The 56329-nt window shown below is 59.5% G+C and carries 53 protein-coding genes and 3 pseudogenes (2 of these 56 running past the window's edge); 30 read left to right on the forward strand and 26 right to left on the reverse strand.

Features of this window, described 5'->3' with window-relative positions:
- Window positions 1-1283 carry the 3' portion of an ATP-binding cassette domain-containing protein gene (locus H045_RS04230; RefSeq protein ID WP_015371520.1) on the forward strand. It extends 640 nt beyond the left edge of the window, so 1283 of the gene's 1923 nt are visible here — the last part of the coding sequence; its start codon lies off the left edge, out of view; the stop codon is at window positions 1281-1283.
- Window positions 1284-1370: 87 nt separating this feature from the next.
- On the opposite strand, the gene H045_RS04235 is transcribed toward H045_RS04230, so the two are convergent.
- Entirely contained in the window at window positions 1371-1811 is a 441-nt protein-coding gene (locus H045_RS04235) for a universal stress protein (RefSeq protein WP_003234040.1), read from the reverse strand.
- 106 nt (window positions 1812-1917) lie between these two features.
- On the opposite strand from H045_RS04235, the gene H045_RS04240 reads away from it, so the two are divergent.
- The 7 genes from H045_RS04240 to H045_RS04270 all read left to right on the forward strand — a co-directional run bounded on the left by H045_RS04240 (window position 1918) and on the right by H045_RS04270 (window position 10512).
- Window positions 1918-2355 carry a hypothetical protein gene (locus H045_RS04240; protein WP_015371521.1) on the forward strand — a complete coding sequence of 146 codons (438 nt, stop codon included), beginning with the start codon at window positions 1918-1920 and terminating at the stop codon, window positions 2353-2355.
- A gap of 480 nt (window positions 2356-2835) precedes the next feature.
- Window positions 2836-4983: a fatty acid oxidation complex subunit alpha FadB gene (gene fadB, locus H045_RS04245; RefSeq protein WP_003234044.1), complete on the forward strand. Its 2148-nt coding sequence runs from the start codon at window positions 2836-2838 to the stop codon at window positions 4981-4983.
- Between the two features lie 29 nt (window positions 4984-5012).
- On the forward strand, window positions 5013-6188 hold the full coding sequence (fadA, locus tag H045_RS04250) for an acetyl-CoA C-acyltransferase FadA (protein ID WP_003234046.1): 1176 nt from the start codon (window positions 5013-5015) through the stop codon (window positions 6186-6188).
- Between the two features lie 97 nt (window positions 6189-6285).
- Complete coding sequence (locus tag H045_RS04255) at window positions 6286-6522, forward strand: DUF1653 domain-containing protein (RefSeq protein ID WP_003234048.1); 237 nt, start codon at window positions 6286-6288, stop codon at window positions 6520-6522.
- A gap of 114 nt (window positions 6523-6636) precedes the next feature.
- A complete protein-coding gene (gene topA, locus H045_RS04260; protein ID WP_015371522.1) occupies window positions 6637-9258 on the forward strand; it encodes a type I DNA topoisomerase in 2622 nt (873 codons plus the stop codon).
- 115 nt (window positions 9259-9373) lie between these two features.
- A complete protein-coding gene (locus H045_RS04265) occupies window positions 9374-9895 on the forward strand; it encodes a DUF6586 family protein (RefSeq protein ID WP_015371523.1) in 522 nt (173 codons plus the stop codon).
- Between the two features lie 383 nt (window positions 9896-10278).
- Window positions 10279-10512 (forward strand): hypothetical protein, encoded by a 234-nt coding sequence (locus tag H045_RS04270; protein ID WP_003234053.1) that lies wholly within the window; start codon window positions 10279-10281, stop codon window positions 10510-10512.
- Between the two features lie 57 nt (window positions 10513-10569).
- Here the strand turns inward: H045_RS04270 and sulA are convergent, their stop codons facing one another.
- Window positions 10570-11043 (reverse strand): SOS-induced cell division inhibitor SulA, encoded by a 474-nt coding sequence (sulA, locus tag H045_RS04275; protein WP_003234054.1) that lies wholly within the window; start codon window positions 11041-11043, stop codon window positions 10570-10572.
- 8 nt (window positions 11044-11051) lie between these two features.
- A complete protein-coding gene (gene lexA, locus H045_RS04280) occupies window positions 11052-11660 on the reverse strand; it encodes a transcriptional repressor LexA (RefSeq protein ID WP_003172575.1) in 609 nt (202 codons plus the stop codon).
- Between the two features lie 263 nt (window positions 11661-11923).
- Between lexA and H045_RS04285 the strand changes: the two genes are divergently transcribed.
- Both H045_RS04285 and nagZ read left to right on the forward strand, forming a co-directional pair.
- A complete protein-coding gene (locus tag H045_RS04285) occupies window positions 11924-12631 on the forward strand; it encodes a TetR/AcrR family transcriptional regulator (RefSeq protein ID WP_015371524.1) in 708 nt (235 codons plus the stop codon).
- 135 nt (window positions 12632-12766) lie between these two features.
- Window positions 12767-13777: a beta-N-acetylhexosaminidase gene (gene nagZ, locus H045_RS04290; protein WP_015371525.1), complete on the forward strand. Its 1011-nt coding sequence runs from the start codon at window positions 12767-12769 to the stop codon at window positions 13775-13777.
- 323 nt (window positions 13778-14100) lie between these two features.
- Here nagZ and H045_RS04295 read toward each other — a convergent pair whose 3' ends face one another.
- Genes H045_RS04295 through mfd form a run of 3 tightly spaced genes read right to left on the reverse strand, consistent with a single transcriptional unit; the run spans window position 14101 to window position 20843 of the window.
- Complete coding sequence (locus tag H045_RS04295) at window positions 14101-16806, reverse strand: DEAD/DEAH box helicase (protein WP_015371526.1); 2706 nt, start codon at window positions 16804-16806, stop codon at window positions 14101-14103.
- A gap of 9 nt (window positions 16807-16815) precedes the next feature.
- Window positions 16816-17382 (reverse strand): CsiV family protein, encoded by a 567-nt coding sequence (locus tag H045_RS04300; protein WP_003234062.1) that lies wholly within the window; start codon window positions 17380-17382, stop codon window positions 16816-16818.
- 11 nt (window positions 17383-17393) lie between these two features.
- A complete protein-coding gene (gene mfd / locus H045_RS04305) occupies window positions 17394-20843 on the reverse strand; it encodes a transcription-repair coupling factor (protein ID WP_003234064.1) in 3450 nt (1149 codons plus the stop codon).
- A gap of 340 nt (window positions 20844-21183) precedes the next feature.
- Here mfd and H045_RS04310 point away from each other — a divergent pair, with 340 nt between their 5' ends.
- Window positions 21184-22647 carry a glyceraldehyde-3-phosphate dehydrogenase gene (locus H045_RS04310; RefSeq protein WP_041931434.1) on the forward strand — a complete coding sequence of 488 codons (1464 nt, stop codon included), beginning with the start codon at window positions 21184-21186 and terminating at the stop codon, window positions 22645-22647.
- Window positions 22648-22807: 160 nt separating this feature from the next.
- On the opposite strand, the gene H045_RS04315 is transcribed toward H045_RS04310, so the two are convergent.
- Complete coding sequence (locus H045_RS04315; protein ID WP_015371528.1) at window positions 22808-23341, reverse strand: chalcone isomerase family protein; 534 nt, start codon at window positions 23339-23341, stop codon at window positions 22808-22810.
- 214 nt (window positions 23342-23555) lie between these two features.
- Here H045_RS04315 and sthA point away from each other — a divergent pair, with 214 nt between their 5' ends.
- A complete protein-coding gene (gene sthA / locus H045_RS04320; RefSeq protein WP_003235170.1) occupies window positions 23556-24950 on the forward strand; it encodes a Si-specific NAD(P)(+) transhydrogenase in 1395 nt (464 codons plus the stop codon).
- Window positions 24951-24992: 42 nt separating this feature from the next.
- On the opposite strand, the gene H045_RS04325 is transcribed toward sthA, so the two are convergent.
- Window positions 24993-25715 (reverse strand): glycerophosphodiester phosphodiesterase, encoded by a 723-nt coding sequence (locus H045_RS04325; RefSeq protein WP_015371529.1) that lies wholly within the window; start codon window positions 25713-25715, stop codon window positions 24993-24995.
- A 44-nt stretch (window positions 25716-25759) separates the two neighbouring features.
- On the reverse strand, window positions 25760-26338 hold the full coding sequence (locus H045_RS04330; RefSeq protein WP_015371530.1) for a PilZ domain-containing protein: 579 nt from the start codon (window positions 26336-26338) through the stop codon (window positions 25760-25762).
- A 94-nt stretch (window positions 26339-26432) separates the two neighbouring features.
- Between H045_RS04330 and H045_RS04335 the strand changes: the two genes are divergently transcribed.
- From H045_RS04335 to queF, 5 genes are all read left to right on the forward strand, one after another.
- Window positions 26433-27683, forward strand: a complete 1251-nt coding sequence (locus tag H045_RS04335; RefSeq protein WP_003235176.1) for a lipoprotein-releasing ABC transporter permease subunit — start codon at window positions 26433-26435, stop codon at window positions 27681-27683.
- Window positions 27684-27690: 7 nt separating this feature from the next.
- Window positions 27691-28374: a lipoprotein-releasing ABC transporter ATP-binding protein LolD gene (gene lolD, locus H045_RS04340; RefSeq protein WP_167325114.1), complete on the forward strand. Its 684-nt coding sequence runs from the start codon at window positions 27691-27693 to the stop codon at window positions 28372-28374.
- A 62-nt stretch (window positions 28375-28436) separates the two neighbouring features.
- Window positions 28437-29681, forward strand: a complete 1245-nt coding sequence (locus tag H045_RS04345) for a lipoprotein-releasing ABC transporter permease subunit (protein WP_003235181.1) — start codon at window positions 28437-28439, stop codon at window positions 29679-29681.
- A gap of 24 nt (window positions 29682-29705) precedes the next feature.
- On the forward strand, window positions 29706-30218 hold the full coding sequence (copI, locus tag H045_RS04350; protein ID WP_003235182.1) for a copper-resistant cuproprotein CopI: 513 nt from the start codon (window positions 29706-29708) through the stop codon (window positions 30216-30218).
- A 66-nt stretch (window positions 30219-30284) separates the two neighbouring features.
- Entirely contained in the window at window positions 30285-31115 is an 831-nt protein-coding gene (gene queF, locus H045_RS04355) for an NADPH-dependent 7-cyano-7-deazaguanine reductase QueF (protein ID WP_015371531.1), read from the forward strand.
- A 52-nt stretch (window positions 31116-31167) separates the two neighbouring features.
- Here the strand turns inward: queF and H045_RS04360 are convergent, their stop codons facing one another.
- Together H045_RS04360 and pcrP are read right to left on the reverse strand one after the other, a co-directional pair.
- Window positions 31168-31434 carry a DUF4404 family protein gene (locus H045_RS04360; RefSeq protein WP_015371532.1) on the reverse strand — a complete coding sequence of 89 codons (267 nt, stop codon included), beginning with the start codon at window positions 31432-31434 and terminating at the stop codon, window positions 31168-31170.
- A 110-nt stretch (window positions 31435-31544) separates the two neighbouring features.
- Window positions 31545-32153 (reverse strand): HAD superfamily inactivated hydrolase PcrP, encoded by a 609-nt coding sequence (gene pcrP, locus H045_RS04365; RefSeq protein WP_003235187.1) that lies wholly within the window; start codon window positions 32151-32153, stop codon window positions 31545-31547.
- 195 nt (window positions 32154-32348) lie between these two features.
- Here pcrP and H045_RS04370 point away from each other — a divergent pair, with 195 nt between their 5' ends.
- Entirely contained in the window at window positions 32349-33038 is a 690-nt protein-coding gene (locus tag H045_RS04370; RefSeq protein ID WP_003235188.1) for an MlaA family lipoprotein, read from the forward strand.
- A 60-nt stretch (window positions 33039-33098) separates the two neighbouring features.
- Here H045_RS04370 and H045_RS04375 read toward each other — a convergent pair whose 3' ends face one another.
- On the reverse strand, window positions 33099-33395 hold the full coding sequence (locus tag H045_RS04375) for a PilZ domain-containing protein (protein ID WP_015371533.1): 297 nt from the start codon (window positions 33393-33395) through the stop codon (window positions 33099-33101).
- 277 nt (window positions 33396-33672) lie between these two features.
- Between H045_RS04375 and rssB the strand changes: the two genes are divergently transcribed.
- Together rssB and rssC are read left to right on the forward strand one after the other, a co-directional pair.
- Entirely contained in the window at window positions 33673-34854 is a 1182-nt protein-coding gene (rssB, locus tag H045_RS04380) for a two-component system response regulator RssB (protein WP_003235192.1), read from the forward strand.
- Entirely contained in the window at window positions 34854-35336 is a 483-nt protein-coding gene (gene rssC / locus H045_RS04385; protein WP_003235194.1) for an anti-sigma factor antagonist RssC, read from the forward strand. The genes rssB and rssC overlap by 1 nt, the downstream gene beginning before the upstream one ends.
- Window positions 35337-35444: 108 nt before the next feature.
- Here rssC and tal read toward each other — a convergent pair whose 3' ends face one another.
- Window positions 35445-36371 (reverse strand): transaldolase, encoded by a 927-nt coding sequence (gene tal, locus H045_RS04390; protein ID WP_003235196.1) that lies wholly within the window; start codon window positions 36369-36371, stop codon window positions 35445-35447.
- A gap of 248 nt (window positions 36372-36619) precedes the next feature.
- Window positions 36620-37639 carry a tRNA dihydrouridine(20/20a) synthase DusA gene (gene dusA / locus H045_RS04395; RefSeq protein WP_041931435.1) on the reverse strand — a complete coding sequence of 340 codons (1020 nt, stop codon included), beginning with the start codon at window positions 37637-37639 and terminating at the stop codon, window positions 36620-36622.
- Window positions 37640-37740: 101 nt separating this feature from the next.
- Here dusA and H045_RS25705 point away from each other — a divergent pair.
- Window positions 37741-37978, forward strand: a pseudogene (locus tag H045_RS25705) (site-specific integrase); the annotation flags it as partial.
- A 53-nt stretch (window positions 37979-38031) separates the two neighbouring features.
- Here H045_RS25705 and H045_RS04405 read toward each other — a convergent pair.
- Both H045_RS04405 and H045_RS04410 read right to left on the reverse strand, forming a co-directional pair.
- Window positions 38032-38813: pseudogene (locus tag H045_RS04405) on the reverse strand (sulfite exporter TauE/SafE family protein).
- Between the two features lie 45 nt (window positions 38814-38858).
- Window positions 38859-39833 carry a hypothetical protein gene (locus H045_RS04410; protein WP_015371537.1) on the reverse strand — a complete coding sequence of 325 codons (975 nt, stop codon included), beginning with the start codon at window positions 39831-39833 and terminating at the stop codon, window positions 38859-38861.
- A 145-nt stretch (window positions 39834-39978) separates the two neighbouring features.
- Between H045_RS04410 and H045_RS04415 the strand changes: the two genes are divergently transcribed.
- Complete coding sequence (locus H045_RS04415; RefSeq protein ID WP_015371538.1) at window positions 39979-40848, forward strand: LysR family transcriptional regulator; 870 nt, start codon at window positions 39979-39981, stop codon at window positions 40846-40848.
- 41 nt (window positions 40849-40889) lie between these two features.
- Here the strand turns inward: H045_RS04415 and H045_RS24320 are convergent.
- A pseudogene (locus tag H045_RS24320) lies at window positions 40890-41100 on the reverse strand (CopG family ribbon-helix-helix protein).
- Between the two features lie 245 nt (window positions 41101-41345).
- Here H045_RS24320 and H045_RS04420 point away from each other — a divergent pair.
- Window positions 41346-42014: a class I SAM-dependent methyltransferase gene (locus H045_RS04420; RefSeq protein ID WP_015371539.1), complete on the forward strand. Its 669-nt coding sequence runs from the start codon at window positions 41346-41348 to the stop codon at window positions 42012-42014.
- Window positions 42015-42142: 128 nt separating this feature from the next.
- Window positions 42143-42361 carry a hypothetical protein gene (locus H045_RS04425; protein ID WP_015371540.1) on the forward strand — a complete coding sequence of 73 codons (219 nt, stop codon included), beginning with the start codon at window positions 42143-42145 and terminating at the stop codon, window positions 42359-42361.
- Between the two features lie 79 nt (window positions 42362-42440).
- Here the strand turns inward: H045_RS04425 and H045_RS04430 are convergent, their stop codons facing one another.
- Entirely contained in the window at window positions 42441-43628 is a 1188-nt protein-coding gene (locus tag H045_RS04430) for an MFS transporter (RefSeq protein ID WP_015371541.1), read from the reverse strand.
- 427 nt (window positions 43629-44055) lie between these two features.
- Between H045_RS04430 and mqo the strand changes: the two genes are divergently transcribed.
- Window positions 44056-45702 (forward strand): malate dehydrogenase (quinone), encoded by a 1647-nt coding sequence (gene mqo / locus H045_RS04435; RefSeq protein ID WP_003235284.1) that lies wholly within the window; start codon window positions 44056-44058, stop codon window positions 45700-45702.
- Between the two features lie 78 nt (window positions 45703-45780).
- Here the strand turns inward: mqo and H045_RS04440 are convergent, their stop codons facing one another.
- Entirely contained in the window at window positions 45781-46617 is an 837-nt protein-coding gene (locus H045_RS04440) for a LysR substrate-binding domain-containing protein (protein WP_015371542.1), read from the reverse strand.
- 98 nt (window positions 46618-46715) lie between these two features.
- On the opposite strand from H045_RS04440, the gene H045_RS04445 reads away from it, so the two are divergent.
- Window positions 46716-47615 carry a DMT family transporter gene (locus H045_RS04445; RefSeq protein WP_015371543.1) on the forward strand — a complete coding sequence of 300 codons (900 nt, stop codon included), beginning with the start codon at window positions 46716-46718 and terminating at the stop codon, window positions 47613-47615.
- A 124-nt stretch (window positions 47616-47739) separates the two neighbouring features.
- Window positions 47740-48069 (forward strand): YXWGXW repeat-containing protein, encoded by a 330-nt coding sequence (locus tag H045_RS04450; RefSeq protein ID WP_049818518.1) that lies wholly within the window; start codon window positions 47740-47742, stop codon window positions 48067-48069.
- Between the two features lie 6 nt (window positions 48070-48075).
- Here H045_RS04450 and H045_RS04455 read toward each other — a convergent pair whose 3' ends face one another.
- From H045_RS04455 to H045_RS04475, 5 genes are all read right to left on the reverse strand, one after another.
- Window positions 48076-48450: a hypothetical protein gene (locus H045_RS04455; protein ID WP_015371544.1), complete on the reverse strand. Its 375-nt coding sequence runs from the start codon at window positions 48448-48450 to the stop codon at window positions 48076-48078.
- A 72-nt stretch (window positions 48451-48522) separates the two neighbouring features.
- Window positions 48523-48918, reverse strand: a complete 396-nt coding sequence (locus tag H045_RS04460; protein WP_015371545.1) for a PIN domain-containing protein — start codon at window positions 48916-48918, stop codon at window positions 48523-48525.
- Complete coding sequence (locus H045_RS04465) at window positions 48915-49229, reverse strand: AbrB/MazE/SpoVT family DNA-binding domain-containing protein (RefSeq protein ID WP_169895897.1); 315 nt, start codon at window positions 49227-49229, stop codon at window positions 48915-48917. Before H045_RS04465 ends, H045_RS04460 begins: the two co-directional genes overlap by 4 nt.
- A gap of 115 nt (window positions 49230-49344) precedes the next feature.
- Complete coding sequence (gene ppnN / locus H045_RS04470) at window positions 49345-50718, reverse strand: nucleotide 5'-monophosphate nucleosidase PpnN (RefSeq protein ID WP_003235297.1); 1374 nt, start codon at window positions 50716-50718, stop codon at window positions 49345-49347.
- A 147-nt stretch (window positions 50719-50865) separates the two neighbouring features.
- Window positions 50866-51690, reverse strand: a complete 825-nt coding sequence (locus H045_RS04475) for an aspartyl/asparaginyl beta-hydroxylase domain-containing protein (RefSeq protein ID WP_015371546.1) — start codon at window positions 51688-51690, stop codon at window positions 50866-50868.
- A gap of 317 nt (window positions 51691-52007) precedes the next feature.
- Here H045_RS04475 and fabV point away from each other — a divergent pair, with 317 nt between their 5' ends.
- Window positions 52008-53201 (forward strand): enoyl-ACP reductase FabV, encoded by a 1194-nt coding sequence (fabV, locus tag H045_RS04480; RefSeq protein ID WP_003235301.1) that lies wholly within the window; start codon window positions 52008-52010, stop codon window positions 53199-53201.
- A 215-nt stretch (window positions 53202-53416) separates the two neighbouring features.
- Entirely contained in the window at window positions 53417-54040 is a 624-nt protein-coding gene (locus tag H045_RS04485) for an HAD family hydrolase (protein ID WP_015371547.1), read from the forward strand.
- Here the strand turns inward: H045_RS04485 and H045_RS04490 are convergent.
- Entirely contained in the window at window positions 54037-54942 is a 906-nt protein-coding gene (locus H045_RS04490; protein ID WP_015371548.1) for a LysR family transcriptional regulator, read from the reverse strand. The two genes, H045_RS04485 and H045_RS04490, sit on opposite strands and share 4 nt — an antisense overlap.
- Before the next feature lie 104 nt (window positions 54943-55046).
- On the opposite strand from H045_RS04490, the gene H045_RS04495 reads away from it, so the two are divergent.
- The gene (locus H045_RS04495; protein ID WP_015371549.1) at window positions 55047-56216 is read left to right on the forward strand and encodes an aspartate aminotransferase family protein; all 1170 of its coding nucleotides are present in this window, start codon (window positions 55047-55049) and stop codon (window positions 56214-56216) included.
- Between the two features lie 61 nt (window positions 56217-56277).
- On the opposite strand, the gene punR is transcribed toward H045_RS04495, so the two are convergent.
- A protein-coding gene (gene punR, locus H045_RS04500) for a DNA-binding transcriptional activator PunR (protein WP_015371550.1) crosses the window boundary here: on the reverse strand, window positions 56278-56329 show its final stretch. 863 nt of this gene lie beyond the right edge of the window; the window shows 52 of its 915 coding nt (coding positions 864-915); its start codon lies beyond the right edge, outside the window; the stop codon is at window positions 56278-56280.

Here is a 56329-nt window from a genome sequence, read left to right on the forward strand (position 1 = left end):
AGAGTCTGGCCACGCGCATCCTCGAGCTGGACCGTGGTGGTCTGATCGACTGGAACGGCGACTACGCCAGCTTCCTGGTGCACAAAGAGGCTGCGCTGGCTGCTGAAGAAACCGCGAACGCGCTGTTCGACAAGAAACTGGCTCAGGAAGAAGTCTGGATCCGCCAGGGTATCAAGGCGCGCCGCACCCGTAACGAGGGCCGTGTACGCGCACTCAAAGCCTTGCGCGTTGAGCGCAGCGAGCGTCGCGAGCGCACCGGCAAGGCGAATATCCAGCTGGACACCGCCGACAAGTCGGGCAAGCAGGTCATGGTGCTGGAGAACGTCAGTTTCCATCACCCGGAGGGTCCGCTGCTGATCAAGGACTTCTCCATGGTACTGGCACGCGGCGACCGCATTGGTCTGCTGGGCGCCAACGGTACCGGCAAAACCACCCTGCTCAAGCTGATGCTCAATGGCCTGCAGCCGACCAGCGGCAAGGTGGAAGAGGGCACGCGTATCGACGTGGCCTACTTCGATCAGTTGCGCCACCAGTTGGACCTGGAAAAAACCGTGATCGACAACGTTGCCGAAGGCCGCGACTTTATCGACATCGACGGCCAGAGTCGCCACGTGCTGAGCTACCTCGGCGATTTCCTGTTCAGCCCCCAGCGTGCGCGCACGCCGGTCAAGGCCTTGTCCGGTGGTGAGCGTGCCCGCCTGTTGCTGGCCAAGCTGTTCAGCAAGCCGGCCAACCTGCTGGTGCTCGACGAACCGACCAACGACCTCGACGTGGAAACCCTCGAACTGCTGGAAGAAGTGCTGCTGACCTTCAACGGTACCGTGCTGATGGTCAGCCACGACCGGGCCTTCCTCGACAACGTGGTCACCAGCACCCTGGTTTTCGAAGGTGAAGGCAAGGTGCGTGAATACGTCGGTGGTTACCAGGACTGGCTGCGCCAGGGCGGTTCGCCGCGTTTGCTCGGCGTGACCGAGAGCAAGTCCGGCAAGGCCGACCTGACCTCCGCCGTGGTTGCGCCGGTGGCGGCTGCACCTGCGCCCGCCCAGGACGCAGCACCAGCGGCCAAGAAGAAACTCAGCTACAAGCTGCAGCGCGAGCTGGAAGCCTTGCCGGGGGAGATCGAGGCCAAGGAACAACAGATCGCCGCAGTCGAGGCAGACATGGCTGACGCGGGTTTCTACCTGCGCCCGGCAGCAGAGACCGCCAAGGTCATCGCCTCCCTGGAGACGTTGAACCAGGAGCTGGAAGTGCTGGTCGAGCGTTGGGCCGAGCTGGATGCCTGATTGATCGGCAGGCACTAAAAAACCCGGTGTTCATCTGATGAATACCGGGTTTTTCGTATATGGGAATACAGTGGATCTTCAGTGTTCCTAAGCGCTTTTTACCAATTTCACGGCCAATACGTCGCAAGGCGCACCGTGCAGCACATCATTGGCGGTAGAGCCCAGCAGCAACGCCAACCCATGACGACCATGACTGCCCACCACGATCAGGTCACAGTTGTGTTCCTTGGCCAGGTGGTGGATTTCCTGGCGCGGCTGGCCGTAGGTGAGGTGGGAGTTTTCCTTGGTTACCTCAGGGTACTTGAGGATCAATCGCTCAAGGCGCTCCTTGGCTTGGTCGAACTGTTGTTGTTGCAGCTGGGACAAGTCCATCGGCACGTCGCCACCAAAGGCCATGGCCATGGGCTCGACGATGTGCACCAGTGACAGTTTGGCATTGCTGGCGACGGCGAATGCGCGGGCGCGCTTGATGACTGGATCGCACTCTTCGGTCAGGTCGACGGCGACCAGGATATGTTCGTAGGACATGGGGCGTTCCTCCAGGGGACTGCGATAAGTTCAGTATGGCTGCTTTCAGGCGGATGCGGTTGCGTCAGGTCAAATCCGCTCATCTGGAAATTCGGGGGTACTTCATATGACGGTCTGGATAGTGGTGTCAATCCTTCTGGTGGTTCTTAGCCCCCTGGCATGGCTGCGCCCGTCGCGTCAGCAGAGCGGGCGCATGGCCCTGCGCATGGAGGCGCGACGCATCGGCCTGGCCATGCAACTGGCGCCGCAGGCGTGGCCGCACTGGCTCAAGCACGAGCCGCCAAGCCCTTGCGCACAATATTGCCGGCCACGACGCGCCGGTGCGCAGGCAGCATGGAGCTACTGGCAGCTCGAACCCGGCGTGTGGGTCAACCAATGGCGCGAGGTGTGCGGGGATGAGGCCTTGCTGGCGCACTTTGCAAAGCTGCCGGCCAATGTCTACAAGGTCGAGGCCGACAAGCAGATGATCGCCGTTTACTGGGGCGAGAAGGGCGAGGCGAGCGTACTCAAGGACATTGACGCGCTGCTCAAGGCGCTGGCCTGAAACCCGCGCAATAAAAAGCCCGACAGTCATCATCGGGCTGGAGTTGGCCAGGCAGGCCGGTAATTTCGTTTGTCGCGTCGGATATTCATCCTGACGCAGTAAGGTACTCGCTAGCCTAGCGGGCTATCTGATTCTGTACAGCCCTTTCCCGTGATCTCTGTCTTATTGATTCAGTGAATAATTGAATATTCCCTCTGAGCAGGGCTAGGGTTGTGGTTCTGAAATGACTGGAAAGTCGCGTTTTTCCTAGCCTTTGGAGCGATTGACAATTGCCCGGAATTGGATGAAGGTGGCGTACCCAAATCAAACGGGCGTATGAATTGAGTGTTTGTCTGTCAGATGCTTCATACATAACCCCGACTATCGCATTGGCGGGTGTGCCTGGCGGATGGGCGTGAACATTGAGCAAAGCCTCAATGTCCAACCCTAGGCCAGCGTCCAGTGTGTACTGTTCAGCTTCCATATCGTGGAGATCAGTTGATGATTTACGAAGGTAAAGCCATCACGGTTAAGGCTCTTGAAAGTGGCATCGTCGAATTGAAATTCGACCTCAAGGGTGAGTCCGTCAACAAGTTCAACCGTCTAACCCTGAATGAACTGCGTCAGGCCGTAGACACCCTCAAAGCGGATGCTTCGGTCAAGGGCGTGATCGTCTCCAGCGGCAAGGACGTGTTTATCGTCGGCGCTGACATCACCGAATTCGTCGACAACTTCAAGCTGCCCGATGCGGAGCTTGTGGCCGGCAACCTCGAAGCCAACAAGATTTTCAGCGATTTCGAAGACCTCAACGTACCCACCGTTGCCGCGATTAATGGCATTGCGCTGGGCGGCGGCCTGGAAATGTGCCTGGCGGCAGATTTTCGCGTGATGTCGGCCACCGCCAAAGTCGGCCTGCCCGAAGTCAAGCTGGGCATCTACCCAGGCTTCGGTGGCACCGTGCGCCTGCCGCGCCTGATCGGTGCCGACAACGCCATCGAGTGGATCGCCGCCGGCAAGGAAAACAATGCTGAAGACGCCCTGAAAGTCGGTGCCGTCGATGCCGTGGTTGCCCCGGACAAGCTGGCTGAAGCTGCACTGAGCCTGATCAAGGGCGCCATCAGCGGCGAATTTGACTATAAGGCCAAGCGTCAGCCGAAGCTGGAAAAACTCAAGCTCAACGCCATCGAGCAAATGATGTCGTTCGAAACCGCCAAAGGTTTCGTGGCAGGTCAGGCCGGCCCGAACTACCCGGCACCGGTTGAAGCGATCAAGACCATCCAGAAAGCCGCGAACTTCGGTCGCGACAAAGCTCTGGAAGTGGAAGCGGCCGGTTTCGTCAAACTGGCGAAAACCTCCGCTGCCCAGAGCCTGATCGGCCTGTTCCTGAACGATCAGGAACTGAAGAAAAAGGCCAAGGCCTACGACGAGATCGCCAAGGACGTGAAACAGGCTGCTGTGCTCGGCGCCGGGATCATGGGCGGCGGTATCGCCTATCAGTCGGCGTCCAAGGGCACGCCGATCCTGATGAAAGACATCAACGAACACGGTATCGAGCAAGGCCTGGCGGAAGCCGCCAAGCTGCTGGTCGGCCGCGTGGACAAAGGTCGCATGACCGCCGCGAAAATGGCTGAAGTGCTTAACGGCATTCGTCCTACGCTGTCCTACGGTGACTTCGGTCACGTCGATCTGGTGGTCGAAGCCGTCGTTGAAAATCCGAAGGTCAAGCAGGCCGTACTGGCCGAAGTGGAAGCTCAGGTCAAGGACGACACGATCCTGGCCTCCAACACCTCGACCATTTCCATCTCGCTACTGGCTCAGGCCCTCAAGCGTCCGGAAAACTTCGTCGGCATGCACTTCTTCAACCCGGTGCACATGATGCCGCTGGTGGAAGTGATTCGTGGCGAAAAGTCCAGCGAACTGGCGGTTGCCACCACCGTGGCCTACGCCAAGAAAATGGGCAAGAATCCGATTGTGGTCAATGACTGCCCGGGCTTCCTGGTCAACCGCGTGCTGTTCCCGTACTTCGGTGGTTTCGCCAAGCTGGTCAGCGCTGGCGTGGACTTTGTGCGTATCGACAAGGTGATGGAAAAATTCGGCTGGCCCATGGGCCCTGCGTACCTGATGGACGTGGTCGGCATCGACACCGGCCACCACGGTCGCGACGTGATGGCTGAAGGCTTCCCGGACCGCATGAAAGACGACCGCCGTTCGGCGATCGACGCGCTCTACGAGGCCAAGCGCCTGGGCCAGAAGAACGGCAAGGGCTTCTACGCCTACGAGGCCGACAAGAAGGGCAAGCAGAAGAAAGTGGCCGACCCGTCGGTGCACGAAGTGCTGGCGCCGGTCATCTACGAGCAGCGTGAGGTGTCCGACGAGGACATCGTCAACTGGATGATGATCGCCCTGTGCCTGGAAACCGTGCGTTGCCTGGAAGACGGCATCGTCGAAACCGCCGCCGAAGCCGACATGGGCCTGGTGTACGGCATTGGTTTCCCTCCGTTCCGTGGCGGTGCGTTGCGTTACATCGACTCGATCGGTGTGGCCGAGTTCGTTGCCCTGGCTGACAAATACGCTGAGCTGGGCCCGCTGTACCACCCGACCGCGAAGCTGCGTGAGATGGCCAAAAATGGCCAGAGCTTCTTCGGTTAAGCGCCCCGGACACTAGAGCGAGACTATTTATGAGCTTGAATCCAAGAGACGTCGTGATTGTCGACTTCGGTCGCACCCCGATGGGCCGCTCCAAGGGCGGCATGCACCGCAACACCCGCGCCGAGGACATGTCGGCGCACCTGATCAGCAAATTGCTGGAACGCAACGTCAAGGTTGATCCGAACGAAGTCGAAGACGTGATCTGGGGCTGCGTCAACCAGACCCTGGAGCAGGGCTGGAACATCGCGCGCATGGCCTCGTTGATGACCCAGATCCCGCACACAGCAGCGGGCCAGACCGTGAGCCGCCTGTGCGGTTCGTCGATGAGCGCGCTGCACACCGCCGCGCAGGCGATCATGACCGGCAACGGTGATGTGTTCGTGGTCGGCGGCGTTGAGCACATGGGCCACGTGAGCATGATGCACGGCGTCGATCCCAACCCGCACATGTCGCTGTACGCGGCAAAAGCATCGGGCATGATGGGTCTCACCGCAGAAATGCTCGGCAAGATGCACGGCATCACTCGCGAAGCCCAGGATGCGTTCGGCCTGCGTTCCCACCAACTCGCCCACAAGGCGACCGTGGAAGGTAAGTTCAAGGATGAAATCATCCCGATGAACGGCTACGACGAGAACGGTTTCCTCAAACTGTTCGACTACGACGAAACCATCCGTCCGGATACCACCCTGGAAAGCCTGGCGGCCTTGAAGCCGGCGTTCAATCCCAAGGGCGGCACCGTGACGGCCGGTACCTCGTCGCAAATCACCGATGGTGCTTCGTGCATGATCGTGATGTCCGCGCAGCGTGCCCAGGACCTGGGTATTCAGCCGATGGCGGTGATTCGCTCGATGGCTGTAGCGGGCGTGGACCCTGCGATCATGGGCTATGGTCCGGTTCCGGCCACGCAAAAAGCCCTGAAGCGTGCAGGCCTGACCATCGCCGATATCGACTTCTTCGAGCTCAACGAAGCTTTCGCTGCACAGGCCCTGCCGGTGCTGAAAGATTTGAAAGTACTCGACAAGATGAACGAGAAGGTTAACCTGCACGGCGGCGCAATTGCCCTGGGTCACCCGTTTGGTTGCTCCGGTGCACGTATCTCCGGTACTTTGCTTAACGTGATGAAGCAGAATGGCGGCAACCTGGGCGTTGCAACCATGTGCATTGGTCTTGGCCAAGGCATCTCCACCGTCTTCGAACGCGTCTAAGCGTTGCTTGGCGGAACGCCGGGGCCCAGTGCCCCGGTTTTTGTTTTTTGGCGTTTTGTAATATTTTTTTTAACGAATTTTGTGAGGGGGCCGCAGCATGAAAGTCGAGCCAGGGCTCTACCAGCATTATAAAGGTCCGCAATACCGGGTTTTCAGCGTGGCGTGCCACTCCGAAACCGAAGAGCAAGTGGTGTTTTACCAAGCACTGTATGGCGATTACGGCTTTTGGGTGCGTCCCTTGAGCATGTTCCTGGAGTCCGTCGAGGTTGACGGCGAGCAGGTCCCGCGCTTTGCTTTGGTGCAGGCCGAACCCAGTCTTTTTTCAGGGCAATAACGGCAGGTCGCGCAGAATGCTGCGCTTGACCTCACCTTGTCGCCACTATATATAGCGTTGCCGCGTCAGGCGCCAACTGCCTTTCACTTCTCGAATTCAGGAATTTTCCGATCCATGGGCAAATCGCTGGTCATTGTGGAATCCCCGGCTAAGGCCAAGACCATCAACAAGTACTTGGGCAACGAGTACGTGGTGAAGTCGAGTATCGGCCATATCCGAGACCTGCCCACCAGCGGTTCGGCTAGCGCCAGCAAGGAGCCTGCCGCCAAGCGCGGCAAGGCCGCCGCGGGCGAAGGTCCGGTACTCACGCCAAAAGAGAAAGCGCGCAAGCAGCTGGTCTCGCGCATGGGTGTTGACCCGGATCATGGCTGGAAGGCCAAGTACGAAATCCTTCCGGGCAAGGAAAAGGTCATCGAAGAGCTGCGTCGGCTCGCCAAGGATGCTGACACCATCTATCTCGCGACGGACTTGGACCGCGAAGGGGAGGCCATTGCCTGGCACCTGCGCGAAGCCATCGGCGGTGACGACAGCCGCTACAAGCGAGTGGTGTTCAACGAAATCACCAAGAAAGCCATCCAGGAAGCGTTTTCCAGGCCGGGCGAGCTGGACATTGACCGCGTCAACGCCCAGCAGGCGCGTCGTTTCCTCGATCGTGTGGTGGGTTACATGGTTTCGCCGCTGCTGTGGGCGAAGATTGCCCGTGGTCTGTCCGCTGGGCGGGTGCAATCGGTAGCGGTCAAGCTGGTGGTGGAGCGTGAGCGCGAGATTCGTGCGTTCAACCCCGAAGAGTACTGGGAAGTTCACGCGGACCTCGGCACCGCCAAGGGCAACACTGTGCGCTTTGAAGTCGCCCGTGAAAAAGGCGAGGCGTTCAAGCCGCTGAACGAAGCCCAGGCCATGGCCGCGCTGGAGAAGCTCAAGGCTTCCAGCTACAGCATCGTCAAACGTGAAGACAAGCCGACCAGTAGCAAGCCGTCCGCGCCGTTCATCACTTCCACCCTGCAGCAGGCCGCGAGCAACCGCCTGGGCTTCGGTGTGAAGAAAACCATGATGATGGCCCAGCGTTTGTACGAAGCCGGCTACATCACCTACATGCGTACCGACTCCACCAACCTGTCCCAGGACGCGGTGGCAATGGCACGTACTTATATCGAGAGCGAATTCGGCAAGAACTACCTGCCGGAGAAACCGAACGTCTACAGCAGCAAGGAAGGCGCCCAGGAGGCTCACGAAGCGATTCGTCCTTCCGACGCCAACACTGAGCCAAGCAAGCTGAGCGGCATGGAACGCGACGCCGAGCGTCTGTACGAGCTGATCTGGCGTCAGTTCCTGGCGTGCCAGATGCTGCCGGCGCAGTACTTGTCCACCACCGTGAGCGTGGGTGCTGGCGACTTCGAGCTGCGTGCCAAGGGCCGTATCCTCAAGTTTGACGGCTACACCCGCGTGATGCCGCAAATCGCCAAGCCCGGCGATGACGATGTACTGCCGGACATGGCTCAGGGCGACACGCTGAAGCTGATCAAGCTCGACCCGTCCCAGCACTTCACCAAGCCACCGGCCCGTTATTCGGAAGCCAGCCTGGTCAAGGAGATGGAAAAACGTGGCATCGGCCGTCCTTCGACCTATGCGGCAATCATCTCCACCATCCAGGACCGTGGTTACGTGGCGCTGCACAACCGTCGTTTCTATTCGGAAAAGATGGGCGACATCGTCACCGAGCGTCTGTCCGAGAGCTTCTCCAACCTCATGGACTACGGCTTCACCGCCGGCATGGAAGAGAACCTCGATGACGTGGCCCAGGGCGAGCGCGACTGGAAGAACGTGCTGGACGAGTTCTACGGCGACTTCAAGAAGAAGCTCGAGGTGGCCGAAAGCCCAGACACCGGCATGCGCGCCAATCAGCCAGTGATGACCGATATTCCGTGCCTGACCTGCGGCCGGCCGATGCAGATTCGTACGGCGTCCACTGGCGTGTTCCTTGGCTGCTCGGGCTACAGCCTGCCGCCCAAAGAGCGCTGCAAGGCCACCGTCAACCTGGTGCCGGGCGATGAAATCGCCGCCGATGACGAGGGTGAATCCGAGTCGCTGGTACTGCGTGGCAAGCATCGCTGCCCGATTTGCAGCACCGCAATGGACGCTTACCTGCTGGATGAGAAGCACAAGTTGCACATCTGCGGTAACAACCCGGACTGCAACGGTTACGAGATCGAAGAGGGTACTTACCGCATCAAAGGCTATGAAGGGCCAAGCCTGGAATGCGACAAGTGCGGCAGTGAAATGCAGCTCAAGACCGGCCGTTTCGGCAAGTTCTTCGGTTGCACCAATCCAACCTGCAAGAACACCCGCAAGCTGCTCAAAAGCGGTGATGCCGCGCCACCGAAGATGGACCCGGTGAAGATGCCCGAGCTCAAGTGCGAGAAGGTCAACGACACCTATATTCTGCGCGACGGTGCGTCGGGGCTGTTCCTGGCTGCGAGCCAGTTCCCGAAAAACCGCGAGACCCGTGCACCGCTGGTGCTGGAAATCGTGCCGCACAAGGACGAAATCGATCCCAAGTACCACTTCCTGTGTGAAGCGCCGAAGAAGGACCCGGATGGTCGCCCAGCCGTGATCCGCTACAGCCGCAAAACCAAGGAACAGTACGTGCAGACCGAAGTGGACGGCAAGCCGACTGGCTGGAAAGCCTTCTACGACGGCGGCAAGTGGAAGGTGGAAGACAAGCGCCAGGGCGCTTGATTCGCTAGTCTGTTAAGGTTGAAAGCCGTCTGTTTAGACGGCTTTTGCTTTTTATAGGAGCGCGTTTGCTCCCGCACTGTCAGCGTCAGGCCTATTCGTTGTGGAGATTGCCGTCATGGCCAACGAACTCTATACCCGTACCAACCAGAAAATTTACTTCGCGGGTTTGTCTCTGGAGGCCCTCGGCCGTGCCGAGCAAGGCAAGGAGATGAATGCTATCGCGCTGGTCCAGGCGGGGCGGGAAGCCGCCTTGTTTCATCTGTATGGTGCTTTGCTGGGGCTGTGCCATGAAATAGCCGGGTACTACCGCCTGCCACAGGCCGGTGCGCCCCGTGCTGAACTGATCATGACCCGAGAAGTGCTGGAGAGCATGGCTATTCCCGAGCTGGCCGAGCTGGTGGAAATGGCCCAGAGCCCGGACAGCTGGATAGCACGCTTGCTCAAGGCCCATGCCGATATGTTCCAGTCGCCGCGTGTGCCTCACGTGCCCAAGGGGGATGTGACACAGCCTTTGATTGTGGCGGTTTCGCTGGAAGACGATGAGCCCAAGCCGTTGAGCCGCGAGGAGTTGGAAAGCTGGCGCCAGGAGTTGAAGAAGCTGGCGTTGCGCTTTCGCGAAGGGTTGAACGAGTGCTGAAACGGCGTCACTGATGCTTACAGATCAACGCTGTGGGAGATTCCAGCGCCGTCGCGCAGCAAACTGGAGTCTCTGTGGCTAGGGTTTTTTTTGTGTCTAGCGGGCTTTTTGTGGCGAGCGGGCTTGCCCCGCGTTGGGGTGCGAAGCGCCCCCAATCCTGCAAAACGCGGTGTACCTGATACGGCTCAGCGCCTGGTTTTGGGGCTGCTGCGCAGCCCAGCGCGGGGCAAGCCCGCTCGCCACAGATGTGTAGTTGCCTGAAATAGCTCATGCTTTTGCACTAAAGCGCCATTCATCAAGCCGTAAAGAAACCTCTTCAGATCCACAGCGATGTCGAGTGGATGACTGATATAATCGCGGCCTTTCGTGGAGAACAAACTTTTATGCCGACGTCCTTTCTGGAAATTGTTGAACTGCCTGACGGCCGCATCGAGTTGCGCCGGGCTGAGGACGAGGGTTCTCTGGTTATTCTGGACTTTTCCGAGGACGCCAAGGCGTTCCTGCAAGGTCAGCACGTGGAAGTGGCGAAAGCCATGTTGAGCGTAGGTGTGCAGATGGCCGGTCGCCTGGCTGAAGGCGAGCCGGAGAAAGACGATGGCCCGAAGGTGCTTCACTGAATCATTGCCAAGGTTAAGGGATTTTTTGTGACAATCCCGCTTGCCACAGAGCCCTGTTTATCCCAGTCGAATATTCAAACTCTGCGCATCTCCCGTGCGAGCAGCACTGATCAGTTGCTGCTTGGCCGTCGCGTTCAAAGGATTCAACCAGCTCACCACCGTATGGCTACGGCCCAGGCGTAACGCTTCGCAGGTTAACTGCTGTGCGCTTTGCAGGCCGCGTGGCTGCAGTAACAGGATACGCTCGCGGTTAAGGCCGGCGTCCCGCAGCCAAGCCTGGGTAAGGCTGGCGGGCGGGGCGATCAACGTCAACCAGCGCGCGTCCTGCTCGTCGCTTAATTCCCGAAGAATAGGCGCCAGCAGGTTCAGGCAGTTCCCGGCAGCACCACGCAACGACAATTCACTGAACGCCTCGGCTTCGGACTCCCACGGGGCCTCGACCGTTTCCTTGAGCAGCGGCGCAAGTGGTTGAGCCATGAAGGCCTCAAAGAGCGACAGTTGTGCCTGTTGTGGTGTGTGCATGAACTGCATGATGCCTCCTAACGGCGTATGACGCCGACACTCAAGCCTTCGATCACCAGGTCCTGGTCTTTCAGGTTCACTTCAATCGGGGCGAACTCAGGGTTCTCGGCCAGCAGCCAGACTTTGCTGCCTTCACGCTTGAAGCGCTTGACCGTCACCTCATCGCCGATACGGGCAACGACGATCTGACCGTTACGCGCTTCGCGGGTGGTGTGAACGGCCAGCAGGTCGCCGTCGAAGATGCCCACGTCCTTCATGCTCATGCCATGTACCCGCAGCAGGTAGTCGGCGCGAGGGTGAAAGAACGTCGGATTGATGTTGCAGGATTCTTCGACGTGCTGTTGCGCAAGGATCGGCGCACCGGCAGCGACTCGGCCAATGATTGGCAGGGTCGACTCGTCCGCCTTGGCTTCAAAGCCGGGGATGCGAATACCCCGTGAAGCGCCTGGGGTCATCTCGATGGCGCCTTTGCGGGCGAGGGCCTTGAGGTGTTCTTCAGCGGCATTGGGGGATTTGAATCCCAGCTCCAGCGCAATTTCCGCTCGGGTCGGCGGGTAGCCGTTGTCATCGAGGCAGCGCTTGATAAAAGCCAGAATCTCAGCTTGGCGTGGCGTCAGTTTTAGCATGTTGATCGCTCTGTCTTTTTATACAGTGACTGGGATTATATACAGTGAACTGCGCTTGGCAATCATCCTTTTCCACGCCTCCGCTGGACGGTCATTCCGCAGGCTTCCCATAAGCGAGAGACAGCGCTGCCTACGCCCCGTCAGAGATGTGATTAAATACCGATGAGAAAGGTGACTGCCCGGCCGGAAAACGAACTCTCAGGCTTGACAAGACACACCTTGAAACGTATGTTTCAAACAAGTGTTTGTCAGGCGGAGTAGCCATGGCCCAGTCGGAAACCGTTGAACGCATTCTCGATGCCGCCGAGCAATTGTTCGCGGAGAAAGGATTCGCCGAAACTTCATTGCGCCTGATCACCAGTAAGGCCGGGGTCAACCTGGCTGCGGTGAACTACCATTTCGGCTCGAAAAAAGCCTTGATCCAGGCGGTTTTTTCGCGCTTTCTGGGTCCGTTCTGCGCCAGCCTCGACCGCGAGCTGGAGCGCCGCCAGGCCAAGGCCGACCATAAGCCGAGCCTGGAAGACCTGCTGGAGATGCTCGTCGAGCAGGCCTTGGTGGTTCAGCCGCGCAGCGGAAACGATCTGTCGATCTTCATGCGTTTGCTGGGCTTGGCGTTCAGCCAGAGCCAGGGCCACCTGCGTCGTTATCTGGAAGATATGTACGGCAAGGTGTTCCGTCGCTACATGTTGCTGGTCAACGAAGCCGCTCCGCGCATTCCGCCCATCGAACTGTTCTGGCGCGTGCATTTCATGCTGGGCGCGGCCGCGTTCAGCATGTCCGGCATCAAGGCGCTTCGCGCAATTGCCGAGACCGATTTCGGCGTCAACACCTCCATCGAGCAAGTGATGCGCCTGATGGTGCCGTTCCTGGCCGCCGGCATGCGCGCCGAGACCGGCGTCACCGACCCTGCCATGGCTGATGCCCAGTTGCGCCCACGCAGCAAAACGGTGCCAGTGCCCGCCAAGGTTTGACCGCTGTGGGTGTGCGTGGCCGCTTGCATCCGCTAAAGTAGCCGCCATGCCGATTTCAGCTATTTATTCACGACCTGTTGTGCTCACTGTCACGGGTGAGGGCGACGGGTTGTGTGCGTTATTAAAGGAAGGTTTATGACTGCTGCCCTGCAGGGTTCTTTGATGGTCGACGTTGCCGGCACATGGCTGACGGCCGAGGATCGCCACGTGTTGCGCCAGCCTGAGGTGGGCGGTCTGATCATTTTTGCGCGCAATATCGAGCACCCACGTCAGGTGCGCGAGCTGAGCGCGGCGATACGCGCGGTGCGCCCGGACCTGCTTTTGGCGGTTGATCAGGAAGGCGGCCGCGTACAGCGCCTGCGCCAGGGGTTTGTGCGCCTGCCGGCCATGCGTGCGCTGGCGGACAACCCCAACGCTGAATACCTGGCCGAGCAGTGCGGCTGGATCATGGCCACCGAAGTGCTGGCGGTTGGCCTGGACCTGAGCTTCGCCCCGGTGCTGGACCTGGATTACCAGCGCAGCGCCGTGGTGGGCACCCGTGCGTTCGAAGGCGACCCCGAACGCGCCGCCGTACTCGCGGGGGCCTTTATTCGCGGCATGAACAGTGCAGGCATGGCCGCCACCGGCAAACACTTCCCCGGCCACGGTTGGGCCGAGGCGGACTCCCACGTCGCCATTCCCAATGACGAACGCAGCCTGGAGCAGATTCGCGCCAACGACCTGGTGCCTTTCGCGCGCCTGAGTCGGCAATTGGCGGCGGTGATGCCGGCGCACGTTATCTACCCACAGGTTGACGCCCAGCCGGCCGGCTTCTCGCGTCGTTGGTTGCAGGACATCCTGCGCGGCGAGTTGCAATTTGACGGCGTGATTTTCAGCGATGACTTGTCCATGGCCGGCGCCCATGTGGTCGGCGACGCCGCCAGTCGTATCGAAGCAGCGCTGAGCGCTGGCTGCGACATGGGGCTGGTGTGCAACGATCGCGCGGCTGCCGAGCTTGCACTCACCGCCGCGCAACGGATGAAGGTCACACCCTCTGCGCGCATCGCACGGATGCGCGGCCAGGCGATTGCCTCGACGGATTACAAGCAGGATCCGCGTTGGATGCTGGCGATGGGCGCGCTGCGGGACGCGCAGTTGATCGAGTGACAAAAGTGTTTGGCCATGGCTTCAGCTGTAGGAAGCATCTCGCTTAATGGTAAGCATCAAGGCGCTGTTTGCGCCCCTGCCAGGTTGAGCACCGAATACCTCTGGGGCAAGCCCGCTTGTTGTGGCGAGCGGGCTTGCCCCGCGTTGGGGTGCGAAGCGCCCCCACTCCAGCAAAACGCGGTGTACCTGATACGGCTCAGCGCCTGGTATTGGGGCTGCTGCGCAGCCCAACGCAGGACAAGCCTGCTCGCCACAGGGCATCTGCGCTTAACTGAACGGCATTATTAGGGCTTGCCCGCTCGACACAGAACCGCTCTATCCGGTCAACGCTTTTCCTGCTTATTGGGCAACGGCGCAAACAACGCCTCAATATCCTCATTGCCCAACTGCCAGTCTCCAGTGGTGCGACCGTCCAGCACGCCCGCCGCCAGATCCGATTTTTCCTTCTGCAGGTGCTGGATTTTCTCCTCCACCGTGCCCCGCGCAATCATCTTGTAGACGAAGACCGGCTTCTCTTGCCCGATGCGGTACGCGCGGTCGGTGGCCTGGTTTTCAGTGGCCGGGTTCCACCATGGGTCGTAATGGATCACCGTGTCGGCCTCGGTCAGGTTCAAACCCACGCCGCCGGCCTTGAGGCTGATCAAAAATATCTTCAGCTTGCCGCTCTGGAAGTCCTTGACCGGCGTACGCCGGTCCCGCGTCTGGCCGGTGAGCAAGGCGTAGGCAATCCCGCGTTGTTGCAGCTCCACTTCGATCAGGCTCAGCATCGAGGTGAATTGCGAGAACAGCAGAACCCGGCGCCCCTCGGCAAACAACTCATCCAGCATCTGCATCAGGCTGTCGAGCTTGCCCGAGCTGCTGCCATGGGCGGGCAGGCTGGCATCGTTGACCAGCCGCAGGTCGCAGCACACCTGGCGCAACTTCAGCAGGGCTTCAAGGATGATGATCTGGCTGCGCGCCACGCCCTTGCGGGTGATCTCGTCACGGACTTTCTTGTCCATGGCCAGGCGCATGGTTTCGTACACGTCACGCTGCGCCTCGTTGAGGTCGACCCAATGAATGATCTCGGTCTTGGGCGGTAATTCGGTGGCCACCTGTTCCTTGGTGCGTCGCAACAGGAAGGGTTTGATCCGTCCGTTGAGGTGCTGCAATCGCACCTCACTGGCACGTTTTTCGATCGGCACACGGTAGTCGCGGTTGAAGCTTTTGACGTCCCCCAGCCAGCCCGGCAGCAGGAAGTGGAACAACGACCACAACTCGCCCAGGTGATTTTCCAACGGCGTACCGCTCAGGCACAGGCGCTGGCGCGCATTCAACTCGCGTGCCGCCTGGGCCGCCTTGCTGTTGGGGTTCTTGATGTATTGCGCCTCATCGAGGATCAGCACGTGCAAGGGCAGGGCGGCGAGCTGTTCGATGTCCTTGGGCAGCAGCGCGTAAGTGGTCAGCAGCAGGTCGTAGTCCTGCAGGCTCTGATCCTTCGAGGGCGCAAAGTGTTTCTTGCGCCCGGCGCCGTAAAGCGCCAGCACCTTGAGTTGCGGCGTGAAATGCGCCGCTTCGTCGAGCCAGTTGGGAATCAGGCTGGTCGGCATCACCACCATGCAGGGCCGGTCCAGACGCCCGGCGGCTTTCTCCGTGAGGATGTGCGCCAGTGTTTGCAGGGTTTTGCCCAGACCCATGTCATCCGCCAGAATCCCGCCCACGTCCAGCTGGCGCAGCGACTGCATCCAGCTCAGGCCTTCGAGCTGGTACGGGCGCAGCGTCGCATTCAAGCCCTGGGGTGCGACGCAGGTGAAGTCTTTGATGTCACGCAGGCGCTGGGCAAAATTGCGGATCTTCTCGCCGCCCTCCCATTGCAGCGGCAGGTCCTGCAGTGGGTTCAAGCGAATCGCGTCGGCCTTGGCCAGGCGCAGCGTGGTGGTGCCCGGCTCCTGCAAATAGAATTCGCCGAGGGTGGCCAGTACCGGTTTGAGCCGACCGTACGGCAGCGCCACCTGCAGCGGGCCGTGGCCGTTGGGCAGGCCGGGGATATTCACCAGGATGAGCTCTTCGTCGCGGCGCCGGGCCAGTTTCTCCGGGTTGAGAATTTCGGTGTGGGAGCGCATCAGGTTCAGCAGAATCGGCAACAGGCTCAGGCGTTCGCCGTTGACGATGATGCCGAGCTCCAGGTCAAACCAATCGCGCTCGGGCGCTTCGTCGACGTTGGCGTACCAGTCATCCACCGGGCTCAGGTCGAAGCCGAAATCCTCATCGATCTGCAGCTCCCAGCCCTCGGCGCGCAGGCTTGGCGATGCATTGAGGGTGAAGTTCAGCCAGGCGCTGTCGTTGACCATCTCGAACAGCTCGCCGGCGCTCTCCGGCAGCGCCTTGCTCTGGCGCGTGGCGATCTTGAAACCGAGCAGGCGCAAGTGCTCGCGATACGGTTGCTCAAGCTCGGGGTGGCGTTTGATGCGCAGGCTCTGGGTTTCCTGGCGCACGATGATGTCGGCGTTCTTCTGCCCACTCACATAGTTGCCCAGGTAGTTGAACGACAACGCCGCACGGTGCTGGATATAGCGCTGCATCTTGCCATTGCGCGGTTCGAACGCGCTGAACTCGACACTGGCCAGCCACAGGCGCGGTACCGGCAGCACATCCTCCATCACCACCTGTGACAGCACCACGCGGTTGTCGAGTACGGCCTGCAATTTGCCCAACAGCTCGGCATCCTGCGCCGCCGCCGGGTAGGCCAGGGTTTCCTGTACCTTGAGCAGCACCGCGGCGATGTGTTTGCAGTTGGTATGGACCGGGCAGGTGCAGCGGCTGTCCACCAGGATCAGCATGCCCTTGGCCGACTCGCGCAACGAGATGGTCTGGCGATAGACGTTGCTGCCCGAGCCCTCGCAACTGGCGATGATGGTGCTGTCGCCGGATTCGACGATGCGCACGCGGTTTTCCAGTGCATACCGCCGCCCGCGCTCCAGGCTTTGCTCCTTGAAGCGGTTGGCCCAAGACGGGGCCAGGGGTTTGGTCAAAGACGGCGTCAGGGACATGGCGCAGGATCAGTCCTGAAGGCCCGGCGGCGGTGCACTGGGAGGCTTGGCGGTCAGCGAAGTGATCTTGATCAGCAGCGCCAGATGGCCGCCGTCCAGGTAGTTGAGCTGGTTGTTCTTGGTGCGCACGTCTTTCTGGGCCAGGTGTTCGCTGGCGATCACGCTGCCATTGGCGTCGAACTGGTTGATCCAGAAGTCCGCATCGATATCGGTAAAGCGCCCCAGTTGCAAGCGCAACACGCCCTGGAGGGGGAACTGGCCGAACTGTTCGGCGCCGTCAGTGACCGCAATGTTTACCGGCTGTTCACCGAGGTTCTGTTCCCAGGCCTTGTGCGCCAGCACCGTGTAGCTTGAATCGGCGCGCAGCTTGTCGACGACAGTGCCCAGGCGCGGCGGGCTCATCCGCTCGCCCAGGCGTGGTGCGCCGGCATCCCAGTCTTCCGGGGCGGGGCGGCTGTTGATCACAGGTTCGGCGTTCTGGCGCACCAGGATCATTTCCACCTGGTAGGGGCTGTCGGCAAATGCCGCAGGCGCCACGACTACCAGTAACAGGCTCAAGAAGCGGAACAGGCGCATGGGGGCGTCCTTCAAGCGGATTTCGGAATGAGGCGCTCAAACAGCGCCTCCAGGGTATTGAAGCGTTCTTCCGGGCGTTCCATCGGCACCATGAATTTGAACAGCGTAGCCCCTTCGAACTTGTAGCGATTGGGCTGGCCCTGGATCAGTTTGATCAGCACCAGCGGGTCCACCGGCGTCTGCGCTTCAAACTCGATGCGCCCACCCTGCGGCCCGGCGTCGACCTTCTTGATGCCCAACTGTTCGGCCTGCAATTTGAGCAGGGTCAGACGCACCAGGTTCTTGGTCGGGTCGGGCAGCAGGCCGAAGCGGTCGATCATCTCTACCTGCAGGTCCTTGAGGCCTTCTTCGTCGGTGGCCGAGGCGATGCGCTTGTACAGGATCAGCCGCGCGTGCACATCCGGCAGGTAGTCTTCGGGAATCAATGCCGGCAGGCGCAGGTTGATCTCCGGACCGCCGCCCAACGGTTGATCGAGGTTGGGTTGCTCGCCCTTGCGGATGGCTTTGACCGCGCGCTCCAGCATCTCCATATAGAGGGTGAAGCCCACGGCCTGGATCTGCCCGCTCTGGCCGTCCCCCAGCAACTCGCCGGCGCCTCGGATTTCGAGGTCGTTGGTGGCCAGCACAAAGCCTGCGCCCAGGTCCTGAGTGTTGGCGATGGCTTCCAGGCGCTTTTCGGCGTCGGAGGTGATCTGCTGGCGTGGCGGCGTGAGCAGGTAGGCGTAGGCCTGGTGGTGGCTACGGCCGACACGGCCACGCAACTGGTGCAACTGCGCCAGGCCGAATTTATCGGCGCGCTCGATGATTATGGTGTTGGCGCTCGGCACATCGATGCCGGTCTCGATGATGGTGGAGGCGATCAGCACGTTGAAGCGCTTGTGATAGAAGTCGCTCATCACCTGTTCGAGTTCGCGTTCGCGCATCTGCCCGTGGCCGATGGCGATGCGCGCTTCCGGCACCAGTTCGGCGAGGTCGGCGGCGCATTTCTCGATGGTCTTCACGTCGTTGTGCAGGTAGTACACCTGCCCGCCGCGCAGCAGTTCACGCAGCAGCGCTTCCTTGACCGTGCTTTTGTTCTGCTCCATCACGAAGGTGCGCACCGACAGCCGGCGCGCCGGCGGCGTGGCGATGATCGACAGGTCGCGCATGCCCGACACCGCCATGTTCAACGTGCGCGGAATCGGCGTGGCGGTGAGGGTGAGAATGTCGACTTCACTGCGCAGGGCCTTGAGCTGTTCTTTCTGACGCACGCCGAAGCGGTGTTCTTCGTCGATGATTACCAAGCCAAGGTTCTTGATCTTCACGTCGTCCGACAGCAGCTTGTGCGTCCCGATGACGATATCGATTTTGCCCTCGGCCAGGTCGGCGATGGCGGCGTTGACTTCCTTGGCCGACTTGAAGCGGCTCATCACTTCCACGCTCACCGGCCAGTCGGCAAAGCGGTCGCGAAAGCTGTTGTAGTGCTGCTGGGCGAGCAGGGTGGTCGGCACCAGGATGGCCACCTGACGACCGCCGTGCACGGCAATGAAGGCTGCGCGCATTGCCACTTCGGTCTTGCCGAAGCCCACGTCGCCGCACACCAGCCGGTCCATCGGCTTGGGCGCGAGCATGTCGGCGCGCACGGCTTCGATGGTGGTTTGCTGGTCCGGGGTTTCTTCGAAGGCGAAGCCGGCGCTGAAGGTGGCGTAGTCGGCCTTGGGATCGGCGAACGCATAGCCCTCGCGCGCGGCACGCCGGGCATAGATATCGAGCAGTTCGGCGGCCACGTCGCGCACCTGTTCGGCGGCCTTGCGCTTGGCTTTCTGCCAGGTCTCGGAGCCGAGGCGGTGCAGCGGCGCCAGCGCGTCGTCGCTGCCGGTGTAGCGGGCGATCAAGTGCAGGCTGGCCACCGGCACATAGAGCTTGGCGCCTTCGGCGTATTCCATGGTGAGGAATTCGGCGGCCTGGTTGTCGATCTCCAGGGTCTGCAGGCCGAGGTAGCGGCCCACGCCGTGGTCGATATGCACCACCGGCGCGCCTTCGCGCAACTCGGTGAGGTTCTTGATCACCGCGTCGTTGTTGTGGTCGGCGCGTTTTTCGCGGCGGCGACGCTGCATCACGCGCTGGCCGAACAGCGGGCTTTCGGCGATCAGCGCCAGCGCCGGGTCGTCCAGCAGCAAGCCTTCATCCAGCGGCGCAATGGTGATCGCCAGGCGTTCCTGGCTGTTGACGAAGTCCGGCCAGCTGTCGACGGTTTTCGGCCGCAGCTTGAGGCGCTCCAGCAGCTCCAGCAGCACTTCGCGGCGCCCGGCGGACTCGGCGGTAAACAGCACGCGGCCCGGGAAGTCGCCGAGGAAGTTGGACAGCGCTTCCAAAGGTTGCGTGGCCTTGGCCTGGATGGACAGGTCCGGTAGGGTCGCGGCCGGGAAACGCTCGCGGCCACTGCCGGCGTCCACGTCCTGTTGGCTGGCGACTACGCGCGGCCAGTTTTTCAGGCGGGCGAAGCAGTCTTCCACCGGCAGGAACAGCTCGGCGGGCGGCAATAGCGGGCGGGACGGGTCGACGCGGCGCTCTTCATAGCGGTTGCGCACGTCGTTCCAGAAGTTTTCCGCCGCCTGCTCGATACCCGGCAGCGAGAACACCTGGGTGTCCTGGGGCAGGTAGTCGAACAGTGTGGAGGTTTCGTCGAAGAACAGCGGCAGGTAGTACTCGATACCTGCCGGGGTAATCCCGCTGCTCAGGTCCTGGAAGATCGGGCAGCGGCGGAAGTCGACGTCGAAGCGTTCGCGAAAGCGCGCCTTGAAGCGCGTGACCGCGTCTTTTTGCAGCGGAAATTCCCGGGCCGGCAACAGTTTGACCGAGTCGACCTTATCGATGGAGCGCTGGTTTTCCGGATCGAAGGTGCGCAGGGTCTCGATTTCGTCATCGAACAGGTCGATGCGGTACGGCAACTTGCTGCCCATGGGGAACAGGTCGATCAGTGCGCCGCGCACGGCGAATTCACCGTGCTCGTATACCGTGTCGACGCAACGATAGCCGCTGGCTTCCAGGCGCGTGCGCATCTGTTCCACGTCGAGCTTCTGGCCGATGTCCAGCACCAGGCTGCTGCCCAACAGAAACTTGGTCGGCGCCAGGCGGTGCAGGGCGGTGGTGATCGGCACCACCAGCACGCCGTGGGCCAGCTCCGGCAGGCGGTACAGGCTGGCGATGCGCTGGGAAATGATGTCCTGATGCGGCGAAAACAAATCGTAGGGCAGGGTTTCCCAGTCGGGAAAATGCAGCACCGGCAAATCCGGCGCGAAGAAGCTCAGCTCCTGCTCCAGCCGTTCGGCGCTTTGGCTGTCGGCGGTGAGCAGCAAGGTAAAGCGCTTGGCTGCGCTGGCAGCCTCGGCAATGGCCAGGCTCAGGGCGGCACCGGGCAGGTTACCCCAGTGCTGTTTACCTGCCGCGGCAGGGAGGAGCGGTAGACGCAGGACGGGCACGGAAGGTTGAGCTCCAAGCGTTGCGACAAAGTCGGTAATTGTAACGGCCAGAGGTGCCGCCTGTCAGTTGCTGACTGTGCCTGATGCGGTTTTCGGGAAATGTAGTGGCTAAGACAAACAATGCTCGGTTTTGACTCAATATGTAGTGCCGAAAACCAAGGATATTTCGGAGAGTTACGGACAAGTCAGCGCTGATGCGCGACTGGTGGCCTTCTGAAACCCGCGTATTTCAAGGGCTGTAGCGGGGCGATGGTTTTTTGCAAGGGGTTTTTGTTCGCCCTGGCGCATTGCTCATCGCGCACTCGGACGACATAATGTAGCCCCTTTTTTCAGCCCCTACATGTGGAAGGTTCCCGTGACTCAGAAGCCCGACCAGTGTCTTGGTGAATGGATCGACCGTGAAGCACTCGCAGAAGCGATGATCCCGCTTATCGGTCAGCTGTACCGCAATAACAATGTGGTGAGCTCGATCTATGGCCGCAGCCTGATCAACCAGTCTGTCATCGCGATTCTCAAAGCCCACCGCTTTGCGCGTCACCGTTCCGCCGACGACAGCGAACTCTCCGTCCACGAAACATTCCCGCTGCTCAAGGCCATGAGCGAGCTCAAGCTCGGCGCCGCCTCGGTTGACCTGGGCAAACTGGCCTACAAATTCCGCAAGGAAGGCGCCGGCCGCAGCGCCGAGCAGTTCGTGCGTGAAGAAATGGCCGACGTGGTCGGCCAGCAAAGCGCTGCCGCCCGCAAGGGCACCGATGTGGTGTTGTACGGTTTCGGTCGGATCGGCCGCCTGCTGGCGCGCATCCTCATCGAAAAAACCGGCGGCGGCGACGGCCTGCGCCTGCGGGCCATCGTGGTGCGCAAAGGTGCCGACAACGACCTGACCAAGCGCGCCAGCCTGCTGCGTCGTGATTCGGTACACGGTCCGTTCAACGGCACCATCGTCATCGACGAAGAAAACAGCACCATCACCGCCAACGGTAACCTGATCCAGGTGATCTACGCGAAGAACCCGTCCGAGGTGGATTACACCCAGTACGGCATCAAGGACGCCCTGCTGGTGGACAACACCGGCGTATGGCGTGATGCCGAAGGCCTGGGCCAGCATCTGGCCTGCCCGGGTGTCGACCGCGTTGTGTTGACGGCGCCCGGCAAGGGCAAGCTGAAGAACATCGTGCACGGCATCAACCATGGTGAGATCACTGCTGACGACAAGATTGTCTCCGCTGCGTCCTGCACCACCAACGCCATCGTGCCGGTACTCAAGGCGGTGAACGACAAGTTCGGCATCGTCAATGGTCACGTCGAGACCGTTCACTCGTACACCAACGACCAGAACCTGATCGACAACTTCCACAAGGGCGACCGCCGTGGCCGCAGCGCTGCGCTGAACATGGTCATCACCGAAACCGGCGCCGCCACCGCTGCAGCCAAGGCACTGCCTGAGCTGGCCGGCAAGCTGACCGGCAACGCGATCCGCGTGCCGACGCCGAACGTGTCGATGGCCATTCTCAACCTCAACCTTGAGACTGCCGCCAGCCGTGAAGAAATGAACGAGTACCTGCGCTACATGGCGCTGCACTCCGATCTTCACAAGCAGATCGACTACGTCAACTCCCAGGAAGTGGTGTCCACCGACTTCGTCGGCTCGCGCCACGCCGGTGTGGTGGATGCCGAGGCGACCATCAGTCAGGACAACCGTGTTGTGCTGTACGTGTGGTACGACAACGAGTTTGGCTACAGCTGCCAGGTGGTGCGCGTGATGGAAGACATGGCTGGGGTTAACCCGCCGGCATTTCCGCGTTAAGCATTAGCAGTAGATGAAAAAGCCCCGACTGGTTCGGGGCTTTTTTATGGCTGTGGGTTTTGTGTTGCCTGTGAGGGCCTCATCGGGAGCAAGCCCCTTCCCACCTATTGATGGGTGAATGCATTCAAGTGTGGGAGCTGGCTTGCCTGCGATGAGGCCTTCAAAGCAGCAGCTTGCTACGCAGACTGTCGGACAACCCCTTGGGCCCCAGCCAGATGCCCAGGTAGGCCTTCGCCAACTCCTCATCGCGACTGCTGAACACCACCTTGCCATTGATCTCCAGGTTCAATCCCCGTCCCGGTCGAACATCCAGTGCATAGCGATCACCGCTGCGAATATTCCGAAAACTGGCGTGCAACTTATCAAGCTCCGGTTTTAACCGGGTGCTGGCCTGCTGGCGCTCCAGCGTAGCCGTGGCTGCCTTGATCACATCATTTCGGTCAATGTCGCGAAAGTAATACAGCTCCAGGCGCAGCGCTTTCTGCTGGTCCCAGGCTTGTCTGGCGCTTGAGTCCGGTGAGGCATACAGCGCCGCCGCATACACATCCGCCCAGAGATAATTGAGCACCGTCTGGTTTTTCAGTGCCAGCCCCTCGACCTGCGGCGGGAAAGCCGCTTGCCTGAGCCGGTCGGCGTCGTTGGCGTGCGCGGTGATCGACAGCATGAGCATCAAGCAGATAAAGAGTTGTCGCATAATGGCCTTTCCTGAATTCAGCGCTGATGTGGGTGCTGTAGTATGGCAAGACTGGCCTACGACGCGACCAAGGGTTAATGTGCGCGGCGGTGAGCCTTCTATAGACTGTGCCCCGGTTCACACACTTGAGCCAAATTGTCCTTCATGACCGCTGGCCGCGGCATGATTTAGCCAGGCGTCCAATCGTACGCCTGGCCTGTTCTGAGGAGTACGCATGGCTGTCTACAACTACGACGTGGTGGTACTGGGTTCCGGCCCGGCTGGAGAAGGCGCGGCAATGAACGCCGCGAAAGCGGGGCGCAAGGTGGCGATGGTCGACAGCCGTCGCCAGGTCGGCGGCAACTGCACCCACCTGGGCACCATCCCGTCCAAGGCCTTGCGTCACTCGGTCCGCCAGATCATGCAGTTCAACACCAACCCGATGTTTCGGGCGATTGGCGAACCGCGCTGGTTCTCTTTTCCGGACGTGTTGAAAAGCGCCGAAAAAGTCATTGCCAAACAAGTGGCCTCGCGTACCGGCTTCTATGCGCGTAACCGCGTCGACCTGTTCTTCGGCACCGGCAGCTTCGCCGACGAGCAGACCGTCGAAGTGGTCTGCGCCAATGGCGTGGTCGAAAAACTGGTGGCCAAGCACATCATCATCGCCACCGGTTCGCGCCCGTATCGCCCGGCGGACATCGATTTCCACCACCCGCGTATCTACGATAGCGACACCATCCTGAGCCTGGGCCATACCCCGCGCAAGCTGATCATCTATGGCGCCGGCGTGATCGGCTGTGAATACGCCTCGATCTTCAGCGGCCTGGGTGTGCTGGTCGAGTTGGTGGACAACCGTGACCAGTTGCTCAGCTTCCTCGACTCGGAAATCTCCCAGGCGTTGAGCTACCACTTCAGCAACAACAACATCACCGTGCGTCACAACGAAGAGTACGAGCGGGTCGAAGGCCTGGACAATGGGGTGATCCTGCACCTCAAGTCCGGCAAGAAGATCAAGGCCGACGCCTTGCTGTGGTGCAACGGCCGTACCGGCAACACCGACAAGCTGGGCATGGAAAACATCGGGGTCAAGGTCAACAGCCGTGGTCAGATCGAAGTGGACGAGAACTACCGCACCTGCGTGCCCAACATCTACGGCGCCGGTGACGTGATCGGTTGGCCGAGCCTGGCCAGTGCGGCGCACGACCAGGGTCGTTCGGCCGCCGGCAGCATTATCGACAACGGCAGCTGGCGCTATGTGAACGACGTGCCGACCGGGATCTACACGATTCCCGAGATCAGCTCGATCGGCAAGAATGAGCACGAGCTGACCAAGGCCAAGGTGCCTTACGAAGTGGGCAAGGCGTTCTTCAAGAGCATGGCGCGGGCGCAGATTGCCGGTGAGCCTCAGGGCATGCTGAAGATTTTGTTTCATCGCGAGACGCTGGAGGTGCTCGGCGTGCATTGCTTCGGCTACCAGGCCTCGGAGATCGTGCACATCGGCCAGGCCATCATGAGTCAGCCGGGTGAGCAAAATACCCTCAAGTATTTCGTGAACACCACGTTCAACTACCCGACCATGGCTGAAGCCTATCGCGTAGCGGCCTACGACGGCCTCAATCGGCTTTTTTGAGCGGCTCCGGCCGGTGGCCTGAGCCGGCCGGGGAGACCGATTTCAGTAATTCCCGAGGGTGGCAGTGGCCAAACCGGGAAAGTCTGTAATCAGGCTATCTACGCCGAAGTCGGCGAGCCTGCGCATCAGCGCAGGTTCGTTGACCGTCCACACCGACACGTGCAAACCCTGGCGCTGGGCTTTTTCCAGCCGCTCGGGGGTGCACAGCGTCCAGTTCAAGGCCAGGTACTCACAGCCGTAGTTGTGCGCGACCTTCAACGGGTCGAGCCAGGCGTACTCGGCCACCAGCCCGCGTGACAGGTCCGGGGTGAGGTCCACTGCTGCTTTCAACACCTCCCGCGAGCTTGAGGTGACAGTGACCTTGTCCATCAAGCCGAAACGTACCGCCATCTCGCGGATTGCCAGTACCGTGGTCGCGGCGCGGGTGCGCGAGGCGCTTTTGACTTCCAGTTGCCAGTGATCGAAGTCGCACTGTTCGAACAATTGCTCCAGGCGCGGGATCGGGCATGGCTTCACCCAGCCGGGTCCGCCTTTGCGCGCGTCCATTTTCATGAGATCCGCCGCTGAATACTCGACCACCTTGCCGCGCCGGTCGGTGGTGCGCTTGAGCGTCGGGTCGTGGATGACCATCAGCTCGCCGTCCATGGACAGGTGCAGGTCCAGTTCACAGCGACGTACGCCGTGCTTGAGGCATTCCTGAAAGCTGGTCAGGGTGTTTTCCGGTGCTTCGCCTTTGGCACCGCGATGGCCGTAAATCAGGGTCACAGTTGCTCCTTTGCGCCAGCGTTGCTGACGGTGTGAATACGCATTCAGAAGTCGTCGCTTTGTTCTCGCGCCAGGCGGCGTTCCTGGGCCTGTTTCTGCAGGATGTAGCGCGCCAGCAGTTGGCGTTGGGCATCGGTCATGGATTCGAATTCCGTGACCACCTCAAAGCCGTCGCCCTGTGGCGTGCAGTGGGTGACCCGCGCACGCAGCAGCAGGCCGAGCGCCTGGGGCATCAGCACCAGCTTGACCGCCAGGTGCGAATCGGTTGTCAGGGGGGCAGGGTGATGGAAGTCGATGCCGCCTTCGGAGATGATCACCGGCTGCGGCGCGCCGACTTCATCGAGCAGGCCGCGCGCCATGATCTGGCTGAGCAGGTCCAGGCGTTTGTTCTGCACTCGCAGGAAGGCGGCGAGGGTGCGATCCTTCTCGCTCAGCTGGCGCAGCAGGTGCTGGGCTTCGAATTCGCTGAGGTGCAGTTCGCTGAGCAGATTGAACAGCGGTGAATCATCCAGCAACACTTCCTTGCCCGCCGCTTCGGGGGCCGACAAGGTTTTGATTTGAAGTGCGATCATGTCGTCGATACGGTAGTATTCGCGGCGCTCTTCTTCATCTAATGTCGACATGGCGAACCCCAGTTAGCGGCAATGGTCTGAGTGTAAAGCTGCTGACCAGCCCCCGCCACCGGGACGTCTTCTTTTCCTCCGAACAAGCCCCGACATGTTCAGACCTCTCTTCGTATTTATCGGCACGCGTTATACCCGTGCAAAGCGTCGCAATCATTTTGTGTCGTTCATTTCCCTGACCTCGATGATCGGTCTCGCCCTGGGCGTGGTCGTGATGATCGTGGTGTTGTCGGTCATGAACGGCTTCGATCATGAGATGCGCACCCGCGTGCTGGGCATGGTGCCCCACGCCACCATCGAGGGCGACGCGCCGATCAGCGACTGGCAAAGCCTGGCCGCCAAGGTCAAGCAGAACCCCAAGGTGCTGGCCGTAGCGCCCTTTACGCAGATGCAGGGTTTGCTGACCCATGACGGCAAGGTACAGAAAATCCTGCTCAATGGCGTCGACCCTGCCCAGGAACGCAACGTGTCGATCATCGACAAGTTCATGTTGCAGGGCAAACTTGACGACCTGGCCCCCGGCAGTTTCGGCATCGTGATCGGCGACAAGGCTGCGGCCAAGCTCGGTGTGGGTGTCGGTGACAAGCTGACCTTCGTCGCGCCGGAAGTGACCGTGACCCCGGCCGGCATGTTTCCGCGCATGAAGCGCTTTACCGTGATCGGCACCTTCCACGTCGGCGCCGGCGAGATTGACGGTTACCTGGGCCTCACCAACCTCACCGATCTTGCACGCCTGCATCGCTGGCAGCCGGATCAGGTACAAGGCCTGCGCCTCAAGTTCAACGACCTGTTCGACGCACCGCGCGGCGCCTGGGAAATCGCCCAGCACCTGGGTGAGTCCGAGTACTACGCCCGCGACTGGACTCGCACCCACGGCAACCTGTACCAGGCCATCCGCATGGAAAAAGCCATGATCGGCCTGCTGTTGCTGCTGATCGTCGCCGTGGCCGCGTTCAATATCATCTCCACCCTGGTGATGGTGGTGAACGACAAGAAGGGTGATATCGCGATCCTGCGTACGCTCGGCGCCACGCCGGGGCAGATCATGGCGATCTTCATGGTGCAGGGCACCGTGATCGGCGTCGTTGGCACCCTGATCGGCACGGCGGTCGGGATCCTGGCCGCACTCAATGTCAGCGCCGCGATTGCCGCGCTGGAAAAAGTGCTCGGTCACAAGTTCCTCAACGCCGACGTCTACTTTATCGACTACCTGCCGTCGCAGATTCAGGCCCAGGACGTGTTGATGGTGGGCGGCGCCGCGTTGGTCCTGAGTTTCCTTGCCACCCTGTATCCAGCCTGGCGCGCGGCACGTACCCAGCCAGCACAGGCCTTACGTTATGAGTGAATCGGGCATGAGTGAAAAAGCAATCCTGAGCTGCCGCAACCTGGGCAAATCCTACGAGGAAGGCCCGGAGTCGGTGGTGGTGCTGTCCAACCTGCAGCTTGAACTGCACCCGGGCGAGCGCGTGGCGATCGTCGGCAGTTCCGGCTCCGGCAAAAGTACCTTGCTCAACCTGCTGGGCGGCCTCGATACGCCGTCCAAAGGCAGCGTTTGGCTGGCGGGTGAAGAACTGTCGGCCCTCGGCGAAAAGGCCCGTGGCCAGTTGCGCAACCGCTCGCTGGGCTTTGTGTACCAGTTCCACCACCTGCTGCCGGAATTCACCGCGCTGGAGAACGTGTGCATGCCGCTGCTGATCGGCAAGACCGCGATTCCCGAAGCACGCCAGCGCGCCAAGGCGTTGCTTGAGCGCGTCGGCCTCGGCCATCGCCTGGAGCACAAGCCTGCCGAGCTGTCCGGCGGTGAGCGCCAGCGTGTGGCGATTGCCCGCGCGCTGGTCAACAACCCGGGCCTGGTGATGCTCGACGAGCCTACCGGCAACCTCGACTCCCACACCGCCCAGGGCATCAAGGACCTGATGCTGGAACTGAGCACCCAGATGCGCACCGCATTCCTGGTGGTGACCCATGACATGAGCATGGCCCGTCAGATGGACCGCGTGCTGCACCTGCAGGAAGGTCATCTGGTCGCCATCTGACCTGTTTCAGGCCCGGTGCTTCACGTACCGGGCTTTTTCATTTTTTCAGACGGTGCCCGCTAATGTTCAGACCGTTATCGATTTTCATCGGCACGCGCTATACCCGCGCCAAGCGCCGCAACCGTTTTGTCTCGTTTATCTCGATGACCTCGATGATCGGCCTCGCCCTGGGTGTGCTGGCAATGATCGTGGTGCTCTCGGTGATGAATGGTTTCCAGCGTGAAATGAGTTCACGCATCCTCGGCATGGTGCCCCACGCTACCATCGTCGGCGTGAAGCCGATGGACGATTGGCGGCCGGTGGCGGCGGCGGCGATGAAGAACCCTGAAGTGACCGCTGCCGTACCTTTCACCCAGATGGACGGCATGTTTTCCTACAAGGGCGCCATGCAGCCGATCGAGATCAGCGGCGTCGACCCGGCACAGGAAGGCAAGGTGTCGATCGTGGCCCAGCACATCGTGCGCGGCAAGCTGGACGACTTGAAGGCCGGCGAGTTCGGCGTGGTGATCGGCGACATCACCGCGCGGCGCTTTCGCTTGAACGTGGGCGACAAACTGACCCTGATCGTGCCGGAAATCAGCACCGCCCCCGGCGGCATCACCCCGCGCATGCAACGCTTGAACGTGGTGGGTATCTTCAAGGTCGGCGCCGAGCTGGATGGCTCCATGGCGTTGATCCATATGGCCGACGCCGCCGAGATCCAGCATTGGCAACCCAATCAGGTGCAGAGCGTGCGCCTGGCAGTGAAGGATCTTTACGCAGCGCCCAACGTCTCGGCCGATATCGTCGCCAGCCTCGGCTCGGGCTACAAGCCGGATGACTGGACCCACACCCAGGGCAGCCTGTTCAGCGCGATGAAGATGGAAAAGACCATGATCGGCCTGTTGTTGCTGATGATCGTCGCCGTGGCGGCGTTCAATATCATTGCCACCCTGATCATGGTAGTGAACGACAAGGGCGCGGATATTGCGATTTTGCGCACCATCGGCGCCACGCCACGGCAGATCATGGCGATCTTCATGGTGCAGGGCACGGTGATCGGAATTGTCGGCACCCTGATCGGCGGCGTGTTGGGGGTGATTGCCGCGCTCAATGTGAGCGCGCTGGTGGGCTGGCTGGAGCGAGTGAGCGGGCAGCATATCTTCAGTTCTGATGTGTATTTCGTCAGCAACCTGCCCTCGGAGCTGCAAGGTGGGGACGTGCTGCTGATTTGCACGGCGGGGTTTGTGTTGAGCTTTTTGGCGACGCTGTACCCGGCGTACCGGGCGGCGAAAATCGAGCCGGCGCATGCCTTGAGGTATTCCTGATTCGATCATGATGGGAGCGTTGAAATGAGCTTGCGTACATCCTTGTTATTGGCGGGCTGCCTGATGGCGTTGAGTGTCGAAGCGCTGGCCGACGCGGCGCACGGCTACGCCTTTGGTCATCCGGCTGCGGCAGATAAGGCCACGCGCAGTGTCGAAGTGACCCTGCAGGACATCGCCTTCGCGCCCAAGTCCCTGGATGTGAAGGCCGGTGAGACCGTGCGCTTTGTGCTGGTCAACAAAGGCCACTTGCTCCACGAATTCAACCTGGGCGACGCGGCGATGCATGCCGAGCATCAGAAGGAAATGTTGCAGATGCTGGCCAGCGGCATGCTCACGTCCACGGGTATGGCCAAGATGGATCATGCTGCCATGGGCCATGGCGCGATGAAACACGATGACCCCAACAGCGTGCTGGTGGAGCCGGGTAAAACCGCCGAGCTGACCTGGACCTTCGCCAAGGCCACCGGCCTTGAGTTCGCCTGCAACCTGCCGGGTCACTATCAGGCGGGCATGGTCGGCAAGCTGACCGTTGAGTGAGGCGATGATTAAGGGCGGGCGCAAAGGCTGGTAGACTGGCGCGGTTTATTTAGCCAGGTTTCCGTCATGCATCCCGCCGCCGAACACTCACCGCTGGGCAAGTCCAGTGAATACATCAGCACCTACACCCCTTCATTGCTGTTTCCGATTCCGCGCGCCGCCAAGTGGGCCGAGCTGGGCCTGAGCGCCGAGACGCTGCCGTACAAGGGCGTGGACTTCTGGAACTGTTTCGAACTGTCCTGGTTGTTGCCGTCGGGCAAGCCGGTGGTGGCCATCGGCGAATTCAGCATCCCGGCCGACTCGCCGAACATCATCGAATCCAAATCCTTCAAGCTGTACCTCAACTCGTTGAACCAGACCGCATTCGCCGACACTCAGGACCTGCAAGCCACGCTGCACAACGACCTGAGCTTTGCCGCCGGCAAACCGGTGAGCGTGCGGATCCGCAGCCTGGCCGAGGTCGAGGCCGAAGGTGTAATGGCGTTGCCGGGCGTGTGCATCGACGCGCTGGATATCAGCGTCAGCAGCTACGAGCATCCGCGCCCGGAACTGCTGCGCTGCGACGATTCGCGCGTGGTGGAGGAGAGCGTGCACAGCCACCTGCTCAAATCCAATTGCCCGGTTACAAGCCAGCCGGACTGGGGCAGCGTGGTGGTGGACTATCGCGGTGCAGCGCTCGATCACGCCAGTCTGCTGGAATACCTGGTGAGCTTTCGCCAGCATTCGGACTTTCATGAGCAGTGCGTGGAGCGGATTTTCCTGGACCTGCAGCGCTTGCTCAAGCCTGAGAGGTTGACGGTGTACGCGCGCTACGTGCGCCGTGGCGGGCTGGATATCAACCCGTATCGCAGCACTGAGGAGGTGGCGTTCCAGAACGTGCGCCTGGCGCGTCAGTAGAGTCAAATGTGGGAGGGGGCAAGCCCCTCTCACAGAGGGTGTTGTGTCTGAATCAGATGCCGATGTTGCCCAGGGTGATCATGATGTTGCGCAGGGTCCCGGAAATAACCGGGTGATCGGCGTCGAACTCGATGGCCGCCTGATTCACGTCGTCGGAAATGCTCGGCGTCTGGGTGGCCGGCTCCAGTTCAAGTTGCGTTTCAAACTTGGCAAGCAGGGCTTCCAGCGCTTCACGCTTTTCGGCCGGCAGTGGCGGATCCTGTTCCAGTTGCTCGCGCAGAATGTTGACCTGTTCTTGCAGTTTTTCGCGGGCAGGCATGGTGTTCTTCCTTTTATCGATAGGCACTGGCATAGACCGCGGCGCGCCGCGAAAGGTCTACGGGCTGATCGGTAGATTAATCCACTGCGGCCCGCCGTGCATGCTCTCCATCAGGGCTTCTCGCCTTTGAGCCGGCGCAGGCTGATGTCTGCCAGGCAGGTGCCGAGTTCACCGAGGTGGTCGATTACCGAGTGCACACCCAGCCCATACAGGGCCATGGTGGCCTTGCCGCGCTTTTGTTCACGTTGCTGCTCGGTGAGTGCCTGCCACTGCGCGGGCGCCAGGCCGCACAGTGAGCCACAGGAGGCCAGCCCGATGGTCCACAGGCCAGCGTTGAGGCCCGATTGCAGCAGGCGCGGCTCGCCGCTGACCAGCACGCAGCCTTCCAGGCGTTCGATGTTCAGCTCCATCAAGGCTTGCCAGCACGCATGGGGCGCGGGCCAGCGAATGGAGGAGGGCGATGTGGCCTTCAGCCAGGCGGGCAGCGTGGCCGCCAGGGGAGCGGTCACTGCGGGTGGCAGTTCATCCAGCCAGGCGCAGGGCACGCCTTGTTCCTTCAGGCTGCGCAGACTGTTCAGTGCGCCGGGGGTGGCTTGGGAATCGGAAGCCGGCGCGTCGCTGCGCGCCTGGGAACCGAAGTCCACCAGGCACCCACTCAGACCAAATAGCACGGCAGTCAATGACGGGGCGGCGGCGACGGCAATCTCGGCATGTGGCATCAGAACATCCCTGAAATAGCTCTGACGCTATCGAGTCGGCATGACAAGTAAATGACACCAAGGCTGATTGTGAGAAATTTACGCATTTTTTGTAAGACGTTTCCATGTAGCTGCCTAAATCGGCACTTCCGTCATATACTGACGGCCAAATTCAGGGCATAGCGCCCATGACAGATCATTCAAGGAGCAAAAGCTATGCGCTGGAGCCAGTACTTCGCTCAGCTGTCGGTATGTGCCACCGTACTATTCGTACCGTTTGCTGCACAGGCTGCATCGGAAGATGATCCATGGGAAAGCGTCAACCGCCCCATCTTCACCTTCAACGACACCGTTGATACCTACGCCCTCAGGCCAATCGCCCAAGGCTATCAGTTCATCACTCCACAATTCGTGCAGGACGGCGTGCACAACTTCTTCCGCAACATCGGCGATGTTGGCAACCTCGCCAACAACGTGCTGCAGCTCAAGCCGCACAACGCCGGCGTGGACACCGCCCGGTTGCTGGTCAACACCACCTTCGGCGTGCTGGGCTTCGTCGACGTCGGCACCAAAATGGGCCTGCAGCGCAGCGATGAAGACTTCGGCCAGACCCTCGGTTACTGGGGCGTGGGCAGCGGTCCTTACGTGATGCTGCCACTGCTCGGCCCGAGCACCTTGCGTGATGCGCCGTCCAAATACGTCGACAGCTACACCTCGCCGTACCGCTACATGAATGACATCGACTGGCGCAACAGCGTCTTTGGCTTGAACCTGGTCGATACCCGCGCCAGCCTGCTCGACAGCGAAAAGCTGATCACCGGCGACAAATACACCTTTATTCGTAACGCTTACCTGCAGAACCGCGAGTTCAAGGTCAAGGACGGCAAGGTGGTCGACGACTTCTAAGTCGAGACGTTTTGAAACGAAAAAGGCGACCAGATGGTCGCCTTTTTTGTGCGCAACGGTTTAGCGCATCTTCAGGATCTTGAGCCCCAGTTGCTGTTCCTCGCCTTCCGTCTTGGCCCATACCACTTCGGTATCGGCCTCCAGGCCCTTGAGGGCGGCGTGCTCCGAGTCGATGCGTACGGTCAGTTGGTCACCGACATTGAACTGGGGAGGTGCCTGCACCTGCATGCCGGAACTGGAGAGGTCCACGCAAACCCCGGCAATTTCCTGCCCGGCGTGGATCAACGACACATCGGCATCCACTCGCATGCGGATGAAATCGCGTTTTTCAGCGTAGTCGCGCTTGTGTTCGCTCACAGCTTCCATCCTTACTTTGTGTTGTGGTGGTAGCTGTTCTTATAACTCCCGGTGATTTGCGGTGTAAAGAGGCTCGGCGACCATCGGCGTGAGCTTGAAACCCCTGACGGATGGGAGTACCGTCTGCGCCTTAGAAGGGCACCTCTGCTTTACAGTTGTGCGTGGGCAAAACGCCCGTGCTTTGTAGGACAGAGAGGCTAGAAAGCGAATCCAGTAGTGTGAGCCCGGCCATTGTCGCGCTGCCTACGCCAACCTAATTCTGGCGCCGTTTGCCCACATGCAAAAAACCAGTGCCACGCTGCTGATAATCGATGACGACGAAGTAGTGCGCGCGAGCCTCGCGGCCTATTTGGAAGACAGTGGCTTCAGCGTCCTGCAGGCCAGCAATGGCCAACAGGGTCTCCAGGTGTTCGAGCGCGACCAGCCCGACCTCGTGATCTGCGACCTGCGCATGCCCCAGATGGGCGGCCTCGAGCTGATTCGCCAGGTGTCCGAGCGCGCGCCGCAGACGCCAGTGATCGTAGTATCCGGCGCCGGTGTGATGAACGACGCCGTCGAGGCCTTGCGGCTGGGCGCCGCTGATTACCTGATCAAGCCCCTGGAAGATCTGGCCGTGCTGGAGCACTCGGTGCGCCGCGCCCTCGACCGTGCGCGCCTGCTGCAGGAAAACCTGCGCTACCGCGAAAAGCTCGAAACCGCCAACCGCGAACTCGAAGCCAGCCTGAACCTGCTCCAGGAAGATCAGAACGCCGGTCGCCAGGTGCAGATGAACATGCTGCCGGTGAGCCCCTGGACCATCGACGACTTTCAGTTCGCCCACCAGATCATCCCCTCGCTGTACCTGTCGGGGGATTTCGTCGACTATTTTCGTGTAGATGAGCGGCGTGTGGCGTTCTACCTGGCCGACGTTTCCGGCCACGGGGCTTCCTCTGCGTTTGTCACCGTGTTGTTGAAGTTCATGACTACACGGCTGTTGTTCGAGTCCAAGCGCAATGGCACGCTGCCGGAGTTCACCCCGTCGCAGGTGCTGGGTCACATCAATCGAGGCCTGATCAGCTGCAAGCTGGGCAAGCACGTGACGATGGTGGGCGGCGTGATCGATGAAGAAACCGGTCTTTTGACCTACAGTATTGGCGGTCACCTGCCGATGCCTGTTCTATATACTCCAGACAGTGTGCGTTACCTGGAAGGCCGTGGTCTGCCGGTGGGCTTGTTCAATGAAGCCACCTACGAAGACCACATCCTGGAACTGCCGCCGACATTCAGCCTCACGCTGATGTCCGACGGCATCCTGGATCTTCTTCCAGAGCCTACACTCAAAGAGAAAGAAGCTGCCTTGCCCCAGAAGGTCAAGTCAGCGGGCGGCAGCCTGGATGGCCTGCGGCAGGTTTTTGGATTGGCCACGCTGGGGGAGATGCCGGATGATATCGCCCTACTGGTGTTGAGCAGGAATCTTTGATGAGTACCGGAAGAATCCAATTCGCCGAGCAGGACGGAACCTTCGTCCTCAAATTTGTCGGTGAAGTGCGCCTGACCTTGTGTTCAGCGCTGGATGCGACGATTGAGCGGATCTTCACTGCGCTGAACTTCTCGGCGATCGTGATCGATCTGACCGAAACCCGCAGCATCGACAGCACTACGCTAGGGCTGTTGGCCAAGCTGTCCATTCTGTCGCGGCAGAAGGTTGGCCTGTTGCCCACTGTCGTCACTACCCACGACGATATCACCCGGCTGCTGCAGTCCATGGGCTTCGACCAGGTGTTCAACATCGTCGACCGCCCAATCCCTTGCCCGGAATGCCTCACCGATCTGCCGTCCCAGGACCAGTCCGAAGAGATCGTGCGGGTCAAAGTGCTGGAAGCGCACAAGATCCTGATGGGGCTCAACGAGTCCAACCGCGAAGCCTTCCACGACCTGGTCAACGCGCTGGAACGCCACTAAGCCCCAGCGCTGAAACCCAATCCAACGGTGGCAGTTCGGCTTGGAATCAGCGATCACAAAAAAGGGCGGCACCCTCACAGGTGCCGCCCTTTTTGCTGACGCCCGTTTTTACAGCTTGGCCGTCAACAACGCTTCCAGCTTCTCCTGGTCGCGAGCAAACTGACGAATCCCCTCCGCCAGCTTCTCAGTCGCCATCGCATCTTCGTTGGACTCCCAACGGAACTGCGCTTCAGTCATGTGCACCCGCGCTTCCCCGGCGTGCCCTGGCGACAGCTTACGCTCAAGCTTGCCTTCATCGGCCGCCAACTTCTCCAGCAGGTCCGGGCTGATGGTTAGGCGATCACACCCTGCCAGCTCTTCGATCTGGCTCAGATTACGGAAGCTTGCGCCCATCACTACGGTCTTGTAGCCATTGGCCTTGTAATAGTTGTAGATGCGCGTGACCGACTGCACGCCCGGGTCATCGGAGCCGGTGTAGTCGTTGCCATTGGCCTTCTTGTACCAATCGTAGATACGACCCACGAACGGCGAAATCAGGAACACCCCGGCCTCGGCGCAGGCCACGGCCTGAGCAAACGAGAACAGCAGCGTCAGGTTGGTCTGGATGCCTTCTTTTTCCAACTGCTCGGCGGCGCGAATGCCTTCCCAGGTAGAGGCAATCTTGATCAGCACTCGGTCGCGGCCAACGCCGGCTTTGTCGTACAGATCGATGATACGGTGCGCGCGCTTGAGCACGGCATCAGTGTCAAATGACAGACGGGCGTCCACCTCGGTGGAAATACGGCCCGGCACCACTTTGAGAATCTCTTGACCCACCGCTACCGCAAAACGGTCACTGGCCAGGCCGACATCGCCGTTGCAGTCCTGCACACATTCGTCCAGCAGCTTGGCGTAGCCCGGGATCGACGCGGCCTTGAGCAGCAGGGAAGGGTTGGTGGTGGCGTCCTGCGGCTTGAGCTTGGCGAGGGTGGAGAAATCGCCGGTATCGGCTACCACGGTGGTGAATTGCTTGAGTTGTTCCAGCTTGGAAGTCATGAGCGTGCTCTGTCCTATGGGTCTGATGACATTACCCGAGCGCCTGCAGGCGCTCAAGGGCGCAAATGCGTTCGATCGTTTGCGAGGGCAACAACCTGAAAACAGCCGTTTGAATGGCGGGTCCTGCTAGAGGTTTGGAGGCCGTAATCCATGTCAGGTTCAACCCGATTATCAGATGCCACCCCCGATCAAAATGTGAGAGGAGGCTTGCTCCCGATAGCGCCAACCCAGCCACTGCACATTAACGATCAACGACCTTCCAGCAGCTCCCCTGCCTGATCCAGCAACGCCAACGGATCCGCGGCTTTATGGATATCCACCGACAACAATTGCCGAAACTTGCGAGCCCCCGGAAAGCCGGTACCCAATCCCAGCACATGCCGAGTAATGTGATGCATCGTCCCACCACTCGCCAGATGCTCGGCAATATAAGGCCGCAACAGCACCAACACCTGTGCCCGACTGATCACCGGCGCCTCACTTCCAAACAAGCGCTGATCCACCTCGGCCAGCACATAGGGATTGTGATACGCCTCGCGGCCGAGCATCACCCCATCAAACGTCTGCAAATGTTTCTCGCACTGTTCCAGTGTCTTGATCCCGCCGTTGAGAATAATCTCCAGCTCGGGAAAGTCCTGCTTCAACTGTGCCGCCACGTCATAGCGCAACGGCGGAATGTCACGATTCTCCTTGGGCGACAACCCCTCCAGAATCGCGATCCGCGCATGCACGGTAAAGCTCGTGCAGCCCGCATCCTTTACCTGCCCGACGAAATCACACAGCTGAGCGTAACTGTCCCGGCCATTGATGCCGATACGGTGCTTGACGGTCACCGGAATCGACACCGCATCACGCATCGCTTTCACACAATCGGCCACCAGCGCGGGATGCGCCATCAGAATCGCCCCGATCATGTTGTTTTGCACCCGATCACTGGGGCAACCGACGTTCAGGTTCACCTCATCGTAACCGGCAGCCTCGGCCATGCGAGCACACGCGGCCAGGTCGGCGGGAACGCTGCCACCCAGCTGGAGCGCCAGAGGGTGCTCGGCTTCGCTGTGGCGCAGGAAGCGCTCGTGATCACCATGGAGAATCGCCCCGGTGGTGACCATCTCGGTGTAGAGCAGGGCGTGTTTGGAGAGCAGCCGCAGGAAGTAGCGGCAGTGGCGATCGGTCCAATCCATCATGGGGGCGACGGAGAAGCGGCGGGAGGGCTCGGACCGTGAAAGGCTTGATTTTACTGGTGCTGAGACTTTTTCGGAATTCATTGATACTGATCTTTAATACAGCGGTTTTTACCCGTTTCCCCTTTTTTCTGAAATCGGTTGCTACGTTGTAGCGATCGAATTCGGCAACGTAGCAACTGAAAATGGGCACGATCACAGCACATAAGCGCGAGGACAACTCGACAGCCTACACGGCGCAGATACGGATCAATCGGGATGGCAAGACAGTTTATCAGGAAAGCCAAACCTTCGACCGTAAGCAGGTCGCCCAAGCCTGGATCAGCGTCGGGGGACGGAACTGGCTTATGAACGGTCGAATTTGACGGTTGGACGATCAAGAAGGTGATTGAGCGGTACCTGGATGAGTGCGAAAGGATCCGCCGCGTCTGATCAAAGCCAAAACTCAATTTCTATTAACAAGTACTCCGTCTTAGTTAATTAATTAGGTAGTTACTAGATATCGTCAGTCCCATTCTCCCTATTAAAAATACGAGCAAAATCAGGAAAAATATCCTGATGAAGCCGCTTCCATAGCGCAGCGCTAAGAAAACCCCAGTGAGTGAGCCTACGATATTGCAAGCCGCTACCACGCCGCCTACTGTCCATAAGACATTGCCAGATGGGACAAAAAAGATAAGGGCCGCACTAAATGTTCCCAAATTAACGAGCTTTGCAGAGGCTGATGCGTTTAAAAAGTCGAAACCAAAAAATTTGACAAAAACAAAAAGCAGAAGGCTTCCGCTGCCCGGTCCAAAAACGCCATCATAAAAACCAATGAGGCCGCCAAAAAAAATGCCTAATATAATCTGCTTTGTTCCGCAGTGTATGGCGTGACTGAATAAACCCAGGTTTTTTTCCGTAAAAGTATAAATGGCCATTGCTATAAGGATAAAAAAACAACAAATTCCATCATCTGTTTTGGCACGATGGATACTGATGCGGCGCCAAGAAATGCAAATAAGAATGCTGAAAGCATGGTGGGTAGCATCAGTCTCCAAACTATTTTAATCCTTTTTAGGTATCTAAATATTGAGGATAGGTTTCCCGCCAAGACAGCTAATTTGTTAGTGCCAAAAACAGTAGCAAGTGATTGCTGAGGCAGGGCATGTAAAAGTGCTGGAATTTGTACAAGCCCACCACCGCCTACCGCCGCGTCTATCAATCCGCCGCAAAAGGCGAAAAAGCCCAAGACGATGAGAGCGTGGTCAAAACTCATACAGGGGATCCCTTCATATGCTCTAAACAGTGTTGAGCCTTGCTTTTATGAGCTTAGGGCTCTGTGCATCGCCGCAAAAGCTTTTCCTACTCGCTCATTGTAGTTAAGCATAATTCCCTTCAGTCGCCCCAGCTTGAAGCTTGTATCTACCGTTCGACCATATGATTGCGCGGCAGCTAAAGCATGTAATCCATGCTTGTTTTCAACGTCGCCGGAATGGGCTGTTATATAACCTTTGGCGCTACGTAATTTTTGAGCGTTTGCCTTCAGTGAGGGATCGATTGCAATCAATTTATCCTCTATGAACTGAGCGATGAAGTTGTATTCACGACCATTCCATAGCTCTGATGCGATAGCAACCATCATGGCATCCATGATTGAGTTTTTATGGTCGGCTGAGTTCAAGGCTGACTTATGCTGCGCTACGCCGGTATTGTATAAGAACTGGGAGAACTCGGTGCATTCTTTCGGTGTGTATTGGTCCCCAACCCAATCCGTCGCGCCAAAGGCTGTGGTCATATAACTATACATACCATCATGCCCTGGGTGGCCAAGTCCAAAATCATCTTTAGCCACTTCATGCATGTGCGCCATGACGTTGTGGTAGCTAATTCGTTGTTCGGCCGGTACCGATATCGCATCCGCTGATAGGCGCATGATGATTTTAGCTGAGACCAGGCTAGTTGTTTTATGGGTTTCATTCCAGCCATTGAAAAACTTAAGAACAGCAGAATCTACAGTTTGTTTTTTAAGGAAGACCCTGAAAGCACCCTCTGTGTGAAACTGAGCTTCTTGCGTGATTGGATGGCGAAGGACTTCGAGCAAAGCATTCTGTGTTTCGGGTATTTTCAGGAGTTGCGCTGATACGGGCTCTCTGCGGTGGTTTTCAAATATAATTCGTCCGGGAATTTTTAAACTTCGTATATGCTTCGGTAGCGCTTCAATAAAAGTTTCACCAAACTCCTGCATTGATTTTTTTTCAAAGGTTTCGAAAAAAATTTTCGGCGATGCTGAGCTCATAAAGTGTCTCTCTTCTTGATGAGTCGGTGGAATGGTTCCGATTTATAGCTTTTATGCGAAGTTAGAGTCCAAAACGTAAACGACTTGATCGCTTGTGACAAGTGACTTATAGTGAGTTTGTCGTTCACTTTTAGTGAGTAATGGAATGGAGCTCTCACAGCTGGCTATGTTCAAAGCGGTTGCCGATCAAGGTAGTATTGTTCGCGCTGCTGAACTGTTGCATTGTGTTCCATCAAATATAACGAACAGAATTAAAATATTGGAAAAAGAGTTAGGTGTTTCGTTGTTTGTAAGGAAGGGGCGTGGGCTGGTTATCAGTCCGTCTGGGAAGAGGTTTCTCAGTTACGCTAACAAGATCTTGTCTTTATGCCAAGAATCAAAAAGAGCTCTCGATCCTACCGCTGCGCCATCGGGGACCTTAAAGATCGGTGCCATAGAGTCGTCCGCTACAGGCAGGTTGCCCAAACTACTGTCAAAATACCACTGTCTTTATCCCTCTGTGCACATGCAGTTTAGTACTGGAGAGTGGTCGCAGTTATTAAAGGGTGTGGTCAGTCATGAATTGGACGGGGCGATTGTTGCTGTTGAAATTAAGCATGAAGATATTGAGTGTGCTGAAATTTACAAGGAAGAATTAGTACTGATAGCCTCTCCAGCTGCGGGAGTGATACGTGATCCGCAGGATCTTGGAGGCTTGGACATTTTCATGTGGCCTGAAGGATGCCCTTACAGAAAGTCGTTGGTGAATTGGTTGGATCTTCATAAGGTATCGAGTTCTATAATCAGTATAGCAAGTTATGGCACTATTCTTGGCTGCGTGAGTTCAGGGGCGGGAGTTTCGTTAGTTCCCAAGGGCGTCTTTGAACAGTTTAGACTGATCGGAGGCATCTGTGGGCATGTGTTTAGTGATTTGGTTCCCGTGCGGAATTATTTTATATGGAATAAGCATATTGAGTTTCATCGTGCAAAGGATAAGTTTTCAGAACTATTAAAGGAAGAGTTCAAAGACCTATAACGAGCTTTTTTCAGGGAGAAGTCCGTGCGGAAAATGTAGGGTCAGCTATCGCTGCCCTGGTCATCGGTGGCGAAATTGCCCTGATCGGCCTCTCTGACTGCGCGCTTGATTTGGGCTCTCAGCATTTTTCCTGCTCTACGTATTCACGAAGAACGTCCATTGCCAGATAGCTCGCCGTTTGGCCGTTGGTTTGGCCAGTGCGGCAAGAGAGTTGGACAGATCTTTCGGCAGGTCTAGAAGTAGCCCAGTCATGGCAACCTTGATGGTGGACAATTTTTGGCCGCTTACACCCTGGATTGCTGGGTCGAATCGACAGGTCGTCGTGAGAGATGTATCTGGAAGTGATCCTGTGAGGCTGATGTGAGAATTCAAAGGCGGAGTTACGGTCTGGCGTGCTGGCCGATGGCCTTGTGAACTTGCAGGAGACGATCCAGACTGTTGAAAAGGCGTGTTTTTCAGCGCATGCCCCTCTAGCCGTTTGGAGTGATCAGAAAACAATGATAACTATCCAGGAACTCAACGAATTCACCAGCAACCCGGAATTGACTGGCAGCATCGCCCAGGTCTGGGAATTGATCGGCCAGCATTTCGAACAGGCCCAGGCCAGCCTGCTGCCTGAGCAGGCGATGGAGCGTCGTGAGTTGTCGTTCCATGATCACGTACGCCTGCTGGGCTACCTGTCGCTTTTGGTGGCCGAGCTGCCGGGTGACGTGGTGGAGATTGGCGTGTGGAAGGGCAAGTCGCTGGTGCTGATGAATGAGGTGTGCAATGGCGAGCGGCGTGTCATCGGTATCGACCCGTTTGAGTTGCCGAACCAGTTTGAGGAGTTCAGTCACTATCAGGCGTTGATGCTGCCTGATGCGGTGGTGATTCGCGGCTTCTCGGAACTCAGTGCCGAGCGTTTCTACAATCTGGCGCCCAGAGTTGCGCTGTTGCATATCGATGGCGGCCACACCATGCGCAACGTGTTGCTGGATTTCCTGCTGTATTCGCCGAGTGTGGTGCCGGGCGGGTTTATCGTGCTGGACGATTATCGCGACTTTAAACACTCGCCTGAGGTGGGTCCTGCGGTCGATCTGCTCAGGGCTACGGGGTTCTTCAGAGACTTCAACGTGCTGGGGAGCGTGCATGGCTTTGAGAACAGCTACGTGTTACAGCGGATGTAGGCGTTTTCCAAGTCGGCGCTCTGGATACAGCCTGTCCCAAGCAACATTTCATCATTCTCTGCAGTGTTGAGGTTTACGATTCTCTGCAAGAGAGGCCCAACGCCTCCAGCCTGCAGAGAACCCAGGAAATGACCTCAAACCTCATCAAACTGTTGCTGATCAGCGGCACATTGCTATTGAGCGCCTGCTCCTCGGGCGGGAGCGTCAGCAGCGACCCATGCTTCTCGGGCGGATGCCAGGCGTTTGGCGACCATAGCCCGAGTAAAGCCGCCAAAATGAGTTTTGGCGGCAGCGGGCTGGGTAGCAGTTATGGAGAGTATGGTTCGGGGTTGTTGCATGATGATTGATGCGGCACTGGGCCAGCCAGTTTTGTGGTGACTGACCCATTGCTATCGGGAGCAAGCCCGAGCTGCGCAGGTTGGCGGGTTAGTGCCCGCCTTTCATGCGTCGGGCGATGAGGTAAAGGCCCAGGCCAAGCAGTGCTGTCGCGGCGCCGATGTAACCGGTGCTTGTCCAACCAAATCCGGCGGTAATCGCCATCCCGCCAAACCACGGGCCCAGCGCGTTCGCCAGGTTGAACGCCGCGTGGTTGGACGCGGCCGCCAGGCTCGGGGCTTCGTGGGCGATATCCATCAGGCGGATCTGCAACGGCGCCGCCAGCGACACCATGGTGCCGACCAGCCCCATGCTCAGCAGCACGCCCCACAGCGACGATGCCGCGAACGGAAAGAACAGCAGCACGGCTATCGACCACACCAATATCAGCCCCACAGCGCGAAATTGCATACGATCAAACAGTTTGCCGCCTGCGATGTTGCCGATGATCCCGCCGACACCAAACGCCGCGAGGCCAAAGGGAATCCACTGTGGCGACACTTTGGTCACTTCCAGCATGGTCGGCGCCAGGTAGCTGAATACGCAGAACATCCCGGCAAAGCCAATCGCGCCGATGGACAGGGCCATCCACACTTGGGGTTTGGTGAAGGCACGCATTTCCTTGCGCGGGTCGCTGCGTTCTTCGTCATGGCGGTGGGGGACGAATTGCCACACCAGGGCGATGGTGCATAGGGCGATCACGCTGACCAGGGCGAAGGCCGAGCGCCAGCCCAGGTGTTGGCCGAGGAAGGTGGCGATCGGGTTGCCCAGCAGCATCGCGAGGGTCAGGCCCACCATTACGCGGGCGACGGCGCCGGCGCGTTTATCCGAGGGCACCATGCTCGAGGCGACCACGGCGGCGATGCCGAAATAGGCGCCGTGGGGCAGGCCGCTGATGAAACGGAAAGCCACCAGTGAACTGAAGCTCGGGGTGAAGGCGGTGGCGAGGTTGCCCAAGGCGTAGAGCGCCATCAATAACAGCAGCATGTGTTTACGCAGCAGTTTGGCGCCGAGGATCGCCAGCAGCGGGGCGCCGACCATCACGCCCAGAGCGTAGGCGCTGATGGCGTGGCCAACCTGGGGCTCGCTCAGGTTGAGGTTTTGGGCGATGTCGGGCATCAGGCCCATGATGGCGAATTCGCCAGTGCCGATTGCGAAAGCGCCCACGGCCATGGCCGCTTCCATTTTGGCGGCACTGCGCGCGGGCAGCAGGTGCCCGGGTGTTTGCTGGATAGACATGGATGGCTCTGCTTGAATGGGTGCACGAAAGACAGTCGCCGATGCTACGCATGCGACCGTGAAGGTGTCTAGAACAGCCGCTTGTCCGAGAGTTCCAGGCCTGTGACTTCAGGTCGCGCCTGCCAGCCTTGACACCCGGGCAATAAAAGCCGTGATTTGATGCTGTCAATTGGCCAAACGACCCATAAACGCTGTTTGGCGTGATATTCTGCGCGCCGTTCTGGACAGGTCTCACCCTGGTCGTACATCCGTATACGTCCCGGCGGTGGGCTGTCGCCCAGATAGCTGAAGCCAATAATGATAAAAAGTCAGCGCAGAAGGGACAAAAGTGAGGTCGATACGTCGGCCTTGTGTGCCCACCCTACGGTCTGAAGATCTGAAGAGTCAGGGCGGTAGGGCGGATGGCGTTTTATCATAGGTGCTACTGATGTTTAAGAAAGTAAACACTGCCCTGCTGGGGCTGGCTTTGTCGATGGGGATCACGTCCGTTCACGCGGAAGAGGCAAAGAAAGTCGATGTGCTGCTGATCGGCGGCGGCATCATGAGTGCGACCCTGGGTGTGTGGCTCAACGAGCTGCAGCCGGACTGGTCGATGGAGATGGTCGAGCGCCTCGATGGCGTGGCCGAAGAAAGCTCCAACGGCTGGAACAACGCCGGCACCGGTCACTCGGCCCTGGCCGAGCTGAACTACACCCCGGAAGACAAGAACGGCAACGTTGAGATCCCGAAAGCGGTCGAGATCAACGAAGCGTTCCAGATCTCCCGTCAGTTCTGGTCCTGGCAGGTCCAGCAGGGCGTGCTGAAGAACCCGCGCTCGTTTATCAATTCCACTCCGCACATGAGCTTTGTGTGGGGCGATGACAACATCAAGTTCCTGAAAAAACGCTACGAAGCCCTGAAGGCGAGCCCGCTGTTTGCCGGCATGCAGTACTCCGAAGACCCGGCGCAGATCGCCAAGTGGGTTCCGCTGATGATGCAAGGGCGTGACCCGAGTCAGAAAATCGCGGCCACCTGGACTCCGATCGGCACCGACGTGAACTTTGGCGAGATCACCCGCCAGTTCGTTGCCCACCTGCAAACCACGCCGAAGTTCGACCTGAAACTGTCGAGCGAAGTGCAGGACATCACCAAGAACGCCGACGGCTCGTGGCGTGTGAGCTACAAAAACCTGAAAGACGGCACCAAGACCGAAACCGACGCCAAGTTCGTGTTCATCGGCGCGGGCGGCGGTGCACTGCACCTGCTGCAGAAGTCGGGCATTCCTGAAGCCAAGGAATACGCAGGCTTCCCGGTTGGCGGCTCGTTCCTGGTGACCGATAACCCGGCCATCGCTGAACAGCACATGGCCAAGGCCTACGGTAAAGCTTCGGTTGGCGCACCGCCGATGTCGGTTCCGCACCTGGACACCCGCGTGCTGGACGGCAAGCGCGTGATCCTGTTTGGCCCATTCGCGACCTTCTCCACCAAGTTCCTGAAGGAAGGCTCGTACCTGGACCTGCTGACCAGCACCACCACCCACAACATCTGGCCAATGACCAAAGTCGGTATTCGTGAATACCCGCTGGTCGAGTACCTTGCCGGCCAACTGATGCTGTCGGACGACGACCGCTTCAAGGCGCTGCAGGAATACTTCCCGAACGCCAAGCAGTCCGACTGGCGCCTGTGGCAAGCCGGTCAGCGCGTGCAGATCATCAAGCGTGACGAAGAGCAGGGCGGCGTCCTGAAACTCGGCACCGAAGTGGTCAGCTCCGCCGACAACACCATCGCAGGCCTGTTGGGTGCATCGCCAGGCGCGTCCACCGCGGCTCCGATCATGCTGACCGTGCTGCAAAAAGTGTTCAAGGACAAGGTGGCCACTCCTGAGTGGCAGGCCAAACTGCACCAGATCGTACCGAGCTACGGCACCAAGCTGAACGACAGCCCTGAAGCGGTTGCCAAGGAATGGGCCTACACCGCCGGTGTCCTGCAACTGACGCCACCGCCAGCGATTCCGCAACTGGCAGCGCCAAAGGCCACCGAGGCTGCCAAGCCTGCGGCCGAGCCGAGCAAGCCAGCGTCTGACCTGGCGCTGTAAGCTGCTCAGCCACACGCACCGCTAAAGAAAAAGCCCGCTGAACCGGTGACGGTCAGTGGGCTTTTTTGTGGGTGACGTTCACACCTTGAAATGCCTGACCTGCTCATGCACGTGCAAGGCCAGTGCATTGCCGGTGTCGCACAGCAGGTAAAGATGCTGCAGTGCAAGGACGGGCAGGTCCGTCATCTGCATCAGCCCATCGCCCATGCGACTGGCCTCCATCAGGCCCACGGCCACGCCACTGCGTACACAGGCCTCGACCGCCGATGAATTGGGGCTTTCCAGCAGCAGTCGATGGTAAATTCCGTGGTCCTTCAGCGCCTGCAAGGCGGCCGCGCGATAAGGGCAGCCGGCGATGGGAACGGTCACGGGCAGCGGCGCGTTGGCCGGGCAATTGAAGTGCTGAGCGGCAACCCACAATGGCTGAACCTCGCCCAGGCGTTCACCCTGGGCCAGGGGCTGAGCGCTGACGGTGATCGCCAGGTCCAGCTGATTGGCCATGAACAGATTCAGCAGTTCGCCGCTGGTGCGAGCCTCGATCTCCAGTTCGAGCAAGGGGTTGTCGGCGATCAAGCGCGGCAGGAATGCCTGGATGAATGCGCTGGCATAGGTGTCCGGCACGCCAAGGCGGATCTTGCCCTGCATGCGCTGTGGCATCAGCGAGATCAACAGGCGGTCATGGCTCTTGAGAAACTCGGTGGTGTCGCCCAGCAGTTTTGTGCCGTACAGCGTCAGTTCCACGCCCTGATTATTGCGACTGAACAGGCGTTGGCCCACCTGGTCCTCCAGCTTCTGAATCTGTGTGGTCACGGTTGAGGCACTGCGGTGCACATGTTCGGCCGCCTCGTTGAAGCGACGAAAACGGGCCACAGCGTGAAAGGTGCGCAACAGCTCGATGTTCAATTGTCTGGGCATAATTCGTCTTTTAAGGATTAGTTGTGCGGTTAATTTCAATATACACAATCATTGGTGGCTCATAGCCTTGGCGTCAATGCACAGATGCTGGAGGCTATATGAAGCGCTCACCCTTGGGCCTGCTGTTGTTACAAGGCGCGTTTGTTCTGTCGTGGAGCTCAGGCTACATCGGCGCCAAGCTGGGCACGCAGGGCGGCGGGGCGTTCAACCTGCTGTTCTGGCGCTTCTTGTTGGTGTCGGTGTGCCTGGGGTTGTTTCTGAATGTCAGGTTGATGAGCGTTTCCTGGGCGCAGATTCGCCATTACGCGGTGATCGGTTTCCTTTCCCAGTTTGCTTACCTGAGCTGCCTCTACGTGGCGATCCAGAATGGCTTGCCACCCGGCATTGCGGCCATCATCGCCGCGCTGCAGCCGCTGATGACGGCGGCGCTGTCCACTGGCAGCGCTGTTGAGCGTAGTGGCGGCTGGCAGTGGCTTGGGCTGTTGATCAGTTTTGTCGGCGTGGCGATCGTGATCGCCGGGCAGTACGGCCAGAGTGGGCAAGGCGTTGGCCTGGTCATGTATCTGTTGCCATTGGCGGCGGCACTGGGGCTGACACTGGCCACACTCTATGAGCGCCGCTCGCTGCAAAAAAACGACGCGGGCCTGGTGTTGCCGCTGTTTATCCAATCGCTGCTGACCTTGATCGGTTTCACTGGCGCGGTGCTCTACACAGACACCCTGAGCATTCCCCGCGACCCGAATGTGCTGATCTCGATTGTCTGGCTGACCGTGTTCTCCACCTTTGTCGCTTACCTGAGCTTGTGGATGCTGTTGCGTGTGATGAGCGCAACCCGGGTGGCGGCGCTGGTCTATCTGGAACCACCGGTGACGCTGGTGTGGGCAGCATTGATGTTCGGCGACGTGATCCATGGGGCGACCTATGCGGGTATGGCCGTGGTCGTCGCGGGTTTACTGCTGGTGCGTGTGAAACGACCGGCAGTCGCATGCACCTCGTAAGGCGCGCGGGTTCAGCAAGCTGACAGACACATCCTGTTAAAAAATACCCAGGGCCATGCAGGAGCGTGGTTGCAGCAAAGGGGGATTTTTACCATTGCAGGGTGCAAGCACCCGAGGGTTTCGTATGTTGTTACGTTATGCGGCATTGGCGGCAGTGGTCGTCGCGGCGTCTGGATGTGTGCAGGAGCGCGTGGTGCATGAGCGTGTTCCGATGCAGCGTGACTACGTTGAAGTGGTCGCGCCACAACCGCCTCCGGTGCAGGTGATCGAGGTCGAGCCGGCGCCACGTTATGGCTATGTATGGTCGCGCGGTTACTGGCGTTGGGCGGGCGGGCGGTATGTCGCGGTGCACGGCCACTGGGAGCCGGTTCGCGAGGGTTATCGCTATGTGCATCCCCATTGGGTGCAACACAGCGATGGTTTCCATTGGCAAGTGGGTGGCTGGGTACGCTGAGCCTGGTTAAATCGGCTTTTGGGTGCCCAGGAGCCGAATCTCTCGCAGCAAAGCCGCACCGAGTTGATCGGTGCCCAATTCCCGATATCCCACCGCCTTGATCTCGCCGTTTTCCTCCGCCTGGATGATGATCACCGGTGTTTCCTTGCCCGATGCTTCGTCCACATGCATCGCGTACTGCGGAATTTTCAGCTCTATCGGCGTACCTGCCGCCTTGCCCTTCACGTTGATCAGGAACGCCGCGCACCCACTGTCCACATCCTCACTGGTGGCCGGGCGGCCGCTGACGAAGCAGCTCTGCGGCAGGTCGGGCCAAGCGATGGCATCACCCAAGGCGAGTGCAGGCAGTAGGGTCATGGCTGTGAGCAAAAATGTGCGCACGTTCGGTGTTCTCTTGATCAAAAGGGCAGTCGATTTTTACCAAAGCTTTGCCGTCAGCCGCAACGCCGTGGCTCAGCCCAGTCGTTTCATGCCCGTCGTTTTGGCGGCGTCGAGGTCGAAGGTGGCGGTGTATTCGCAGCCGGCTGCGTGGGCGCAACGCTCGATCAGGCAGTCCGCGAAGTCGGCCTTGCTGGCGATGAACTTGCGCAGTGCCTTCCATACGATATCGGCGTGTTCGATGGTCAGTTCACGGGTGTGCAGCAGGGTTTCCAGCACCAGCACCACGTCAGCCTCGGCCGATTGGTAGCAGGACTGCAGGACCCACACCAATTCGACGATGGACACCACGCTGACAAAACCCGGCGACGCAGCAGTCAGCGATTCGATCAGGTGCGATGCCCTGGCCGATTGAACCGCATCGTCCTGGGTGACGTAGCGCACCAGCACATTGGTATCCAGACCGATCATCGCGCTTTTGCTCCCCGGTCCGCGATGGCCTGGTTCATGTCCTCGATGGACACCGCTCTGGCAGGCTTGCGGATCAATCCCTTGAGGTCCTTGACGGTTTTGCTCGCGGCAATCATGGAAAACTTGCCGTCCTCCAGTTCGACGAATTCCACCCGGTCGCCCGTTTCCAGACCCAGAGCCGTCCTGACCTGGACAGGAATGGTGATTTGCCCTTTCGACGTAAGTGTGGCGGTTGCCATGGTTAATACCTCCAACATAATGCTCCTTACCCTAGGGTAAGGAGTGCTGAAGGACAAGATCCGTTGGTCCATAGAATGCTCGCAAAAGTGAGTTGGAATAGGAAAACCCTAGTCCGAACGCACGATCCTCACACGCTCGCCCATGCACCAAAGCGCTACAAACTATGACCAACCGCCCACCCGGGATTTATTGCACCACGCGATAACACGGCACATAGGCTGCGCCGCCCGGCAGTTTCATCCGGTGCTGGGCCACGAATGCCTTCAACAGCTCATCCAGCGGTTTCATGATCGCCGGGTCGCCATGAATTTCGTAAGGACCGTTTTCCTCGATCAGGCGAATGCCCTTGTCCTTCACGTTGCCCGCCACGATCCCCGAGAACGCACGACGCAGGTTGGCCGCCAACTCATGGGGGGCCAGCGCATGGCTCAACTGCAGGCTGGCCATGTTTTCGTGGGTGGGATCGAACGGACGCTGGAACCCCTCGTCAATCTTGAGCAGCCAGTTGAAGTGAAATGCATCGTTGCGCTCGCGACGGAACTGCTTCACCGCCTTGAGGCCGGCGGTCATCTGGCGCGCCACTTCGGCCGGATCGTCGATGATGATCTGGTAGTGCTGTTGCGCCGCTTCACCCAGGGTGGCGCCGACGAACGCATGCAGTTGTTCCAGATAAGGCGCCGCGTGTTTGGGCCCGGTCAGTACTACCGGGAACGGCACGTCACGGTTGTCCGGGTGCATCAGAATACCCAGCAGGTACAGGAACTCTTCGGCCGTGCCCGCGCCGCCCGGGAAGATGATGATGCCGTGGCCCACGCGGACGAAGGCTTCCAGGCGCTTTTCGATGTCCGGCAGGATCACCAGTTCGTTGACGATGGGGTTGGGTGCCTCGGCGGCGATGATGCCAGGCTCCGTCAAGCCCAGGTAGCGCCCGCCGGTGATGCGTTGTTTGGCGTGGGAAATGGTCGCGCCCTTCATCGGCCCTTTCATTACGCCGGGGCCGCAGCCGGTGCATACGTCGAGGCTGCGCAGGCCCAGTTCGTGGCCGACTTTCTTGGTGTATTTGTATTCTTCGGTGTTGATCGAGTGCCCGCCCCAGCACACCACGATTTTCGGCTCGACGCCCGGGCGCAGCGTACGGGCGTTGCGCAGCAGGTGGAACACGTAGTCGGTGATGCCTTGGGAGTCGCTCAGGTCGATGCGCTGGCTGTCGAGTTCGTTCTCGGTGTAGACGATGTCGCGCAAGGCGCTGAACAGCATCTCGCGGGTGCTGGCGATCATTTCGCCGTCGACGAATGCATCCGCAGGCGCGTTCAACAATTCGAGGCGCACGCCGCGGTCCTGCTGATGGATACGCACTTCAAAGTCTTTGTACGCGTCGAGAATGGTCTTGGCGTTGTCGATGTGCGCGCCGGTGTTGAGGATGGCCAGGGCGCACTGGCGGAACAGGGTGTAGATGCTGCCGGTGCCGGCGGCGCTCAGTTGCTGGACTTCACGTTGGGAGAGGGTTTCGAGGCTGCCCTTGGGGCTGACGGAGGCGTTGATGACGTGACGTTGGGGCATTCTGATTCCTTGAAAGCACAGCCACCGCATCCTGTGGGAAGCGATGGCTTGAGAAGGGTGGGCGCCGTTGAAGGCGCGCGAGCCGAATATTTACCTCAGGCGCAAGGCCAAGCGCAAATACCGTCCGCCTCCATCATGCCGCAGAACCTACTGAATCAGCTTCCAGTTTTTGTAGAAAACCCGACGCAGGGTAAAGACGAGGCCGGCAAAACCGGCGATCACGGCGTTAAGCACCGAAGGCAGCAAGGTCGGTCGCACAATGTCGATAAACAGGCAGTAACGCTTTGCGTCGTTCTTGTTGAAGGAGGCGTGCATCAGCGTGTCATCGAAAATGAACAGTGGGTCGTCGTGCCAATAGTGTTTGTGTTTGCCGACCTGGATGTACACGCCTTCGTGGTGCGGTGCCGGCGCCATGTTGTAGAGCACGCGAAACATCATGCGCAGCGGGCCGAAGTGAAACGAGGTGGAGCGGTTTTCGTTGAACACCGATACGCCGATGGTTTTCACGAACGGCAGCTTCTTGCGCAGTTGCGGAATATCCAGCGTGGTTTCGATCGGGCGGCCGTACCACTGGAAAAACAGCATGCCGCGCTTTTTCTCGGCCATGCGCGTATCCAGGTAGCCGATGATTTCATCCTTGTGGGCCATGGCGTCGTCGATCACCTGTTGCAGGTCATCGCGCCACGCCAGCGGCAGGTCATGCATCGTATAAACATGACGGTTACGGCGGCTCAGCAGGTCGAGCAGGGTGTTGAACGGTGCCAGCACCCAGGTGTTGCGTCCGTTTCCGATGAAATATTTCTTGATGGTGTCGCGGTCGTACAGGCCGTTGCGCAGGAAGTCATACACACCGCACACCAGCACCAGCCCAAGGAACACCGCCGAGGTCAGCGGGAACAGACCAATGATCAGCAGCACGCCTGCCACCCAGGCGAGCGACACGGCTCTTTTACGTAAAACGGACTTGCTCATCAAACTCAGCTCCAGCTGGACGCCATTCGACAGGTCCGGATCCCTGGCTGCGAGTGGTGGATTTTGAAACATATTGAAACAATCCGTTCATGATAAAGGCGTTCTACCGATTAGGGGCGTTTTAAATAGAGGGGAATTGTGACGATCCCGTTCAGGATTTAACCCTAGCCGTACTTGGCAGGCCGTGCGGATTGGATTTTGTAAACGGAAGATTTGCGACTATCGTGACGCTTCGGTTTTTTGGGCGTCATAGACCGGTACGATTAAGTTGAATGGCCACCATTGGCCTTCGGCACCTTGGAAGAGGCAGAATTTTTATGATCATCAAACCGCGGGTTCGTGGCTTTATCTGTGTGACCGCTCACCCTGTTGGCTGTGAAGCGAACGTCAAAGAGCAGATCGACTACGTGACTCAACACGGCGTCATCGAGGGCGGTGCCAAGAAGGTGCTGGTACTCGGCGCTTCCACTGGCTACGGCCTGGCCGCGCGCATCAGTGCTGCGTTTGGCTGTGGCGCCGACACCCTGGGCGTGTTTTTTGAGAAAGAAGGCGAAGAGGGCAAACTCAGTTCCGCCGGTTGGTACAACAGCGCTGCGTTCGAGAAGTTTGCCGTCGAGAAAGGCCTGTACGCCAAGAGCATCAACGGCGACGCATTCTCCGACGAGATCAAGCGCCTGACCATCGACACCATCAAAAAAGACCTGGGCAAGATCGACCTCGTGGTCTACAGCCTGGCCGCGCCGCGCCGTACCGACCCGCAGGGCGTGGTGCACACCTCCACCCTCAAGCCGATCGGCAAGGCCGTGACCCTGCGCGGCATCAACACCGACAAGGGCGTCGTGGTCGACACCACCCTTGAGCCGGCCACCCAGGAAGAAATCGACGGCACCGTGAAAGTCATGGGCGGCGAAGACTGGCAGCTGTGGATCGACGCCCTGCGCGACGCCGACGTACTGGCCGAAGGCGCCAAGACCACCGCGTTCACCTACCTCGGCGAGAAACTGACCCAGGACATCTACTGGAACGGTTCCATCGGTGAAGCCAAGAAAGACCTCGATAAAAAAGTGCTGACCTTGCGCGACAACCTCGCGGCACTCAAGGGCGACGCCCGTGTGTCGGTGCTCAAGGCCGTGGTCACCCAGGCCAGCTCGGCGATCCCGATCATGCCGCTGTACCTGTCGCTGCTGTTCAAGGTGATGAAAGAGCAGGGCACCCACGAAGGCTGCATCGAGCAGGTCTATGGCCTGTTCAAGGACAGCCTCTACGGCAGCGAGCCTAAGCTGGATGCCGACGGCCGTCTGCGCGCTGACCTGGCCGAGCTGGAACCCAAGGTCCAGGACGCCGTGGCCGCGCTGTGGAACCAGGTGACCGACGACAACGTCAACGAGATCAGCGATTTTGCTGGCTACAAGGCTGAGTTCCTGCGCTTGTTCGGTTTTGAAGTCGATGGCGTGGACTACGATGCCGACGTGAACCCGACCGTGAAGATCAACGGCCTGATCCAGGCCTGAGACACGGTTTAAAACAATTTGGGAGGGGGCTTGCTCCCGATAGCGATGTGTCAGCCAAAGATAAATTGACTGACACTCCGCCATCGGGAGCAAGCCCCTTCTTCATTTGCGTTGCGGGTGTTTTTCAGAAACATCCTACGTGCCGACGCGCAGCTCCCGCCTGACAAACTCTGCCAGACTCCTTGGGCTATCACGCCATGCCAACGGAGGATCTGATGACGATTCGTGCAGTAGTTTTCGATTTCGGCGGTGTCCTGTTCGACTGGAGCCCGCTGCACCTGTACCGCAAGCTGATTGCCGACGACCATGAGCGCCAGTGGTTCCTGGACAACATCTGCACCCAGGCCTGGAACACCGAGCAGGACGCTGGCCGCCCCCTGGCCGAGGCCACCCGCACACTGGTTGACCAATACCCGCACCATGAAACCCTGATCCGCGCTTACTACGACCGCTGGCACGAAATGCTGCGTGGCCCATTGCCCGAAGGTGTGGCGATTCTCAACGCCTTGCACGCCGTCAATATGCCGCTGTTCGGGCTTACCAACTGGTCCGCTGAAACCTTCCCCTACGCCCGCGCCAACTACCCGTTCCTGCAATGTCTGCGCGATATTGTCGTGTCCGGCGAGTTGAAGCTGATCAAGCCCGATCCCGCGATCTATCAGGCCAGCCTCGACCAGGTGCGCGCCCATCTGCCGGATATCCAGGCAGGGGAAGTGGTGTTTATCGATGACGTGGCAGGCAATGTCGAGGCCGCCATCGCGCTGGGCTGGCAGGGTATTCATCATGTGTCAGCCGAGCGCACTGCCGCGCAGTTGCGTGGGTTGGGTGTGGGCTTTTAGCGGGCGAACTGTTCCATTACGAAGTCGACGAAGGCACGCAGCTTCGGCAAGCGGTAGCGGTCCTGGCGATACACCAGGTGCATGGGGCGGCTGGGCAGTTGGTAGGTGGGCAGCAAGGCCACCAGCTTGCCGGCTTCCAGGTCCGGCCGCACCAGCGCATCGGGCAACATGACGATCCCCATGCCGTGTACGGCCGCCTGACGCAGGCCTTGTGAGCTGTTGAGGGTCAGCGAGCCGGACACCTCGACCTCGATTTCCCCTTCGGCGCCGGTCATGCGCCAGAGTTTGTCGGCGTTGCGCCAATCGTCAGTGGCGGGGTAGGCGAAGGCGAGGCAGTCGTGTTGCCGCAGGTCTTCGGGTGTCTGCGGGGTGCCCTGGCGTGCCAGGTAATCCGGTGATGCGCACAGGGTGATGGTGTAGTCCTGCAATGGGCGAGCGATGAGGCCGGGTGTTTCCAGTTCACCCAGGCGGATGGCGACGTCGAAGCCGCTGTCGATCAGGTCCATACGCTCATTGCTGAGCACCATATACAGCTTGATCAGCGGGTAGCGGCGGGAGAACTCACTCAGCGCCGGCGCGAGGCGCTCGGTGCCAAAGGCCGGCGGTGCGGTGATGCGCAAGGTGCCCTTGGGAATCTCGCTGTGGGCCTGTTCGGCCAGGTGCTCGGAGTCGGCCACCAGCCCCAGCACTTCCAGGCAGCGCTGGTAATACTGGCCGCCGAACTCCGTGAGGCTTTGCTTGCGCGTGGTGCGCTTGAGCAGGCTCACGCCCAGGCGCTGTTCCAACGCGCGCAGGTGGTTGCCGACCATGGTGGTCGACAGGCCGCACGCCTGGGCGGCGGCGGTCATGCTGCCGCTTTCGACCACCTTCACGTACACCGACATTGCCTGGAACACATCCATTATCAAGCCTTGCTTTAAAGTCATTGCACAAAAGCGGAGTTTATCCAGCTGAGGTGGCTAACGATACTTCAAGCCACCCCAACAAGACACTGGAGCCCGCTACCATGACCGCCGCCTGCCTGATGAGCACTTATCAACCCCTGGCCCTGAGCTTCACCCGTGGCCTTGGCACACGCCTGTGGGATCAGCAGGGCCGTGAATACCTGGACGCAGTGGCGGGCGTGGCGGTGACCAATGTCGGGCACTCCCATCCCAAACTGGTGAGCGCCATCAGCGAACAGGCAGGGCTGTTGTTGCACACCTCCAACCTCTACAGCATCGACTGGCAACAGCGTTTGGCCCTGCGGCTGACGCAGTTGTCCGGTTTGGACCGGGCGTTTTTCAACAACTCCGGTGCCGAGGCCAACGAGACGGCACTCAAGCTTGCCCGCCTGCATGGCTGGAAAAAAGGCATCGAGCAGCCGTTGGTGGTGGTGATGGAAAACGCCTTTCACGGCCGCACCCTCGGCACCATGGCGGCCAGTGACGGACCTTCCGTGCGCCTGGGGTTTCAGCGTCTGCCGGGAGATTTCATCAAGGTCGGCTTTGGTGACCTGCACGCCCTGGATGCGATCACCGCGCAATGGGGCACGCGCATCGCGGCGGTTTTGCTGGAACCGATCCAGGGCGAAAGCGGTGTGCTGATAGCGCCGCCGGGTTATCTGAAAGCCCTGCGCGACCACTGCACACGCCACGGCTGGCTGATGATGCTCGACGAGATCCAGACCGGCATCGGCCGCACCGGCACCTGGTTTGCCTTTGAGCATGAAGGCATCGTGCCGGACGTGATGACTCTGGCCAAGGGCCTGGGCAATGGCGTGCCCATCGGCGCCTGCCTGGCCAAGGCCTCGGTCGCTCAATTGTTCACGCCTGGCAGTCACGGCAGCACCTTTGGTGGCAACCCGCTGGCGTGCCGTGTGGGGTGCACGGTGCTGGACATCATCGAAGAGCAAGGTCTGCTGCACAACGCGGCGCGCCAGGGCGAACACCTGCTGGCTCGGTTACGTATGGAGTTGGACGAGTGCCCGCAGGTGGTGGCAATTCGCGGTAAAGGCTTGATGATCGGTATCGAACTGGCCAGTCCCTATCGTGACCTGGCCCGGCGCGCCGCTCATGAACATGGGCTGCTGATCAACGTGACCCGGGGCAAGATCATCCGTCTGTTGCCTCCGTTGACCCTGGACGGCAAGGAAGTGGAAATGATCGTGCGGGCCATCACCCGACTGCTGAACTGAAAAAATGCAGTCTCACTGTGGGAGGCAGCAATTCCCCTCCCACAGGGGAGCAGCGTGATGCTCAAAGGTCGGCGCCATTGAGCCACTCCTGATTCAGCGTGTCGGTGTCTCCC

The organism is Pseudomonas poae RE*1-1-14 (genome assembly GCF_000336465.1).
Classification (GTDB): domain Bacteria; phylum Pseudomonadota; class Gammaproteobacteria; order Pseudomonadales; family Pseudomonadaceae; genus Aquipseudomonas; species Aquipseudomonas poae.

What these genes read in the sequence shown, in the direction of transcription:
- H045_RS04235 (WP_003234040.1), bottom strand. Translation starts at nt 1,811, where the DNA reads ATGTCCTACGAACATATCCTGGTCGCCGTCGACCTGACCGAAGAGTGC.
- H045_RS04240 (WP_015371521.1), top strand. Translation starts at nt 1,918, where the DNA reads ATGACGGTCTGGATAGTGGTGTCAATCCTTCTGGTGGTTCTTAGCCCC.
- fadB (WP_003234044.1), top strand. Translation starts at nt 2,836, where the DNA reads ATGATTTACGAAGGTAAAGCCATCACGGTTAAGGCTCTTGAAAGTGGC.
- fadA (WP_003234046.1), top strand. Translation starts at nt 5,013, where the DNA reads ATGAGCTTGAATCCAAGAGACGTCGTGATTGTCGACTTCGGTCGCACC.
- H045_RS04255 (WP_003234048.1), top strand. Translation starts at nt 6,286, where the DNA reads ATGAAAGTCGAGCCAGGGCTCTACCAGCATTATAAAGGTCCGCAATAC.
- topA (WP_015371522.1), top strand. Translation starts at nt 6,637, where the DNA reads ATGGGCAAATCGCTGGTCATTGTGGAATCCCCGGCTAAGGCCAAGACC.
- H045_RS04265 (WP_015371523.1), top strand. Translation starts at nt 9,374, where the DNA reads ATGGCCAACGAACTCTATACCCGTACCAACCAGAAAATTTACTTCGCG.
- H045_RS04270 (WP_003234053.1), top strand. Translation starts at nt 10,279, where the DNA reads ATGCCGACGTCCTTTCTGGAAATTGTTGAACTGCCTGACGGCCGCATC.
- sulA (WP_003234054.1), bottom strand. Translation starts at nt 11,043, where the DNA reads ATGCAGTTCATGCACACACCACAACAGGCACAACTGTCGCTCTTTGAG.
- lexA (WP_003172575.1), bottom strand. Translation starts at nt 11,660, where the DNA reads ATGCTAAAACTGACGCCACGCCAAGCTGAGATTCTGGCTTTTATCAAG.
- H045_RS04285 (WP_015371524.1), top strand. Translation starts at nt 11,924, where the DNA reads ATGGCCCAGTCGGAAACCGTTGAACGCATTCTCGATGCCGCCGAGCAA.
- nagZ (WP_015371525.1), top strand. Translation starts at nt 12,767, where the DNA reads ATGACTGCTGCCCTGCAGGGTTCTTTGATGGTCGACGTTGCCGGCACA.
- H045_RS04295 (WP_015371526.1), bottom strand. Translation starts at nt 16,806, where the DNA reads ATGTCCCTGACGCCGTCTTTGACCAAACCCCTGGCCCCGTCTTGGGCC.
- H045_RS04300 (WP_003234062.1), bottom strand. Translation starts at nt 17,382, where the DNA reads ATGCGCCTGTTCCGCTTCTTGAGCCTGTTACTGGTAGTCGTGGCGCCT.
- H045_RS04310 (WP_041931434.1), top strand. Translation starts at nt 21,184, where the DNA reads ATGTGGAAGGTTCCCGTGACTCAGAAGCCCGACCAGTGTCTTGGTGAA.
- H045_RS04315 (WP_015371528.1), bottom strand. Translation starts at nt 23,341, where the DNA reads ATGCGACAACTCTTTATCTGCTTGATGCTCATGCTGTCGATCACCGCG.
- sthA (WP_003235170.1), top strand. Translation starts at nt 23,556, where the DNA reads ATGGCTGTCTACAACTACGACGTGGTGGTACTGGGTTCCGGCCCGGCT.
- H045_RS04330 (WP_015371530.1), bottom strand. Translation starts at nt 26,338, where the DNA reads ATGTCGACATTAGATGAAGAAGAGCGCCGCGAATACTACCGTATCGAC.
- H045_RS04335 (WP_003235176.1), top strand. Translation starts at nt 26,433, where the DNA reads ATGTTCAGACCTCTCTTCGTATTTATCGGCACGCGTTATACCCGTGCA.
- lolD (WP_167325114.1), top strand. Translation starts at nt 27,691, where the DNA reads ATGAGTGAAAAAGCAATCCTGAGCTGCCGCAACCTGGGCAAATCCTAC.
- H045_RS04345 (WP_003235181.1), top strand. Translation starts at nt 28,437, where the DNA reads ATGTTCAGACCGTTATCGATTTTCATCGGCACGCGCTATACCCGCGCC.
- copI (WP_003235182.1), top strand. Translation starts at nt 29,706, where the DNA reads ATGAGCTTGCGTACATCCTTGTTATTGGCGGGCTGCCTGATGGCGTTG.
- queF (WP_015371531.1), top strand. Translation starts at nt 30,285, where the DNA reads ATGCATCCCGCCGCCGAACACTCACCGCTGGGCAAGTCCAGTGAATAC.
- H045_RS04360 (WP_015371532.1), bottom strand. Translation starts at nt 31,434, where the DNA reads ATGCCTGCCCGCGAAAAACTGCAAGAACAGGTCAACATTCTGCGCGAG.
- pcrP (WP_003235187.1), bottom strand. Translation starts at nt 32,153, where the DNA reads ATGCCACATGCCGAGATTGCCGTCGCCGCCGCCCCGTCATTGACTGCC.
- H045_RS04370 (WP_003235188.1), top strand. Translation starts at nt 32,349, where the DNA reads ATGCGCTGGAGCCAGTACTTCGCTCAGCTGTCGGTATGTGCCACCGTA.
- rssB (WP_003235192.1), top strand. Translation starts at nt 33,673, where the DNA reads ATGCAAAAAACCAGTGCCACGCTGCTGATAATCGATGACGACGAAGTA.
- rssC (WP_003235194.1), top strand. Translation starts at nt 34,854, where the DNA reads ATGAGTACCGGAAGAATCCAATTCGCCGAGCAGGACGGAACCTTCGTC.
- tal (WP_003235196.1), bottom strand. Translation starts at nt 36,371, where the DNA reads ATGACTTCCAAGCTGGAACAACTCAAGCAATTCACCACCGTGGTAGCC.
- dusA (WP_041931435.1), bottom strand. Translation starts at nt 37,639, where the DNA reads ATGAATTCCGAAAAAGTCTCAGCACCAGTAAAATCAAGCCTTTCACGG.
- H045_RS04410 (WP_015371537.1), bottom strand. Translation starts at nt 39,833, where the DNA reads ATGAGCTCAGCATCGCCGAAAATTTTTTTCGAAACCTTTGAAAAAAAA.
- H045_RS04415 (WP_015371538.1), top strand. Translation starts at nt 39,979, where the DNA reads ATGGAGCTCTCACAGCTGGCTATGTTCAAAGCGGTTGCCGATCAAGGT.
- H045_RS04420 (WP_015371539.1), top strand. Translation starts at nt 41,346, where the DNA reads ATGATAACTATCCAGGAACTCAACGAATTCACCAGCAACCCGGAATTG.
- H045_RS04425 (WP_015371540.1), top strand. Translation starts at nt 42,143, where the DNA reads ATGACCTCAAACCTCATCAAACTGTTGCTGATCAGCGGCACATTGCTA.
- H045_RS04430 (WP_015371541.1), bottom strand. Translation starts at nt 43,628, where the DNA reads ATGTCTATCCAGCAAACACCCGGGCACCTGCTGCCCGCGCGCAGTGCC.
- mqo (WP_003235284.1), top strand. Translation starts at nt 44,056, where the DNA reads ATGTTTAAGAAAGTAAACACTGCCCTGCTGGGGCTGGCTTTGTCGATG.
- H045_RS04440 (WP_015371542.1), bottom strand. Translation starts at nt 46,617, where the DNA reads ATGCCCAGACAATTGAACATCGAGCTGTTGCGCACCTTTCACGCTGTG.
- H045_RS04445 (WP_015371543.1), top strand. Translation starts at nt 46,716, where the DNA reads ATGAAGCGCTCACCCTTGGGCCTGCTGTTGTTACAAGGCGCGTTTGTT.
- H045_RS04450 (WP_049818518.1), top strand. Translation starts at nt 47,740, where the DNA reads ATGTTGTTACGTTATGCGGCATTGGCGGCAGTGGTCGTCGCGGCGTCT.
- H045_RS04460 (WP_015371545.1), bottom strand. Translation starts at nt 48,918, where the DNA reads ATGATCGGTCTGGATACCAATGTGCTGGTGCGCTACGTCACCCAGGAC.
- H045_RS04465 (WP_169895897.1), bottom strand. Translation starts at nt 49,229, where the DNA reads ATGGACCAACGGATCTTGTCCTTCAGCACTCCTTACCCTAGGGTAAGG.
- ppnN (WP_003235297.1), bottom strand. Translation starts at nt 50,718, where the DNA reads ATGCCCCAACGTCACGTCATCAACGCCTCCGTCAGCCCCAAGGGCAGC.
- H045_RS04475 (WP_015371546.1), bottom strand. Translation starts at nt 51,690, where the DNA reads ATGAGCAAGTCCGTTTTACGTAAAAGAGCCGTGTCGCTCGCCTGGGTG.
- fabV (WP_003235301.1), top strand. Translation starts at nt 52,008, where the DNA reads ATGATCATCAAACCGCGGGTTCGTGGCTTTATCTGTGTGACCGCTCAC.
- H045_RS04485 (WP_015371547.1), top strand. Translation starts at nt 53,417, where the DNA reads ATGACGATTCGTGCAGTAGTTTTCGATTTCGGCGGTGTCCTGTTCGAC.
- H045_RS04490 (WP_015371548.1), bottom strand. Translation starts at nt 54,942, where the DNA reads ATGGATGTGTTCCAGGCAATGTCGGTGTACGTGAAGGTGGTCGAAAGC.
- H045_RS04495 (WP_015371549.1), top strand. Translation starts at nt 55,047, where the DNA reads ATGACCGCCGCCTGCCTGATGAGCACTTATCAACCCCTGGCCCTGAGC.